This window comes from Pirellulales bacterium, from assembly GCA_035656635.1.
Classification (GTDB): domain Bacteria; phylum Planctomycetota; class Planctomycetia; order Pirellulales; family JADZDJ01; genus DATJYL01.
Genome location: DASRSD010000073.1, coordinates 57672 through 98373, shown reverse-complemented (window position 1 = coordinate 98373; position 40702 = coordinate 57672). Strand labels below are relative to the sequence as shown.

The following is a 40702-nucleotide window of genomic DNA, read 5'->3' as shown; positions in this document are numbered from 1 at the left end:
CCGCCGCGCTGAACCAGGATCTCGATAAATTCAACGCGCAAAATAATCCTGGCGGCGGCAGCGGTAAGCCCGATGAATCAGGCAACGAAAAATCCGATGGCAAAAACTCTGATCGTAAAGATTCCCAAAATGGCCAGGGCTCCAAAAGCAATAACAAAAGTAATGGTCAGCAAAAAGACGGACAGAGCGACCAACCAAAATCGGACGGCCAATCGAACGACAATCCGCTTGGCACACCCGCCGACAAAAACGACCGCAACTCAGACGATAAATCTGGCGATCGGTCCGATTCGAAATTGGGCGATAAGTCGCCGGATGGTAAATCCACCAGTAAAAAGTCTGCCGACGGCAAATCAACTGATGGCAAATCGAGGGAGGACCATGCGCAATCAGGTCAGGAGCAATCTGGGCAATCCTCCAGCGGTCAACATTCGGGAGGACACCAGTCAGGAGACCAAAAATCTGGCGAGCAAAAATCGACCGACCAGAAGTCGAAAGATCAAAAATCAAATAGCCAGAAGGAACAGAAATCGGACGGACAGAAGTCCGACGGCAAAAAATGGGAAAAATCTGACGATCAGAAGTCTGGAAATTTTGACCAACAGCGCGACGGAAAATCCGACCAAAAATCAAATGGCACGCAACAGCAAGGCAAATCGCAATCAGGCCAGCCACAAGGTCAGCAACACGGCCAGCAAAATCAATCGCCAGATGATAACGACAACGACGCAGATAAGCAAAGCCAATCGGGCAATCAGCAATCGGGCGACGATATGTCAGCCCGCAAGCGCGTGCAGCAGGCAGAAGAGCGGATGCGGGCCGCTAAGCGCCAATTGGAGGAAGCTCAGCGTCGCGGGGCAGCGGAAGATGAGCAGCGGGCCGTCGAAGAATTGAAGCAAGCTAAGGCCCAACTCGAGGAAGTTTTACGCCAATTGCGCGAGGAAGAAATTGAGCGGGTACTGGCCCAATTGGAAACGCGCTTCCGCAAAATGCTGGAAATGCAAATCGAAGTGTATGAGAGAACCATCGCACTGGATAAAACGGCCGACGAAGATCGTGATCGAGATACCGAAATGGAAGCCGGCCAGCTGGCTCGCAAGGAATCAGAAACTGCCGCCGAGGCCGATAAGGCGTTGGCGCTGTTGCACGAGGAGGGGTCGTCTGTGGCGTTTCCCGAAGCGGTTGAGCAAACTCACGAAGATATGGATCGCGTAAAAGCCCGACTTGACCAAGCGAACATCGGGCAAATTACGCAGGGGCTGGAGCAAGACATTGTCAAATCATTGGAAGAAATGGTGGCCGCCTTGGTGAAGGCGCAAAAAGACCAGCAACAGCGTCGCGGCGGCGGTAGCAACGGTGGCGGTAGTGGTAATCAAGATCAGCCGCTGGTAAATGCCATTGCCGAACTAAAAATGATTCGCGCGTTGCAAGTACAAGTGAATACCCGCACCCAGCGATATTCAAAGCTGTTACAAGACGGCGCCGAACAGGCCGAAGCCCCCGATTTGTTGGATGCGGTCAAGCGGCTCAGCGAGCGCGAGGAGCGCATTCACCAAACCACGCGCGACATTGTGGTGGGGAAAAACAAATGATGCACAATCGAACCGCAATAAAATTAGTTCCGCGCACGGGTGGGCCAGGTGTACTTATGGCCGCCGCGCTGGGAGCGTTGTTAATCGGCCAGGGGGCTTTGGCATCCAGCGCATCGGCACAGGTAGCGCTGGAAGATGAATTTGGGCGTGAACCCACGTGGAAAGCGCCCACAGAAACCGAAGTGCGTAATCAGGTTTTGGCTTGGTTAAAAGAAAGCCGGGCAAACGAATCGCTCCGTAAGCAGGCGGGCGCGCTTTGGCCGGCAGGGCCAGCCAGCGAAGCCACCAAAACCGGCGAGGCTGTCTCACCAGTCCCGCAAATACTCCAGCGGGTGGTGGCCACCCTGGCGCTGGTCGACCCGAACGCCAAACAATTGGCCGACATTTGCTCCCAGTCTTCCAGTAACGGTAAGCCGCCCCAATTCTCCTGGTTGGTTGACGAAAAAATGCCAACCTTTGTCCGCAATAATTTGCGGCTGTGGTTGGGGCAATGGCTCACGCAGGAACGCTTTTACGATGAAGGCTTTGAACAATTAAAGGGCTTGCAGCCCACTGATGTGGTCGACCCCGCTGCATTGCTGTTTTATCAAAGCGTGTGCAACCACTGGATGCTGCACAAAGACGAGGGATTAAAAACCATTGCTCAGTTACTGGAACAGCGGAAAACCATTCCCCGCCGCTATGCTGAAGTGGCCGAACTCATGCAGGCCGATTTATCAGGCCTGGAAAACGAATCGCTGGATCACATTTCGCGGCGGATGAACGATGTTACCCGCCGACTCGATTTCGGAAATGCCGGCAAAAAGGTGCGGGGCGAGGAAGATGGCATCATCGATTCGCTCGACAAGCTGATCAAAGAATTGGAAGACATGGCCAACAATATGAACAGCAGCAACAGCAATGGCCGAGAACAAGGGCAAGAACAAGACCAACCTGGCCAGCCCGGCGAACAGGGCAACCCGCAAGGCATTCGTTCGCGCAATCCGGCCTCCGATAGCCGTCTTGCCCGTGGTCAAGGGCCCGGGGAAGTGAAGAATAAAAACATTGGCAACCACAGTGGCTGGGGTGATTTGCCTCCAAAAGAGCGCGAAGAAGCCATGCAGCAAATTAGCAAAGATTTTCCTTCTCATTACCGCGACGTCATCGAACAATACTTCCGCAAGCTGGCCTCCGAGGACGAAGACCAGAATCAGAAGTAGAATAGAGATAGATTATTGCCGTTTGGATTTTGAAAGGATTCAGTATTAATGTTTGGTTCCGTTCTGTTAATGGCCGCGCTCGCTGCTGGATTGCCACAAGTGCAAGTCAGCACGGTGGACGGCACAGTCACCCAGGGCAGCCTGGAAGATCTTTCCAGCAAAGAGATCACGCTAAAAACCGCTGACAGTAAGGCAACATTCTCCGCCAGTCAAATGTTAGACCTATCGCCCCAACAAAAGCTTTTGGCCAGAAGTTCTGATGAGCAGCCATCGGCCTGGATCGAACTCATCGATGGCTCCAAGCTAACCGCCGTCGATTTTGCGACCGAAGGCGATTCGGTCACGTTGGGATACAACAGTACCGGAAAAATTCCTGCTTCGAGTATTCGCAGCGTTCGTTTTTTTCGTCCTGATGATCCCGCTTCGCCTGCCTGGCCCAAAGATGCCGGCGCCAACGCGACGGGCGATTTATTGGTCGTGCGAAAGAGAGATCAAATCGATTTTATGGAAGGCAGTATCGTTAGCATCAAAGATAATTACGCCGTCTTCAAAGCCGACGGAGTCGAATACCCTGTTAACCGTTCCAAAATCGACGGGATAATTTACTACCACAAAGTTACCGACAAGCTGTCGGAACCACTTTGTGTGGTCGAGACAACAACGGGTTGGCGTTTAAGAGCCAAAGACGTGTCGTATGTTTCCCCCAACAGCACATATCCGTACGGTCGACTAGAAGTTACCACTCTTTGCGGTGACGATTTTTACTTCTTGCCTTGGGAGCAAGTTGCCCGGCTCGATTTTTCTGCCGGAAAAATTACCTATCTCAGTGATTTGGAGCCGGAATCGACACAGTGGACGCCATATTTAGATTTCGGGAGCGCCGCTCCTGCAATGGCGCAATACTATGCCCCGCGGCGCGACGAAGGCCGGGAGCATCAGCCCCTCCGCTTGGAAGGAAAAACTTGCAGCAAGGGCCTGGCGCTCTATAGCCGTACCGCGCTGGAATACCGCGTTCCGGCGGGCATGAAACAATTCAAAGCCACGGCCGGTATTGACGACAGCGTGCGCGAAGCCGGCAACGTGCGGTTGCAAATCTCCGCCGACGGAAACCAATTGTTCGATCAGGTCCTCACCGGTAAAGACGCGCCAGTCGATTTGGAATTGAACGTCGCCGGGGCTAAACGGTTGTCAATTTTGGTTGACTACGGCGATCATTTTGACGCCGGTGATTTCCTCGATCTGGTAGACGCAAGGATGTTGAAATGAAATTCCTGCTTCCAAATTCGAAAGTTTCCAAGTTCCCTCATCGAATTTGGGTGGCCATTGTACTGTTGCTGGCCTTGAGCACGGTGCATTCGGTTGCCGCCGAGGAGGAGCCGCTCAAAATAGATCCGGCTGTGGCTCATGCGGAGCAATCTCGAATTGCCGCGGTGGCCAAAGCCATGCCGTCGGTACTCGCGATTTTTATCCCCGGAGGGCAGGGGGGCGGCTCTGGCGTGGTAATTTCGCCTGACGGTTACGCGCTGACCAACTTTCACGTGGCTCGGCCATGCGGCTCGTTTATGAAGTGCGGCATGCCTGATGGCAAGCTGTACGATGCCGTCATCGTAGGGCTCGATCCTGTGGGAGATGTCGGGCTCATCAAACTGTATGGCCGCGATGATTTTCCCGCTGCCGAGTTGACCGACAGCGACGAAGTACAAGCCGGCGATTGGTGCTTCACCATGGGCAATCCCTTTTTGCTGGCGACTGATTTTCATCCTAGCGTGGCGTACGGCGTTGTGTCAGGCGTGCATCGCTATCAGTATCCTTCCGGTACGTTGTTGGAATATTCTGATTGTTTGCAAGTCGACGCCGCGATCAATCCGGGCAATTCTGGCGGTCCGCTATTTGATGCCCAAGGGCGGTTGATCGGCATTAACGGGCGCGGCTCGTTTGAAAAGCGCGGCCGGGTGAATGTGGGTGTGGGTTACGCCATTTCGATCAATCAAATCAAAAACTTTTTAGGCGATTTGAAATCGGGCCGCATTGTCGATCATGCCACGCTAGGGGCACGGGTGTCCACTTCGGAGGATGGGCGTGTGCTGGTCAGCGATATTCTAGAACATAGCGATGCCTATCGCCACGGACTGCGCTATGACGATGAAATTGTGTCGTTTGCCGGACGTCCCATTCATAGCGTGAACGCGCTCAAAGATGTGCTGGGTATTTTTCCCAAGGGCTGGCGTGTGGCGCTCACTTATCGCCGTGAGGGTAAAAATACCGATACCTACGTGCGCCTAATGGGCATGCATACAGAAGCAGAATTGCTGGCGAAAATTGAAGCTGATCGCGAACTGGAACCACAGCCTAATCCCGGCCAACCGCGAGAGCGCCGCCCCGGCAATTCACCGCGCCCGGGCGAGCAGCCCAAGCCCGGCGAGCAACCCAAACCCGGAGAAGAACCAGGTGGTCAGCCCAAACCCGAAAATCCCAGTCCAGAATTGGAACAGGCTGTCCACACGCCCGTGCCGGACGAATTGAAAAGACAATTTGAAGACCGCACGGGCTATGCCAATTTCTACTTCAACCGCGAAAACACGCAACGGGTTTGGAAAGCGCTCATTGCCCATGGCGATTTCAGGCAAGCCACCGGAGTGTGGACGATTAATGGGCCGCAAATTTCTGCCGGACCCGTGTTTGGTCCGCCGGCTACAATAGAGCAGCCCATGCCCACGGGGGCTATTACTATTCGTTTAACAGATACGGAGTGCGATATTGATTTACCCACGCCGCCGCCGTCGAAAATAACGCTGGCCGATGGAATCGATGCCGGTGCCAATCCGGCCATTTTGAATCCGCCGGGCAGCGGCGGCTTGTTGGCCGCGCTACATTTATGGCGCAAGTTGCTGATCGGCGGGCCGGGTAAATATGGCCAGGTAATCTATGAAGGTTTATCGCCACTGCCAGGTCATAATGGCTTGTGTGATGTGCTTGTAGCCATTGGCGAAGGAGTCGATACTCGGTTCTATTGCGACCCGGCAGACGGCACGCTGTTGGGCATGGAGATGTATTCGGACGATGATGCCGATCCGTGCGAAGTGTATTTTGGCGAGTATCGTGAGGAGCAAGGAAGGCTGTTGCCACACCGAATGGAAGTGCGTTGCGGCGAAGTTATGTTTGGTGTATTTGTATTCAGCAAGTTCGATTTGGAAAAAGCAGCGGAGAAAACACGATAATGTGTCCAACGAACGGGACTCAAACCGCCCGCAGAAACAGTTACTCCGCGCGATTTCTGCAGGCGGGCAGTTCGTCGGTAAAGTTGCTGGCCGCACTGCTGGTCATTGCGCCGCTGGTCCCATCATCCGCTTATGCTTCAAAAACCACGGATATTGTCCGCGACGCACAACATAAAACTGTAAAAATTTACGGCGCCGGCGGGCTGCGGCAATTGGAATCATATCAATCTGGCTTTTTGATTTCTGCCGATGGGTACGTGCTGACTGTGTTCAGCCACGTGCTCGATTCCGACACGATTACCATAACGCTAGACGATGGCCGCAGATTAGAGGGAAAACTGATCGGGGCCGATCCACGTTTGGAAATTGCGGTGCTCAAAGTCGACACCGCCGATTTGCCCCATTTTGATTTGCAACAGGCCCTTCCGGGAGTAGAAGGCACTCGGGTGTTGGCCTTTAGCAATGTATTCGGAGTGGCCACCGGTGATGAACCGGTCAGCGTACTGCATGGCTCTATTGTTGCGGTGACGACATTGACAGCCCGGCGCGGGGCATACGAAACCGCGTATAAAGGGACCGTCTATGTGCTCGACGCTATGACGAACAATCCCGGCGCCGCTGGCGGCGCGCTGACCGATTCGCAAGGAAAGTTGCTGGGGCTGTTGGGCAAACAATTACGTAATTCGCGTAACAATATTTGGCTAAACTATGCTTTGCCGGCGAATGAACTGCTGCCGGCCATAGAGGCCATTGAGTCGGGACAGGCTCGAACGGTGGCTTCCCGTCCGGCAACGGCTCCCAACAAAGGTCTTACCCTAGCTGATTTGGGCTTGGTGCTTGTGCCAAACGTGCTGGAGCGGACGCCGCCATTTATTGATTCGGTGCGGGCCGATTCTCGGGCCACCCAGGCGGGCATTCGCACCGACGATTTGGTTGTTTTTGTCGACGACCAATTGATTCAATCATGTAATGCGCTGGTGACCGAACTGAGACGGCTTGATCCCGATGCCGATGTACATTTCACGCTGCTTCGCGCGGGCGAGTTGATTGAAGTGACGTTGAAGGCTAGTGACAAATAACCCATGGCGAACGGCAACCGCATGACGAAGTGCGTGGTCTCCTTACCAAAGCTCAATTGCTCGCAAAGGGCTCTGACTTCCTGGCTGCTGCAGGCAGTTAATAGGAAACTCCGCAAGTCGCAGCTCGCGCTGGCTGTTTTTCTGTTGTTGCTATTCATCTTTCATCTGCTGCCTGCGGTCGTTGTTGCCGACGATGATTTAGCTCTGCGCGAGGAGGCGGCTATGAAAGCCGTTGTGCAGCGAATTGCCCCCAGCGTGGTGCGCATCGAAACATTGGGCGGCTTGGAAACTATCGGCAATTTATTGGTAGGGACTGGGCCGACGACGGGACTGATTGTTTCCTCCGATGGTTACATTATTTCCAGCGCGTTCAATTTTGTACAACAGCCGGCCCAAATGCTGGTCGATTTAGCCGATGGCACTCGATTGCCGGCACAAGTGGTGGCCCATGACCATAGCCGTATGCTGGTGCTTTTGAAAGTTTCCACTGCCGGCTTGGATGCGAAAAAACAGCTTCCAGTACCCGTGGCGGCGCCTGGGGCAGAAATGTCCGTAGGCCAATGGGCGATTGCCGTCGGACGCACGTTCGATGCCAATCAACCGAACATGTCGGTGGGCATTATTAGTGCCGTGAACCGCGTGTGGGGGCGAGCAATTCAAACCGACGCCAAAATCTCCCCCGCTAATTATGGTGGACCGCTCATCGATTTGCAAGGCCACGTGCTTGGTGTATTGGTTCCCATGTCACCACCGGAAACCAGCGAAGTGGCTGGCGTTGAGTGGTACGACTCGGGCATTGGCTTTGCCGTGCCATTGGAGCAAATTAATCGGGTACTTGATCGGTTGAAGAAAGGCGAAGATTTGAACCCGGGCTTGCTAGGCGTGAGCCTGAAGCCGGGCGATCCGTATGCCGATCCGCCCATTATTGCTGCCAGTCATCCGAAATCGCCAGCTGCTGTCGCAGGACTGAAAGCAGGGGATCGCATTGCAGAAATCAACGGTGTAAAGGTGAATAGTGCCTCGGAGCTGCGTCACCAGTTGGGGCCGCTATACGCCGGAGAAAAAGTCATGGTAGTGGCTCTGCGAGGAGACGATCGGTTGGAACGCTCCGCAGAATTGATTGCCAAACTGCCGATTTACATTCATCCGTTTTTGGGAATTCTTCCGTGCCGTGAAATTAAATCCGACGGACCGAAAACGAGCGACACTATTGCTGACAAAGACAAGCCCGCTGCAGAAAAAAAGAACGACGACAAAAAAACAAACGATATTTCTGCCGGCAATCAAAATACTGCGTGGCAACCCGGCGTTGTTGTGCGGCAAGTATACGCCGATAGCCCGGCAGCCAGAGCGGGAATCGTGCCGGGCGATCGTCTCTTGTTGCTCAATGGCGAAGCCATTAGAGATCGCATGCAATTGCAGGAACTCATTGCCGGCTTGGAGCCGCTTCAGCCAGTAAAAGTGGAAATAAACCGCGACGGCCATCACCAAACCGTCGAAGCTAAACTGACCACGTTGCCCGAAGATGTACCCGAAAAATTAGCGCCATCGCATGAGCCCAACCCTCTACCAGACTCCAATCTGCCAGCAACGGGAAAAATCGAAATCAAAATTCCAGAAGCTCCTAGCAATGCCTTGGCCTATGTTCCCACCACCTATAACTCGCACGTAACGCATGGTTTGGTAGTGTGGTTGCATCCGGCTGGCGGGTTCAAAGCTGACGAATTAATCGCTAAATGGAAGCCCATTTGCGAAGCAAATGATTTAATTTGGTTAGCCCCCAAAAGCGCTGAGGCTGCCCGCTGGCAGCGCACCGAATTGGAATTCATTCGCAAGGCCATGGACGACCTGCTGCAGAAATACAACATCGATCGCACGCGAATTGTGGTGATCGGGGAAGAAGCAGGGGGTGGCATGGCGTATTTGCTGGCTAGCCTCAATCGGGATTTAATTCGGGGCGTTGCGGCTCTTAACGTCGCCATGCCGCCAGGCATGCGTCCGCCCGAAAACGATCCGGTGCAACGGCTGGCTGTGTTTACCACGACTGCAAAAAAAGCATCGCCCGCGGTAGCCGCCGGCATTAAGCGGCTGCGCGATGCCAAACTCCCAGTGACGGAACTCAACGAAGGAGAAACCACCCGGCCGCTTACTGCCGACCAATGGGCTGAATTGGTGCGCTGGATTGACACGTTAGATCGTTCGTGAGCCGGCAGCTGTGTAACCGTGCCGATTAATGGGCTGCCTAGGTGGCAGCCAAAAAACCCATGGACGTTTCCCAGGCTGTGGAAAAGCTGAAATCTAGCGAGGCCAGTGTTCGGACAGCCGCGGCCGAGCAGCTTGCGCATCTGGAAGAGGCCGCGCAGCCGGCGGCTGTGCCGCTGGTGCGGGCAACTACCGATTCAGAAGAATCGGTCCGGCAATGGGCTTCCGAGGCGCTGGAATCGCTTGGCCCGCCCGCCGCCGGCGATGCTTCAGCGTTGGGCAAGCTTTTGGCCGATCCGCACTTAGATGTGGCATATTGGGCCGCAATGCTATTGGGGAGATTGCAAACCGATGCCGCTGCGTGTGTTCCCCAAATTGTGACGGCCTTGCAATCGCATCCCGAAACCACTGTGCGCGAGCAGGCAGCGTGGGCCTTGGGCAAAATCGGTCCAGGGGCGACTGCTGCACTGGGCGCGCTGCAAAAATTAGCCACCGATCCGGATGCGCGCCTTGCACGGTTGGCTAAACAAGCCATTGAACAGATCTCGTCCAAGTAACGCAACGGCGCCAGTGGCTCTTGGCTGCAGCGGCTTGGCGCAGAGCACATTTTGCTACCATTCAGCAACGATCCACTATCGCCAGCCATAACTATTCGTGCTGGCCGTGCGAATTTTCCGCGTGCCTTACCGTGTATAAAGTATCCGATAACCTTTCCATTGCGGGTTGCAAAAGCGGGTCGAATTGCCGCAGGCCTTGCAAACAACCGGTGCAATTCCCGCACTGTCCGATGACACATTCATTGTGCATTTGCAGCGGATTCATAGCCCACTGTACAGTCAGGGTTAGTTGCTTACTCGTTGTGCCCAGGGGTTGCATCTGGTAGCTTGGCACAAATTCAGTACCATCATCTTCGGGGGAGTTGCCATGGAGAAGAATCGTAAAGCAGAGGTTGAGGGGGAACAGAAAAATCTGGATCTGAAAAACAAAAAATATCAGCTCGAACTAGATACTTCGGCCGGAAAAGTCTTGCTCGATTTATGGTCCGATGTTGCCCCAGGCCATGTCGCCAACATTCTGGGCCTAGCGAAAATTGGCTATTACGATGGCCTAATTTTCCATCGCATTATCAAGGGCTTCATGATTCAAGGCGGCTGTCCGGAAGGCACAGGCACCGGCGGACCTGGGTATACCATTAAGGCCGAGTTCAACAACAAAAAGCACGAACCCGGAGTGCTTTCTGCGGCCCGCACCAGCGATCCCCATTCGGCCGGCGCGCAGTTTTTTATTTGCTTGGGATCCCATCCGCACTTGGACGGCCAATACACCGCTTTTGGAAAAACCGCCGATGCCGCCAGTCTGCAAGCGGTAAAAAACATTGGCGACGTGTCGACCGATCGAAACGACCGCCCGCTAAAACCCGTCAGCATTAAAACGGCTCGGGTGCTGGAATCGGCCAAAAGTTAGCGGCGGTTGCCGGGTTGCAACTACAATAAACTAGGAAGTTCATTGAGGCCCGCCAAGCTGGGTACGGACTGTTTGAAATTGAAACTGGCACAGAATTTTGGAGCACGTGGCACGATTGATGGTGCGATTATTTTCTCTCGCCGTGCTTTCGCTCGTGCTGAATGCGCTCGTTTTACTGAACAATGGCGCTGCCGCCGGTGACCCCGCGCCTTTGCCGAAAGTTAAAAGCATTCAGCTGGGCTTTAATAACCATTTCAAACTTGGTTGCTGGACGCCAGTGGAAGTAACCTTCGACGGCGCAGATGTCGATTCGACGGCCGAGCAACTGGATGTTCAAGCCATCGATGGCGATGGCGTGCCCGCCTGGTTTACGGGTCCTCCTGTGCTGGGCAGCGCCGGACAAACTGCCATTTCGTATGTGCGCATTGGCCGCAGCGATCCCTTCCTAAAGATACGGCTAACCAAATTGGATGGCACCCGTGGCAAGCAAGCGGAAATACAGCCGGCGCTTCCCGCAGGAGCAACCGCGCAGTCCCTGCCGGCAACCAGCGAATTCATTGTCGAACTCGGTGCGTCCATTGGTTTGCAGGACACTGTCCAGCGGCTTAATCAAAACGATTTTGAACGAACTTCCGTCGTCACGTTGGAATCGCAGCAACAGTTGCCCGATCGGTGGTACGGCTATGAGGGTGTCGATCTCGTAGTTATCTCGGGAACGTCGGGACTGGAGAAATCGCTGCATGGCGCGGCCCTGGACGCTTTAGAAGTCTGGGTTCGACAAGGGGGCAAGTTGATGGTGTGCTGCGGCAATGAGGCGCAGCATTTATTTGGCCCAGCGGCTCCGCTGGCTCGATTTGCTCCTGGCGAGTTGGTGGGCGTTATCAATTTGCCGGCGGCCAGCTTTGGACCCATTGAAGAATATGTCGGGGTCGAGCAGCAGCGATTAGATGCCGCTTCCATCCGCGTGTCGGAATGGAAAAACTTGCGTCCGGCGGCGCAAATCGAATGGCCTCGTGGAGGACGTGCCAGCGATTTGCCGCTCATTATGCGTCGGCCGTTGGGCTTTGGCGAAGTGACTTTCGTCAGTCTGGATTTGCACCGGCCACCGTTTACCGATTGGGCCAGCCGCAGCAAATTTTTGGAGCGCTTGCTGGTCAAGCATGCGTCCCGGACTGAGCAGTCGTCGGCCTTGCATGCCGCCAACCAAGGCAAGCAATTGGGCTATGTCGATTTAAGCGGCCAACTGCGTAGCGCACTCGATCAATTTACTGATGTGCAGCTCATTCCGTTTTGGGTTATAGCTCTGGCAGTGATAATTTACATCAGTCTGCTGTTCCCCTTGAACTTTTGGATTGTAACTCAGCGTCTGCGGCGGCCGACATTTGCCTGGGCATTGTTTCCATCGACAATTATCGTGTTTGGTTTGAGTGCGTATGCGTTGGCTAATTATGCCAAAGGAAATGGGCGGCATGTGAATCAGCTTGATTTGGTCGATGTCGATTTAGCAACCGGCGGGGCGCGCGGCGCGACCTGGTTCAATGTATTCAGTCCCCAAAATGCACTGTGCGATTTTCGCATAGAGCCCACGGCAAACGTGGGCGCAGTCACAACGCCTCGTGGTGAAAATGATTCGTCCTGTTTGCTCAGTTGGTTTGGCCTGGCCGGAACGGGGTTAGGAGGCATGAACTCGGTGGCCGTTAACACGCCCCTGTTTGACAATCCCTACACCATCGACATGGCGCACGGCAGCATCGCCCAAGCGCCGCTTCCGGCCTGGTCAAGCAAAAGTTTTGTTGCGCGCTGGGAGGCAAGAGCAGGCGGAATTGAAGCCCACCTGACCACCAGCGCAGACCGCCGTTTGCGAGGCGTCGTGGTGAACCGACTGGCGACCCCGCTATATGATTGCGTGCTCCTATTCGATCGTTGGGCGTATACCTTGGAAATGCTTGTCCCGGGCAAGTCGGTTTCGCTCGATCGGTTGGAACCGCAAACCGGCGATACGTACCTCACCAACCGCCGCACCATCAACGCGCACGATGAAGTTCCTACCTATGACCGTGCTGGCGTAAGCGTCGCCCGCATCGTTGAAGTGATGATGTTTCATGAAGCGGCCGGCGGTCCCAACTACACCGGTTTGGTGCACCGTTATCAGCGGTTCGTCGATTTATCCGATCAATTGCAATTCGGCCGGGCCATATTAGTGGGCCGCGGTCCCGATGGCGCCATAGTGCAGCTCAATGGCCAGCCGCTGGCCAATACTCCCGCGAATCAGCACACCACCATTTACCGTTTTGTTTTGCCCGTGAAATCTCACGATTAAGCCGTACGCCGAGTAATAGGTTTTCTGTGATTGAAACCCGCGATTTAACGAAAAAGTACGGCGAGCTGTTTGCCGTAAAGTCGCTGTCGATCAAGCTCGACAAGGGCGATGTATTCGGCTTCATCGGTCCCAATGGCGCCGGCAAAACGACCACCATGCGCATGCTGGCCACGTTGTTGAATCCCACTTGGGGCGAAGCCTACGTGTGCGGCAACTCCATTTACAATAAGCCCAAGGAAATTCGGCGGCTGATCGGTTTCATGCCCGACTTTTTCGGCGTGTATGACGACATGCGCGTGATCGAATACCTCGAATTTTTCGCCGCCGCCTACCGCATTAACGGTCAGAAACGCCGCAAAGTATGCGACGATGCGCTGGAACTTGTCGGGCTGGGTTACAAGCGCGACGCACTGGCCACCAGTCTTTCCCGCGGAATGAACCAGCGGTTAGGCCTCGCCCGGGTGCTATTGCACGATCCGCAAGTGCTGCTGCTAGACGAGCCGGCCAGCGGACTGGATCCGCGGGTGCGAATCGAAATTCGCCGCGTCATAAAGCAGTTGGGCGAAATGGGGAAAACCGTAATGGTATCCAGCCACATTCTGCCCGAGCTGGCCGATATGTGTAATAAAATTGGCATTATTGAGCGCGGCGAATTATTGTGGAACGAAGATGTGAACGAGCTCATCAAAAAAGTCCGCTGCCAAATTGTGCTGCGGGTTCGTGTCGATGGCTCGCAAGAAGCAGCGGCAAAATTGATCGAACAACATTCGACCGTGGACCGCGTGGAACTTTCAGCCGGCGAGTATTCTACTCACCGCGACATGGTCGTCACGCTGAAAGAAGGAGTGCATAGCTACAGTGACCTGGCCGCCCAGCTTGTTTCGCACGGCCACAAATTAATGCTGTTTAAGGAGGACGAATTGAACTTGGAAGGAGCCTTCATGGCGCTCACCAAGGGCGTTACCGCGTGATGCCCAGTGGCACGAATCGTTCGCCGACCACATCAATAACCGGCGATGTTGCTCTTGTCGGCAGCGGATTTCAGTGCTTTCAAGAATTCTTCTGCCTTCGCGGTCATCATGCGCAGTTCGCTGGCCACGGCGAGAAACTGCATGCCTTGGGCAGCGCGTTTTTGAGCGATTTCGACACTCATGACGTGCATGCCCGTGGGCGTGCCCGTTTTTTTGCCGGCAGCAATGATTTTATCAAGCGTGGTTTCAAACTCCACGTCGCTGGCTTCCGTACCATCGGCCTGGCGTAAATTGGCGTGCAGATCGACAGGGCCCACAAATATTGCATCCACGCCCGGCAGACTATAGATGGCTTCGGCGTGGGCTACTCCCAGCGGGCTTTCGGTTTGTAAGACAACGAGAATTTCGTCGTTGGCTTGCCTGTAGTATTCCGCCGTGGTGCCATCGAAATTCAGTGCGTGTAATCCACCGCCCAAGCTGCGGTTACCGACCGGCGGATATTTTGTGGCGGCAATCACGTCTCGTGCCTGCTCCACGGTGTTAATCATCGGCGCCACAATTCCCCATGCCCCCGAATCGAGCGCCCGCTTGATCAAAAAGTGGTTACCTTCCGGCACGCGCGCCAGTGGAACACAGCCGGCATCCGCAATGGCGCCAAAAATGGCCGCGGCCTGCGACCAGTCGATTGGCTGGTGCTCCATGTCCAGTGTTAACCAATCCCAGCCTAGCCTGGCCATTACTCGTGCCGCATACAAATCGCCCAGGCTTAACCAAGTGCCGAAGGTTGGCTGGCCAGATTTCAATTTTTTTTTGATCGGATTAGTTTTCATTTTGGAAAGGCACGGATAGACCGTGCGCGAGAGGAATTCCAACTTACCAATGTTCGCGGTAGTACCCTGTCGGTGTGCAAAATGCCTCACGGCCAGAAATCAAAGACGAAGTCACGGACACCGAAAATTTGCCGGTGAACGAGCGGTTTAATCTCCCTACGCTAATCGTTTCGCGGAAAGTCCGCTAGCAATCGTGCTAATAATTCCGATTCTGCCGGATTCTCGTCTGCACCGGCAAGCCGAATTTACCGTAGAATAGTGCGCCCGAGGTGCTCTCGGCGGGAAGCAGCCTTTTGCACACCAACCAGTTTTTTCGATAAAGGATTTTTCGACCATGAAACGACTTTCTTTGCTGGCGCCGATGATGGGGACCGCAGCTACCGGAATGATGATTTTCGTCGCTGGGGCACTGGCCCAACAGTCGCGAATGGAGCAAATTCCCGCCAACAACGGAATGCAGCCGGGGCAAGGCGCGAAAGGCGCCGCCCAGACCCCAGGGGCCGCTGGCCTGAGCACTTCCAAGCAAAAAGCCAGTTACTGCGTGGGCATGATGGCTGGATACGATATTCTTAACCGGCAACTAACCGCTGACGATTTGGATACCCACGCACTGCTGCAAGGCTTGACCGATGCCCTGTCGGAGGCCAAGCCGGCCTTGAGCGAAGAGGAATTTCAGCAAGTAATGACCGATTTACACAGCCTGCTTGCCAATCGCGCGAAAGCCATGGAAGACAAAGTGAAAGCCATGGCCGAAAAGAATAAGACCGAAGGCGATGCGTTCCTGGCTCAAAACAAAACCAAGCAAGGTGTGAAAGCATTGCCTAGCGGTTTGCAATACAAAGTGCTGCAATCGGGCAATGGACCCACCCCCGGCCCCAACGATATGGTTAGCGCCCATTATAAGGGTACGTTGTTGGACGGCACCCTGTTTGATAGTTCGTACGATCGAGGTAAACCGGCTACGTTTCCTGTCAATGGTGTGATCAAAGGTTGGACAGAGGCACTGCAATTGATGAAAGTCGGAGACAAATGGCAGCTGTTCGTTCCCTCCGAATTGGCCTATGGTGAACGTGGACGCATGCCAAAGATTGCGCCCAACTCGGTATTGGTTTTCGACGTTGAACTGCTCGACGTGAAAAAAGGAGATGCCGCGCCCGGCGCAGTGCGGTAAATTGAGCTGAGCGATGTTCGAAGCCCTGGGATTGCAGACTCAGGGCTTTTTTCTCATGCGCATCCGATCATTTCCTTTATCATTATCATTTTCACGACCACGGTGCCTGCCATGTTGACCACATTTAGCTGCTCGCGGCAGTCCGCTGCGTCGATCTGGATTCTGCAATCCATATTATGCCTATCGCTGGTGACATGGGGGCTTTCTCCCTCGTACACCACGGCCCAGAGCAAAATGCCGCTAGAACAGGCCCGCCAGCGGATGGTGGAAGAGGACATTATTGGCGGAGGCGTGAAAAATCCGCGCGTCATTCAAACTATGCGAGATACGCCGCGGCATGAATTTGTTCCGTTGCAATCGCGTCAAAACGCCTATTACGACATGTCGCTCCCCATCGGCGAACAACAAACGATTAGTGGTCCGTTTGTCGTGGCCTACATGACCGAACAGTTGGACCCCCAACTCACCGACAGGGTATTGGAAATTGGCACCGGCAGCGGTTACCAAGCAGCCGTGCTTAGCCCGCTGGTGAAAGACGTGTACACAATCGAAATTCTCGAACCTCTGGGCAAACGGGCGGAGCAAACGCTCAAACGATTGAAGTACGAGAACGTGCACGTGAAAATCGGCGATGGTTATCAAGGCTGGCCGGAGCATGCGCCGTTCGACAAAATTATCGTCACGTGTTCGCCGGAAAAAGTGCCGCAGCCGCTGGTCGAACAGCTCAAAGAAGGGGGAAAAATGATTATTCCCGTCGGTGAACGGTTCGAGCAAATGCTGTATCGCTACACGAAGAAAAATGGCCAATTGGTCGCTGAGCCGTTGCGGCCCACGTTGTTTGTGCCCATGACCGGCACCGCCGAAGCCGGTCGCGAGGTGCAGCCCGATCCGCTGCGTCCACAAATTGTGCATGGCGGATTTGAAGAACCCGTAGGCGACGATGGCGAACCACGCGGTTGGTATTATTGCCGATTGATGAAAGTGGTTGAAGCCAACGACGCTCCGGAGGGCAAGCGTTACATTACATTTACGAACGACGTGCCGGGCCGCACGAGCCGCGCGCTGCAAGGATTTGCAGTCGACGGCAAGAAAATTGGCCAGCTGGAAGTTAGCGCCATGATTCGCGGGCGTGATATTAAGGCAGGCCCCACGGTCGATCAGTTACCGCAAATTTCACTCACGTATTACGACGACAATTGGGCCATTATTGGGCGCAATTTTTCCGGGCCGTATCGCGGCACGTTCGATTGGCAGCGCGTAACCGACAAGCTTCCTGTGCCTGCCAAAGCCAGCAAGTGCATTATGCACATCGGATTGCTCGGCGCCGTCGGCGAATTTTCGGTTGACGATGTTTCGGTGCGACCGATCGCGCGTTAGGTTGGCTGGCCGACTGTATAAATATCGCACAGTTCCTGGCCTGGAGTAAGTTTGCTATCTTTTCGGTTGCGCGTTTTTGCAACACTGCGAATTCGGATTTCTTTTTAAGCTGCGGTGGCCTGCGCGCGGCATATAGTCAAGCGATTTTTTTGGCTTCCCCGCTTGACGATCTTTTTGGGGGGAGAGTTAAATATAGCTACTCTTCTGCCATACACATTCTCTGTGTTCATGCGACAAGGGGAAATTCATGAACAAGCGTGCCTGCGTTGCTGTTGGCGTTGCACTGTGCGTTGTGTTTTCGCTGCAGACCGCCATCCATTTCGCTCTCGCCGCCTCGGTAACGCCAGCGGAGATTAATGGACTGTGGAAAGGAAAAATTAAAGATGAAAATGGTGCCGATATCGATTTGTTGTATGATTTGAACGTCGACGGCAACAAGCTTTTGGGCACAGTGGAAGGGCCGGCCGGAAAACTGAGTCTTGAGAATGGCATCGTCGAGGGCGATGCGATCAAGTTTCAAATCTCGTTCGGTGATTTTCACATTCTACACGATGCCAAGCTGGCCGACGGCAAAATCAAAATCGTCTCGCACATGCCGGATAAAGACCGCGAATACACCATTTCGCGAGTTGTCGATTTAACGGGCCCATGGGAAACCAAATTCACGACTCCTGACGGCAACGAAATTGTTTTGAAATACAGCTTCCAAATTGCAGGCGACAAACTTACCGGCACCGTCGAAAGCCCTCGCGGAAAACTCGAATTGAAGGAGGGAAAAGTTGATGGAATGGTCATTTCTTACAAGGTTGCCATCGCTAACAACGACGTATCGTACGAGGGCAAATACGCAGACGGAAAAATTAAAGTGAAATCGCATGGCGGACCGTTCGGCGATCGGCAATACACGCTGTCCCGCCCCCACGTGGATGTTTCTGGCGCTTGGGAGGCGACGTTCAAGGATGAAGCCGGCAACGATTTGCTGCTGAAATTCGATTTAAAGCTAGATGGCGAACAGCTCACCGGCACTGTCAAGAGCCCACAAGGCGATGGAACCATTACCCATGGCACTGTAAAGGGAAACGATGTTTCGTTCGATGTTGAATTCGGCAACGAAACGATCAAGCACAAGGGATTGCTCAGCGGCAACGAAATCAAGCTCATTGTCAATGGTTTCGGCACGCAATGGGATTTAACCCTGAAACGGCCGGCCGCAAAGTAATCCGTTACCGATCTCGGTTGCAAGGCCATAACACTACGTAGGCAAACTCTCCTACTGCTTCAACTTCTGTGCCACTGGACTCCCATTTTCAGCCGATGTAGGGCCGATTTTTTATGTTTTTTTTTGCGGTCGGCGCATTCTTTGCAGAAATAAATTTTCGGCTTTTTGGTATCGCGCCGGTACTAAATCCGAAAAATGTTGAGCTACAGTGCCATGGGGAACAATTACAAAAATCTCTGGCTGTGCATGGACGCCTTGGCGGCGGCGCTGGAGTGTGATCATGGCAGCGCGGAACAAACCCTGGATCAAATGGAGCAGGAAATCTTGCGTCTTTCCAGCCAGGAGCGCGATTCTGTTCGACGAAAAATGATTTGTATTGTCGCGCAGCTCTCACGCTTGGAAGTGCGCATGATGACTCAGCATGGACCGTTGAGTCCGGCAATCTAACATGTTAATTGCGACTCCTTGCGACAAGATCGCTGTCCCCGCTATCCGTTCATGCTTATTGTTCATCAGGGACCAGCCGGCTAATACGCCGACTACAAATATTAAGGTTTTCGTAACCGGCTGAGACAAAATGATTCGTGCGCCGCGGATCGTTGGTTGGTCATCAACCAAAGTGGCAGTTCGATATTCAGCGTGCCGCAAGCACAGCAATTAATTCCTCCAATTTATTGACATCAATGTTCTGCTTGATTTTTTGCGTATCCACCGCGTCGATAATAGCGTAGGCTTCATCACAAAACTTATCGAAAAATGCCCACGTCATTTGTTGTTTGCGGCCCCACGTCACACACACCGGGCCTTGTGTAGTATAGCCCGGCACAAACACGTAATGCCCACCCCAAGAGTTGACGGCACCACGCGGACCGCGGACCACATCCCATGGTTTGCCGGTTTGAAATTGAACCTGGGCCGAAAGGGGCAAACTCAAACCCAGACCGACTCCCAAATCGAGCACAATCGCCTGCTTCACCTGGTCGTGGTTGGCCAACTCCAGTTCAGAATAGCCTCGAATTTTGTAGTTGGCAGCGCCCACCAACCAGCCCGCGGATTGCCATTTTTGTAACGAGTCGAGTACCACCAGTCCGGTATCGGCGCCGCCGGTTTCCTCAAAATATTCGCGAATCACATCTTGATCGGAAATGGAAATAATTTTCTTTTGTTCCACCAGTTCAAACCGCAGCGTTTGATGCGCGCGGCCGGCCATCACGCAATCGCCGTATCGGTCGTTGGCGAACATGGGGGTAGGAATCCCACGATGTTGGGCGTCGAAATCATACTCTTTGGGAATCGTTATCCGCGCTTTCACTAATGAGGCAAATTTCATTGTCCGCGGATCACGCCGGACTGGGGCTTTGCCGAGCTTAAAAAAAGGATGCTGATGAATGCCTTTGCTGCGAGCCATTATGCTGCTCCCTATGATGAAAGTTCCGCTTGCAGACCTGCAAAAACTCCAACCCGCATTTAGTGTACATATATACACTTATGGCGAAGATGTAGCTAGCAGCAATTTGGGCCAGTCCCGCGGTTGTCGAAGTAGCGCGGACGATCGAAGAAGTGCGATCGAAAAGGGGCGGTTTCTTTCCATTTGTCGGCCCAATGCTATATTGGGCGGCAAACAACCCGCAGAAAAACGTTGCACCACATTGGCAAATTCAATTTCCTACATCAGCGCATCTCGTCGCCTTGCCACGCTGGCCACCAATCCCAGCGCCCACAGATGGGCGATTAAATCGGAGCCGCCATAGCTGAACAGAGGCAGCGCCAGCCCAGTAACCGGCAGCAGGCCGACCATCATGCCGGCGTTGATGCACACTTCCGAAGCAAACAGTGCGGCCACGCCCACGGTCAACAATCGGCCAAAACGCTCGTCGGTTTGACCGGCAACGTGCAAACATTTGGCAGCCAGGCTAGCAAACAGCAGCAATACAAATCCACTGCCGGCTATTCCAAACCGTTCGGTCAGCACGCAAAAGATCGAATCAGTTTGTGCCTCCGGCAGCCGAGCTGCGATGGCATCGTCGTCCAAAACCGGCGAAAAAATACTTCCCCAAACTTCTCCTAGCGACAGCATTCGCTTCGCCTGATCGAGATGGAATCCGTCGGACGTAGCCGGTTCGCGAGGAGGATTTTGTTCCCATAGCGCTATGACGCGCGAACGCTGGTCGTGGCTTATCTGGGCCCACAGCAGCGGCAGCAACAACACCGCCGCCACTGCCAAGCGGAACATATCGCGCCGTCGAGCGCCCGCCACAAACAAGATGGCAAAAAGCACCGGCAAGAAAACCAGCGAGGTGCCCAAATCGGGTTCTTTCAATACCAAAAGCATCGGCAGTGCGGTCATGCCCAGCGGACGCAACATGGTGTGCACAAATCCGGCGGGCAGATCCTGGTGCATCAATAATCGAGCCAGCGAAATAACCAAAATCACTTTGGCAAATTCTGAGGGCTGCAATCCCAATCCGCCGGCGCGAATCCAGCGATGGGCGCCATTAATCGTCGGAAAAAAATAAACCGCCACCAGGCAGCCGACGGTAACCCAGTACATTTTCGAGCTGTAACGCGCGAAATGCCGGTAATCGAGCAGGCTCGTCAGGACCAGCAACCCCAAGCCCAGGATCGACCACACTACTTGTTGCGGAACCAATCGATTGGCACCGTCATTGATTTGCTCGCACCGAGCCAGCACCTTCCAGCCCAGGAACAAAAGCACGATGGCGACTGTGAGAATCAACCAGGGGTAGCGGCGTGCGACTAACCAAGTTTGCATAGACCACCGGCATAGGGCGCTAACTAGCCGCCAAACGGTAATTCGTCTCTTGTACGTGTGACCAACCCCCGGGGAAGCGAATAGTGTTAAAAACTGCCGTTTGGGTCAACGGTAACGGTTATTCCAGTGCAGCCGTGATCATTGATCGTGGGGAATAGGTAATTTGAACCAACGAATGACTTAAGTGCTTAATGAAAAAGATCTTGCGACAATCAGACGCCAGGGCGGCATGGGAACCGAGGCCAGCCAAAAACATTGTGTTTGGAGTAGGTGCCAACGAAGCCAACCACAGTTCTTAACCGGAAAAAATTACCCATTCTACTTGATTTGCATGCTAGGGTTTGTATGTTTTGGGGTGAGGTGGCGGAGCCCCAGTTGCAACTTTTTACGCATTTCTTGGAGAAAAACAGTTATGTTGCGCAGGAATTTAACCAAGTGGATGTTTGCCGCGGCCTTCGCAGTGGCCGGCCTGGTTGTCGATGCACGAAGCTCGTTGGCGCATTTCCACGGCGGCTGGGGTTCGAGCTCATCGAGTTCTTCTGGCGGTTGGGGTTGCTGTTCGTCGTCGGGCGGCTACTGGGGCTCAAGTTGCTCCAGCAGCGGCTGCTGGGGATGCAGTAGCAGCTCTTCCAGCGGTGGCTGGGGTGGACATCATGCTTACTACTCTTCTTGGGGTTGTAGTTGCTCCAGTGGCGGCTACTGGGGATGCTCCAGCTCATCTTCTTCTTCCAGTGGTTGGGATGCAGCAGTTCCTCGTCTTCGTCAAGCGGCACCGTAATTTATGACGGCGAACCGAGCATGGAAATGCAACAGAAGCCGTCTGCTCCTGCCGGCGGCACCACTCCGCCGACTCCGCCGAACACTCCTGCTCCGATGTCCAGCAGCATGTATCGCGCGATCGACGGCAGCCAAACCGCGCTGTTGAACGTCAGCGTGCCGCCTGAAGCGAAAATCTTTGTGAACGGGACCGAAACCACCAGCACCGGAACCGAACGGCAATATGTCAGCCGTGGTCTCACTGCGGGCAATCGGTACGAATACGAAGTCCGCGCGGAAATGGTCCGCGACGGCAATCCGATTACCGAAACTAAGACCATCACTTTAGGTCCTGGAGAACAAGTAAATCTCCTGTTCAATTTCGATGGAAATAAGGAAGCCCCGGTCGCCGCTGGCAGCAAAGCCAAGACAAAGCTGACCCTCCACGTGCCCGCCGATGCAAAGGTGTATTTGGCCGGCAGCGGTACCAGTGCGACGGGCGAAGTGCGTGAATTTACCACGTCGAAGTTGGTCCTTGGCGCCGAGTGGAAAAACTACACGGTACGCGTGGTTTCCAACATCGACGGACGTGATGTTAGCAAGGATGAAACGATCACGCTCACCGGCGGGGAAGTTCGCGACCTGACGTTCGATTTCAATTCGAACCCGGTTGCTACCACCGCTGCGGTCACTCGCTAAAGTGGCTCGCGGAGCGCCATCATCCTCGAAGTTTGCAACTAGAGCCCACGCCCTCGCACGGCCTTCCGTGCGGGGGCGTTTTTGTTTAGTTCCGAGAGCCGCGACACGGGAGCGCCGATGCAGACTGGATCATCGGCACAATTGTTAAATCCATCGAGCCATTGGCTGCCGCAGGCCAGTGCGGCCGATAATTTTCAGTAATGGCAAGCTCTCTCCAAAACGCCTCGATTCCGCAATCGGAAAAACAGCCATCTGTCCCACGAACGTTGGCGCTGCGGTGGAAAGTGTTGATTAGTGTTGCTTTGCTGGCACATCTGACCGCCGTTATCGCGGCGCCCATGGCGGTGCCTTTCGGAGATGCGGCGCCTAGCCAATTGCAGCGGGGCATCGCTTCGGCATTCAGTCCGTATCTAGACATGGCGTATCTCGATCACGGATACCGCTTCTTCGCGCCGGCTCCCTCGCCCGGCCATCTAGTACGCTACCAGTTGGTCCTGCCCGATGGCACCACCAACACTGGAATTTTTCCGGATCTGAAAACCGAGTGGCCGCGGCTGTATTATCATCGCTTTTTCATGCTCAGCGAAAAATTGAATCGGTTTTGGGACGCCGACGAGCCGGCCCCCACCGATCTGCCGGAAGAACACCGCATTTGGCAATTGAATCGCAACACGTTTTTGGACGTGGCGCATTCCTATGCACAAGAGTTATTTCGGCAGACTGGCGCCAAGCAGGTCACGCTGGAGCTGGTACGGCATGAGCTGCCCAGTCCGGACGATTTATTGCACGACCGCCCACTGACCACGCCGAGCTTGTATCACACACTGTGGAGCCAAACATACAAGGCAGAACCGCTATGAATTTGCTGAGCGGATACTGTCGTGATTTAGAGCGAGGCACGCTGGCTGGATGGAACCGATTTTGGTTTTCGCCCACCGATCCGGCCACATTGGGCATGATTCGCCTGTTCGCCGGCGCCATGCTGTTCTATACGCATTTGGTTTGGTCGCATGATTTGAACGGATTTTTCGGCGATCAGGCCTGGCTCACACCAGCCACCATAAATAAGCTGCCGGGCGCTTCACCGTTTCAGTGGAGTTATTTCTATTGGATCCATTCGCCGGCACTGCTGTGGACCGCGCACATTGCGGCGCTAATAGTCTTCGCGCTTTTGACGGTTGGACTGTGGAGCCGCACAATGTCGGTGTTGGCTTTTTTGGCCACGGTGTCGTATGCCCATCGAGCCTCACTGACACAATTCGGGCTAGACGATACCAATTGCATGTTAGCCATGTATTTAATGGTCGGCCCATGCGGCGCGGCTTACTCGGTCGATCGTTGGTTACAGCACCGCAGGACAGGGGGGGCTTTCGCCGTTGCGCCTAGCATTGGCGCGAACATCGCCATTCGTCTTCTGCAAGTGCATCTGTGCGTCGAATATTTCTTCTCAGGCATTGGCAAAGCGCAAGGGCCGCTGTGGTGGAATGGTGATGCCATACTAATGGCCACAGCAAATTTGGAGTATCAATCACTCGGGGCGACATGGCTGATTCATTACCGTGCGTTAGCCTCAATGCTAACCCACATAACCGTGTTTTGGGAATTAACCTATTGCACCCTGGTATGGCCGCGGCTGACGCGACCCATCGTCATTGCCATTGGCATCGGAATGCATTTAGGTATTGGCTTATTTCTCGGCATGTGGACCTTCGGCCTGGCGATGATTATTGCCAACCTGTCGTTCGTTTCGCCGTGGATTGTGCGGCGCTTGCTCGATCGGCAGTCGGAGCCGCAAGACGGCGCCGATTCTCAGAAATCGTCTGATCGACAAACCTCGTCTGGACAAAAACGGCCTGAACGCGCCGGTAGCAGCAAGCCTTCTTCGCGGTCAGGGCAGGGCGCCGGAAACGCTTCGCTGACCGCTGCTCGACTGTAGGCCCGTCAAAATCGCTGGGTTGATACTCTTCCTCCTTCCAGCGGTTTATATTGTTTGCAATTCTTTTCTTTGTTCGTGGCGTGGAATTTCCGCGCCTTTTATCATTCATTCACTCAAGCTTGAGGTGTTGCGATGAATGCACGTCGCTTGGTTGCTGTGATAACGCTGACACTATTTAGCAGTTTGGCGATTGCGGTGTGGCAGGGCAGGGGGGCGAAGCAGTCGGATCGCTCTGACAGTAAGCCTTGGCGGCAAGAAACGGATGCCAATCGCTTTGAAGGGAAAGCGCTCATCATCCAGATCGACAGGGCGATCGACGAACGGGACGCTTGACTTGCAGAAACTTCGCGTGCAAACCGTCGGCGGCAAAACATTTTTGGTAGGAAAAGGAATTGCCCTCAGTCCGAAGTGGAAAGGGTACGAAGGCCAAACCATTTGGGTCTCGCTGCACCACATCGAACAAATGTTCGAGTTCGACAGCACCGACTGCCATCAACACAATGTACGAACATCAGACGACGAATGCATGGGGAACCTCCGGATGCAAGCCATTGCCCGGAAAGCGAACCCGAAAGTATACTGGAGGGTCATCATTAGGGGTTGAGATTGGGGTTGGGAGGATAGATTAGAACAGGGCGAGACGGTTTTATTGCAGCAAAAGGAGCCGATTGTGTTTGAGTCGCTTGCCATTGTCGGAGCCACGGGAGCAGTCGGGCGGATCATTTTGCAACTGCTGGATGAGCGCGATTTTCCAGCGCAGCGAATCAAGTTTTTGGCTTCGGGCCGTTCGGCCGGCAGCAAAATTAAATTCCGCGGACAGGAACACATGGTTGAAAAGCTGCAGCCCGATTCGTTTAATGACATCGACTTGGCCATCGGTAGCACGCCTGACGAAGCGGCCAAGGAATTTGTTCCTTGGGCCGTGGAGCGCGGCTGTGTCGTGGTCGACGAAAGCGGCTATTGGCGGATGAACCCCACAGTCCCGCTGGTCATTCCGGAAGTGAATCCCGATGCGGCGCTCAATCACAAAGGAATTATTTCCAGCCCGAACTGCTCCACCACTCAATTGGTCGTGGCCATCAAACCGCTGCACGATGCGGCCCGGGTGAAGCGAGTGGTGATCAGCACGTATCAAGCGGCCAGCGGCGCGGGTTTGGCGGGTTGTCGGGATTTGGAAAACGGCACCAAAGCGAAGTTGGCCGGCGGCCAGCACAACAACGAAACCTTCGCTCACGACATTGCCTTCAATCTCATCCCGCACATCGGCGGGCCCAAGCATAATGGTTACACTTCTGAAGAAATGAAAATGGTGCTGGAGACGCGAAAAATTATCGGCGACGAATCGATTCAAGTGTGCCCTACCTGTGTACGCGTGCCGGTCAGCAATTGCCACAGCGAGAGCATTTTAGTGGAGACCGAACGGAAGCTGAGCGTGGAAGATGCCAAGCGGTTGTTTTCCGCCTTCCCAGGCATTACGGTTGTCGATGATTTGGAACGGAAGCAATACCCGATGCCCAAAGATTGCGATGGCAGCGACGATGTATTCATCGGCCGCATTCGGGAAGATATTTCCAGTCCCAACGGCCTGGCCTTCTGGTGCGTGAGCGATAATTTGCGCAAAGGCGCCGCCACCAACGCCGTGCAGATTGCCGAACTGTTGGTGCGAAGCAAGGCGCTGCAAAACGCTTGATGATTTTGTTGTGCTACGTAACATCAAACTCACGCTGGCTTACGACGGCACTGATTTCGCCGGGTGGCAGTTTCAAACCGGCCAGCGCACAGTGCAAAATACGCTGGAGCAGACGATCGCCAAAGTCACCGGACAGTTTTCTCGTGTGGCTGCCAGCGGCCGGACCGATGCCGGCGTGCATGCGCTCGCACAGATTGTCAGCTTCGAAACAGCCAACGTCTTACCGGCCGAAGTGCTGTGGCGGGCACTGAATGCCGAACTGCCGCACGACATGGCGGCACTTGCCGTGGAAGACGTACCAGGCAATTTTCACGCCCAGCGTGATGCCATGCGAAAGCGCTATCGCTACATCATGTACGACACCCGGGTACGTGATGTATTCCGCCGGCGGTACGCTTGGCAGTTGTACAATCGGCTCGATGTGCCTGTCGTGCAGCATGCCGCTGCGGCGCTGGTGGGCAGGCATAATTTCATCAGTTTTCAATCCAGCGGATCGGAGCGCGAAACCACGGAACGAACTATTTACGATTTATCGCTCCGCCGATGGGACCCGCCCCAGAATCATGTTGTGCAATTAGAAATCGAAGCCAATGGTTATTTATATAACATGGTCCGCAATATCGTAGGCACGCTGGTGGAGATCGGGCAGGGAAGGCAAAGCGAAACTTGGGTGGCCGAAGTTCTGGCGGCCTGCGATCGACGCCGCGCCGGTACCACGGCGCCGCCACAAGGATTGTTTCTTGTCAGTGTGGGCTATTGAGATGCCACCGCTGCCGAGGGTGCCTGTTGGCATGGCCACATCGCGATTGTTTGATTGGCAAAGGGCAGTTAAACTAAATGGTTTGGGCAAGGAATATTTGATTCACACCCACGAGCAATACATCTGTGGAATTGTCTCCGCATACTCGGGTTGGTAGATATCGGCTGTTGTCCATGGTGGGAACCGGTCGCAGTTGCCAGGTTTGGGATGCCATTGATGACGATCAAGGCCAACATCGGGCATTGAAAATTTTGGTCGGCGAGTATTCCGGCAACCGTGAGCAAGTGGGATTGTTGAAGCGCGAGTTTTCCGTGGGGCGGGGCCTGGAGCATCCGCATGTGATCCATGTGTACGATTATCAAGATTTTCGTGGTACCGTGTTTTTGGTGATGGAATTATTTCCGGCCCAAAATATCAAGCAGTTTTTTTTGCAGGTAGGAGTCGAAGGGCTGGCTTATTACTTGCCGCAAATTGCCGAGCAATCTGCCGCTTCGTTGGGATATTTGCACTCGCATGGGTGGATTCACCGCGACGTGAAACCGGATAATTTTTTGATGAACAAGGAGGGAACCCTAAAATTAATCGACTTCGCCTTGGCCGAACGCCGAAAAGGGTTGCTCGGCAAGTTGTTGCCCAGCAAAATGAAAATACAAGGCACGCGCAGCTACATGTCTCCGGAGCAAATTCGCGGAAAGAGGGTCGACGAGCGGTCCGATATTTACGGCCTCGGCTGCATGCTGTTCGAGTTGATCGCCGGCAAACCGCCCTTTACTGGCCCCACCACCCAGGATTTGCTCACCAAACATTTGCGCAATCCGCCGCCGCCGTTACAATCGGCCGGGCGCGACGTAACGAACGATTTTGCCGAATTGATTAAAAAAATGCTATCCAAAGATCCTGCCAGTCGTCCAAAAACCATGCACGATGTATCGCAAACATTGCGGGGCATGAAAGTGTTTAACCGGCCTCCTTCGCTGCCGGTGATAGAAAAAAGCAAGTGAGGAAGATATGCACGTTCGTTTCGCGCTTCGGATTTCGAGTTTGAGCAAACATGCCCACCACATTAAACCGATTGGCTTTTGAAAAGCCGATTTACGAGTTAGAGGAAAAAGTTGCCGCGCTGGAGGCAATCGCCGATAAAAATGCGCAGCACCAGGACGAGTTGCGCCAATTGCGGCGGGAAGTGAGCGACCTTAAAAAGAAAATCTTCGCTAACTTAGATTCATGGCAAACCGTGGAAGTGGCGCGACATCCCGATCGGCCCATGACCACCGATTATTTGGCGCTAGTATTCGACGAGTTCGTGGAGTTGCACGGCGACCGCACCTTTGGCGACGATCAGGCAATACGCACTGGATTCGCAAAAATCGGTCAGTACAAAGTGCTGATCGTCGGGCAACAAAAAGGAAAAACGCTGAAGGAGCGCAACGTTTGCAATTTCGGCATGCCGCACCCGGAAGGCTTTCGCAAAGCGATGTCCAAAATGCGTCTGGCTGCCAAGTACGGCCTGCCGGTCATTTGCCTGGTCGATACGCCGGGCGCATATCCAGGCATCGGTGCCGAAGAACGGGGAATATCCTTGGCCATCGCCGAAAGCATGTTTTTGATGTCGCAATTGCCCACACCCATTATTTGTGTGGTAATTGGCGAAGGCAGCTCCGGCGGGGCGCTGGGCATTGGTTTGGGAGATAAAGTGGCCGTGCTGGAGCATGCTTACTATTCGGTCATCGGGCCTGAAGGCTGTGCCGGCATTTTATGGAAAAGCGGCGAATTCAAAAAAGATGCGGCCAAAGCCCTGCGGTTAACCGCTCGCGATTTGCTGAAGTTGGGTGTAATCGACGACGTTATTGAAGAACCTATTGGGGGTGCCCATCGCGACCACCATCAAATGGCTCTGCGACTAAAAATCTATCTGTTGCGCGGCCTGCGCGATTTAGTTGGCAAGCCCAGTACTCAGTTGCTAAATGCCCGATATGAAAAGTTTCGCCGCATGGGCGTGTTCCTGGAATCGGGATTGTCGTCGACCACGGACGCTGCCAAAGCATTCCATGGCGGTCTCGGAGACGGCGGCAAAAAAACCGGATAAGAAAAGTCAGTCGGAAAATAAACTGGCATCCGACCAACACGAATCCAATGGCCGGCAGGGCTCAAAAAACATCCGCTCTACAACGTCCGATAATGTCTCTTATGTTCGGTTACGGACACGGTTTTTCCTGGTAAAACGCGGTTTATGCTTTCCGCGGCGTTGTTTGGTTGTCTTGGCCTAATGTTTGTCTCAGTTGCTTGCCTTCAGGCTCTCGGTGGCTTTCTCTTCGAGCTGACCGATGGCGGGCAAATTGTTCGGCTGGAACGGTTCCCTGGGGTTTAGCCGCTGCTCTAGTTTGTTTACATACGGATCGAGTACTTGGTGAATTTCCGGTGGCATGATCGCCTCGGCCTTGTTCAAAAACACCGCCATATAATGACCGCTGCGGGTGGCCAAAATGTGATCTCGCAGGGTATCGGAAAGCCCTAGGGCAAAAAACGTGATGGCCAAGCACAACAGCACGCCTTTGACGAACCCGAACATGGCCCCTACGTGGTGATCAAAATCGCGGAGTTTAATGCGATCCAAAAACCGAGCCACCATGCGGAACATCAGCCACACGACCAGCGAGGTAGCCAGATAAATCACCAGCATGGCCACAAAACGATTCCATGGGCTGGTCGAGCCGAAAATCGGCGCCAATGGCGCGCTAAACCGTAGCGCCAGGAAATAGCTCAATACCAAGGAACCCAGTGACGCCAGCTGCCACGCCATGCCTTTCCAAGCGCCCATCAGCGTGGCCAGGCCCAGCACGCACAGCATGGCAATATCGTACCAGTCCATGGGCGATTGGTTGCTCAAAATTCAATTGAGGACGGGACCGCATGTGGCCGTAAGTAAAAAGGATTGTAATCCGACGCCTGCTTTCACCGAATGGCAATTGCCCGCGATGAACGAAAAAGTGGGCAGATTCGCCAGGCAGTCAGGCACTCGATCGGCTGACCAGGCGAGGGGAGATGGTCTTGGGTCAGGCGGTCACTTCGGTTACAGTTCGCCTCGCGGCCGATTCACAATTACTGACCAGACTCCCTCTATAATTATGGCCGGGTTCAAAACGCACATTACCACCAGCACCGTTTTGGGTATTGGCGGGGGCGTCACGGCCTTCAGCCTGTATCACATTCCTGCGCCCACCAGCATTTTGGCAGCGGGCTTGTGCGGGGTTTCGGGCATGCTCCCCGATTTGGATAGCGGTCCAGGCCGCCCGTTGCGCGAAAGCATGGCCTTCGCCGCCGCCGTCGTGCCCATGATGATGGTCGATCGATTTCGCGCGATGGGCATGGGATTGGAATCGATCATTCTGGTGGGCGGCGCCATGTACTTGGTCATTCGTTTCGGCATGGCGGCGCTGTTGCGGCATTTCACCGTGCACCGCGGAATGTTTCACAGCTTTCCTGCTTGTGCCATTGCCGGTGAGACCGCGTTTTTGTTGTTCGGCTGCGAACGAACCGATTTGCGGTACTTCGTGGCCGGCGCGGTCATGGTCGGGTTCATGTCGCATTTAATTCTGGACGAAATTTGGAGCATCGACTTTCGCCGAGGAGTGCCCCATTTGAAAAGCAGCTTTGGCACCGCCATGAAATTTTGGGGACCCGCCATGGGACCCAATGTGCTTACGTATTTGCTTTTTGCCGGCATCACGTTTTTTGCCGTGAACGATCCGGTATGGATGAGCCGCTTGGGATCATGGGCCGACGGGCAGCACGATCTGGCAGCCCGTGTGCTAAATAAACTGGGTCTGGAGAAATTGCAACTGCCCGACAGCGATTCGAACAGCGGCGCGCCCCCGATGATAAACATAAGCAACCCGCCGCCGGCAAACATGAACGGCATGGCACCGATCGGCGGCAGCCGGCGATAATTTGTAATTCTATGGCCACAATTTGCTGGCCGCTGGCAGCATAGTGCTTCTTACCTCTTAAGCGGCGCGCATTAAAATATTTTCCGGCTATCCAATAGCAACGTGACCGGTCCGTCGTTGATCAGCAAGACATTCATGTGCTGCCGGAAGCAGCCAGTCTCTACGCGAATGCCTTGCTGCTGCGCCGCCATGACAAACCGCAGGTACAACCGTTCCGCTTCGTCCGGAGGCGCGGCCTCAATGAAGCTGGGCCTACGTCCCTTGCGGCAATCGCCTAGCAGCGTGAATTGGCTCACGACTAGCATGCCGCCGCCGCTTTCGGCCAACGAGCGGTTCATTTTTCCTTCGTCGTCGGGAAAGATGCGCAGTTCGACAATTTTTTGCGCCAGGTGTGTAGCATCCTCATCGATATCGCCCTGGGCAACCCCTAGCAGCACCAGCAGACCGTGTTCGATGTGCCCGGCAATCTCGCCGGCCACCGCCACTTGCGCCTGACTTACTCGTTGAACACATGCGCGCATTAATTTATTCCGCCGCCCGCCATACATTCCCAGACAATTGATGGTATCCGACCCTTATGCCGCCGAAAAGCTGGCCAGATTTTGGGTAGTCGGTCAATAGGACAGGCTAGAAAAGTCTGACCTTCATGCAAATTGGCCCGCTGCCGGATTTTGCCGTGTCGTATCGCCCCTCACCCTCTCACCGGGCTTGCCACTGTGCCTCCTTTAGGACATAGTGATTCCTTCTTGCAACTGCGTTGCGACATCGCTTTTTGAGCCGACTTATAAGTTTTCCATGGTAGCGCTGTTCCTTTCGGTACTCACGTTTTTTTCCACGGCCATGGGGGGGTTGTTTGCGCTCCGCCACCGCAATCGGCTGTACCTAGTGATGGGATTGTCGGCCGGAATTTTGGTCTCCGCCGCCCTATTGGATTTGCTTCCCGAAGCGCTGGAAATTGCCCAGCCGCAGGGAGCGGCCGCCGTTGAACGAGTATTTATTTTCTGCGCGCTGGGATTTCTGCTGTATTACAGCCTCGATTTTTTTGTTCATTTGGGAGCCGCCGGTCATGAGGAGCGCCACGGCAGCGAGCGGCATCCGGCAGAGCCGGCCGCACGTTCACCCGAAACCCCGGCCGCACATTCTCACCAGCCCGATGTGGGAGCGCAGTACGTAGCCGCGCGTTATGGGCATTCGCATGGGCACCATCACCCTACAACGTTTGGATCAATTGCCGCGCTTGGCCTCACTGTGCACAGTTTTTTGGATGGCTTTGCCATTGGCGGCGGTTTTCAAACCAGCGCAACCATGGGCTGGCTGGTGGCCCTGGCCGTGCTTGCGCACGATTTTGGCGATGGCGTAACCACGGTGGGAGTGGTATTAGGTTCCAAAGGCGGCTGGCGGGCGTCGCTGGGTTGGCTGCTGGCCGATGCCGTGGCTCCTGTGCTGGGATGCACTCTGGCGCTGACAATTCCCATTTCGGAGAGTTTGATTGCCGTGCTGCTTAGTTTTTTTTCCGGCTCCTTTCTGTTCATCGGCGCCGCCCATTTACTGCCCGAGGCCGAACATGAAGGCAAAGCTATTTGGCTGTATGGCGCGGTGGTGATCGGCTTTGTGTTTGTCGGGCTCATTCGGCATTTTTTCCAAATGTAGCCATTCGCGGCCGGACACCAGATGTTTTTTGCCGGCTCGTTGTGTATAGCAAAATGCAGGCCGCTGGCTACAAGGCCGATTATTGATCTTGCTGAGGACGGATGCCCCCTGCCCTTATACTTCCAGTCCGCGTTCGACACGGATGCGGCGAACCTCGGTTAGGATGTCGTTGATGACGATGTGGTGCGAGGCAATGTTCTGCGCTTGCAGATAAAACGAGACAGCAATGAAAGCCAATCCCGTCAGGGCCCCCACGAGGTGAATACTCACCCACGCTTCGGTGCCCAAGCGGCCAGAGGCTGGATCAGCCGCCGCGCCTAGCGCGCTTACAGCCACCACGGCTAGCATGCTGCACAGGGCCCAGGGAAACGTGCGGCGCTTAAGTAAAACGCTGCGTCGCAGCAAGTTTGCATCCAGGTGATACGTTTCCACCACTTCTTTACACCATCGGCTAGTCCCGATGAAGTAGGTGACCACAATGCTATCGACCAGCACCACCACCAAGGCAGCAGCGGCTCCCAGCAACCGATGTACGGTGGCCAAGTGGAGGACCATAGGATCGCGCTGGCCATGGATATCGCCCAGGTATAACCCCAAACAGAGTGCGGCCACCATCATTAGCAGTGCAAACCATGCCAGCGTGGTAAAAATGCGAATCATCGAAGTGCTAAGTGCGGAAGTGGCACTGGAAGTTTTAAGCACGGTTCACCCAGCGCCGAAGGCAGGCCGCAAGGTTACGATGCGAGTACTCGTGTGCTTTGTTTATACGCGCGGATCGGAATCACTTACAGGGCCATTACAGCGGGCCAAGCGGCTGCGTATGATGAAACAAGATGCATTTCGAGCTTCTTGTTTTGCAGGTTTCGTTCTCACTAGCACGCCCTTTCATGCCCAAACCCCTGTTGGCCATTACCCAAGGTGATCCTACCGGCGTGGGACCGGAAATCATTGTCGGCGCTTGGGCTCAGCCGGCCCTGCACGAACGCAGTCGCGCTGTGGTCGTGGGACATCCTGGAATTATACAACGAGCTGTCGATTTGTTGGGAACGGGAGCCCATATAGTGAGTGATTCGTGGGAGGTACTGAGTAAGGTAATCAAATCGTCTCCTAAGGTCATTCCTTGTTTGTCCTGCGGCAGCGACGAGGTCTTGCATGCGCGGCCTGCAACCATTGATCCGCGCGGCGGGCAAGCCGCTTATGACGCCCTCGTCACTGCCGCAAAATTAGCTCTCGCCGGCGAATTGCAGGGTATCGTTACCGCTCCGTTACACAAAGCGGCGCTGTGGCGGGCCGGACATCATTATCCAGGGCACACCGAATTGTTGGCGGAGCTATGCGGCGCAAGCGACTTCGCAATGATGTTGTACTTGCCTTGGCCCCCCGCACATGGCCTGGGAGTGGTTCACGTCACTTTGCATATGGCCTTGGCAGACGTATTTCGGAATCTTTCGACCGAAGCCATTTTAACCAAAGCCCTGCTGTTGGATCGTACGATGACGGCGCTTATAGGCCGGCAGCCTCGAATTGGCGTGTGTGCCTTGAATCCGCACGCCGGAGAGGAAGGTCTGTTTGGCGACGAAGAGTTGCGATTGATTGCTCCGGCGGTAGAACAGGCTAAACGCGCCCGGCTGACCATTGATGGACCGTTTCCCGCCGACACGTTGATGACCAGAGCCCGCGATGGCCAGTTCGATGGCGTGGTGGCCATGTATCACGATCAGGGGCACATTGCCATTAAGCTGCTGGGCATGCACCGCGCCGTGAACATTACACTGGGTTTACCCATTGTGCGAACCAGCGTAGCCCATGGCACGGCGTTCGATTTAGCCTGGCAAGGCAGGGCTGAAACCCACGGCTTGGTCGAAGCTGTGCGCGTAGCGGCAAGTCTAGCTCAAGGGCGAGGAGCGGACACCGGTTTTCACAGCGAGCACCAGACGGGTTTACACGATCTGAATCGATCTCGTTGAAGCTGGTTCACTTTTTTTCTTGTAGGCCTTTGATGAAGTTGTCCGTCGTGTCTACCACTCCGGCGGTGCCGGGTTGATAGTCGAATTCGCGCGCATTAATCGGCCCGTTCAAGCGCACTTCGTAAAACTCCACCGTAATCATCGAGAACGTGTCATCGCGAACCGTTCCCCCTGCCCTGCTTTGTGTTCCTGTCCGGCGGCGGTATTCAATGCGATAAGGAAAAAAATCGTCCTGCCCGACAAACAAACACACTTGCTCGGGCAATTGCGGCGGCAGCAATTTTGCATTCAGTGGTTGATCGAGCGCAGCTTGCATAGCCAGATCTTTGGAAATTGTGGCCAGAGCTTCCGGACGCCAGGTGCCGGTGGCGATCCATACCGGCAAAATATCCAGCCGCCCGGCTTCCACACGCGAAAAGCGGAATGAACTTTGCAAGTTATTGAGCAACTTCGGTAAGCCGCCCAACGCGAATTGCTTCGCTAAGTCGACGTGCAAGCTTGGGTCCGCATCAGCCAGCATTTGCCGCACCTTGCGCAAATCAACACGGCTAATCGTGGTTTGATCAGGCGTGCTGTTTTTCGTTTTGTTAGGAATGTCTTGAAGCTGCCACAGATATTTCCCATCGCACACTTGTTGCATGGTCATCAACTGTTGGCCGATGGGCGTTTTCAACTCCAACCGGAATTTTCGTGCCTCGCCGGAGTCTTGCTGCAGGTACAATCCGGTGCCAATAGTTTGCTGTCCAAACAGATACGCGCGATAGCGAATGCGCGTCTCGACAGACGACAATTGCTCCCCTGCCCCGATCACGCGCTGCATGAATAAATCGATGCCATTGCTCGCCACCGCATCGGTCGTAGCCGCTGAACCGGTCACGGCAGGATTCGTGGCAGCTGGTGAAATGTTTGCCGCTTGGGCCGCACCGTAAGCGGTTGCCGGACCGCCAATGCTAGCACTGCTGGGCAAATTCGACGCTACTTCAGACAAACCCAAGGGTGCCGTCGCCGCAGACCCCACATTCGGTAAAGTGGCCGGAACCTCGGGCGGTTTAATCGACAGCGGAACGCTAACGGGCTGCTGTGGTCGACTTTGGGCGAAGACCAAGCCTGCCGATATCGCGAACCAAGCAAGGCTGGGCAAAATGATCTTCATGTATGGGATTTGCGGAATTTGCCAAAGAAACTTGTTATGCCAGTCCGACGATTACCACACGGGGATCGCTGGCCGCTCATCGCGCCATGCTCTCCGGCTGGAATTTTAAGCCTGGCGAAAGCGCCGACCCAAGAGCAATTCCAGCGAATTCGCCTTTTCAATCTCGCAGTCGAGGCGAATTCGATTTTCGCGTTGTCGAATTTTGTTGGTACGAGGGGGGAAAAATGAAAATTCGGACATGGTTTGGGCCCCTGTTGTGGGCGGCCCTGATGAGCGCCGGTTGCGCTTTGCCTCAGAACTCGCCGTTCGACCATATCGCAAAATTTCAACCAGTGTTTGAGCCGCGCACCAACGTGCTGCCGCCGGCGCAAATGCTTATGCACCCAGGTCCGGGCGTCGATGGCCCCGGCCCCGGCGTCATGCTGGCCGGTTACACTCACGCGCCCTTCGGTCCCGGCATGGGCCCGGGCGGATATGCTCCCTGCGGTGCGTATCCCATGATGATGGCCCCGCCGACTTCGCAAGTTGGCTTCACGGGTCCCGACGGCATGCGGGTGCGCTGGGATGTGGCTGGCCACGGCATGTTCGATTCCGAGCCGCTAGTTTTGCCCGGCCGGTTCAATTTCCCGCAAGGCGCGATTTACCGGCTCAAGCTCACCGATATTCCCGGCTATCCCGGCGTGGAGTTGTATCCCACACTGGAGGTTGCCCCAACCGTGCCGCGCACCGAAGCGTTCATCGCTCACAATTTCATTCCGTTCCAGTTGACCGACGACGATTTCAAGCAAGTCCTGTCGGGCAACTTTGTAACCAAAGTCATTTACCTGCCCGATCCGCAATATCAGGAATTGGCATTGGCCGGCGTCGAAACGCTGGTCAGCACCCGGCTTGATCCGGGCGTAGATCCCATTGTGGAAGCTGATCGCCGCGGTTCGATTCTGGCGATCATACGCTTGGGCAACAAAGATTTGCAATCCGGCGGAGGCGGACCCGAAGGCGATGTGGTCCAGGCCGGTTACTGGGGACCTACGCCATGCCATCATCCGCGTGATTCGATCGCTGCGGAAGTTGGCCAGCCGACAGCGCCGCCGCCGCAATTCATCGCCGGAATGGATGTGCCCGAATACGGCATGCCCTATTGCGGCACGCCCATCGGCTTGCCTGGCCCGCCGTATATTCCCGGTGGTGTGCCGGCCGGTTTGAAAAGGCACGTCATGGTCAACGAAACGCCGATGCACATTCCGCCGCCGACGGCGCAAATGAACATTCGCGTGGCGCAATTCCCCGGCATGAGTTATCCCAAGCCGGTCGACCATGTGAAAATCGTCGAAAGCAGCATGGTGCCGCCGGTGGAATTCAATCAACCGCACGACGTGGCCCACCAGGTGGTGCCCGGCGCGGGAGGTTGCCAACCGTAAGTATGAATAAATTTTCAACGTGAATTTACATCGCTCGACGCTACCCGTCGGGGAAACCACATATCTGCCCGGTGCAAACGATGGTCGCGTAAAGGGGCAGTCCAAGCCCTGGGGTTCACGCCCCCAGGGCTTGTTTTGAATGAAAACGCTTGAAGTGAAGAAGCGCGCATTGCCAACTAATGTGCTTCGCGAACATGGACCGACGGCGCCAGTCGTAATGCACTCCGCATGAATTTCCATCCGGCAATCCGATTCGTTCTTCTCGCCTGCGGCGCAAGTGCGTTCTGCTGCCTTACCGCCTGGGCCGATCCGCCCAAGGAGCATTACATGCACGCCGGCGCGCTGGTTCCCGGCGCCATCGGGCAGGCCCAACTGCAGCGCGGCGGACCGTTGCCCGGTTATTTTCAACCGATCGAAATTCGCGCACCCAAAGGAACCGATATTTCGGTGGCCATTGAAAACCAATTCGCTCAGGCAGATCCAGCCCCGGTGAAAGTGGCCATGCTCATCGGTTCGGTGTACCGCTTGCGTGTGACCGGCATTCCGCATCGCGAAGGGGACGAAGTGTTCCCCACCATCGAGGTGATTAACCGCTTGTATCCTCCCTGCGGCGAAGAGTTGAAGTTTCCCATTCCCATTGAATTTACCCAGGAAGATTTGGAAGCCGCCATCGGCGGCAAATTTGTTACGCGAATTATTTATTTGGAAAATCCCCGAGCAGCCTACGCCCGGCCGGAAGATTCTCATTCGCAATTCACATTGGAAGCTAGCCCGAAAGAAGACCCGCTGGTCCTGGCCGATCGGCTCGGGCGCCCGATGGCAATTGTTCGCATCGGAGGCCGCATTCCGGCCGACGGCGAAAACCCGGATGAGGAGTTCCTGTACCACTCCCCTCCCCTGCTCCGCTTGACTCGGCCTGCGCGTGTGCCGTTGATCGGTTCCACCAGCGGCATGCCGTATGGCAAGTCGAGCAAAGCTTATTCGGAGCTGCAGCACAGCATGAGCTTTGAACCATCCAAGGATTTGCCGCCCGAAGCGACCGGCCACATGCTGTTTGAGCCCGCGCGCCAACCGTCGACGCCGGCGAACGAAATACCGCCTGAACCGATGGATGGCCCCAGCTTGACACGCTAACACTCGAGAAACACATGGCCGCGGCCACCGATCGCGCTGGCAGCAAAAACAATGCACACACTGCCCAACATCTTTTTTCGATTTTCGACGGCGACGGCATTCGCTTGCCTGGCGTGCTGTTCCTGCCAATGGACACAACCATTGGGTCGCACGCCGATTGAGCCGGCCGCAGATGTCGCTACTTCGAATATCACCTTGTCGAAGTTCATCGATGCCGGCGACCCGCGCTACTTGCCCACTGGTAGTGGCCTGACGATGAGCAAACTGGCCGGCCTTGCTCAGCCGGCCCGGCCGGAAAATCATACTCCCGCTTCGGTTCGACAAGCCGGTTACACAACCACCAGTGATTCTTCCGCAGGCGATGGAAACATCAACGATTTGCACGGCCCAGCCTCGGTGTACGTGGGCGATACCGGCGCACCTTCCGTCGGCGGAGTTCCGCTGCCCGATACCGTGCACTACTCCGTCGATCAGCGCGATGCCGGCCCGGCCAACCGTTGGTCCATTTACGGCGTCGATCCGCGCTATCCTCCGCCGCTGGTTGAAGGTCCGGAGGAAGATGCCGGCCCGCCCCACTCTCCGTTCGCCAGTCTACCGCCGGAAGCCTACACCGGTTATCCTGGCGATGGTTACACCGTGCCCGGCTATGTGCCACAGTTCATGCGCGAACCGGAAGGGTCCAGCGAAGTGGTGATCGACGACGACGGCGGCATGAGCGATCCTTCGGTATTGGTCGACGGTTCCCGCGTTGGCGGCGATTGCAATACTGATTGGGGCCAGTCGCCGCTGCCCCTTGGTTCCTGCGGACCATGGAAGCCGCCGGGCATTAGCGGTCCGTGGCCGGAAGACGAATATTTGTTCGATGGCGGCGATAGCGACGGCGGCGTAAAAGTGCGCGCCGATGGGCAATTGGAAGGGCTCGATTCGGAAGATACCATCGCCCATTATCAAACCTTGAATGGCCGCATTTGCGTGAAGCCGACGAATCGTGTGTGCCTGTACGCTCCGCGGTTTGCCGCCATCCGGCAAGTCACGCTGGCCTACGGCGACAACCAATTGGAGCGGGCCGGCGGCGTCGACATGCCCATCGGTCCGGTGCCGGAGCAAAAGGTGCAACCGGTCAGCACTGCCTTGCAGCCGGTGCAGCCGATTGGCGAAATCGGCCACCGCGCCCCCATCACGTTTTTGGAACACACTCCGCCGCTGGGCCTCGTGGCGCAAACCGTGGTTCGGGCGACCGTCGATCGCTTGAAGCCGTACGAGAATTTCGATTTCGTCCGCAGCGGCCTGCTGATGGAGGGAGAAAAACCGTTCATCGCCCGGTCGATCGATGCGGCCGTCGCTTGGACCACCAACGTCGGCGTGCAAGTGGAAATTGGCGGCGTAAAGGCCATTGCCATTCAGAGCGACAAGCGGGCTCAAGCCACCTACGGCATCGATACTCCCGATCATCCTTGCCTGCGCGTGTGCAAGTTGGCCTCGACGCACAGTGCTCTGCCGGGCGAAACGGTCGAGTTCACTATTCGCTTCGATAACGTGGGCGATCAACCCGTCGGCAACGTGACCATTGCCGACAACCTGACCACGCGCTTGGAACTGGTTCCCGGCAGCGGCCAATGCAGCAAAGATGCAAAATTCTTCAGCGAGCCGAACAAGCAAGGCTCGCTCATTCTGCACTGGGAAATTTCCCAGCCGCTTAAGCCCGGCGAAGGGGGCATCGCCCGCTTTAAGTGCATCGTGCGGTAGGAATTTTTTTCTGAGACAAAACGGGATGATTTTGTCGCCGCGAATTTCTCTCCGCTCGCAAATTCTCGAGCGGCCGCATTGCCAGGCATGTCAAAAGTGGCGAGGTTTACGTTCATCGGTGAGAGTTTTCGGTGAATGGTTGCTCGGCATCATGTGTCGATTGGCTCGAGTGATTGGCGGTCGGGCAGCTCGCACATAGCCCGACTGTGTCAGTCGGGCGGCCGCTGCCCATAAAATTCAAACGCTGCCATTGTCCGCGCATGCTGTGCGAACAAGCTCTTGGACATCACATGCGCACGGCGGCTGCCCTGCGCGAGGCGCATCATAACAAACGAGTGGCCCAATTTTCGCAAGAATTTTTTGCAGCGCGCAGAATCCGCAAGCGGCGCAGCACAATCGCCCACCGCTTGCGGTTTAGTTTAAGCGCCCGA

38 protein-coding genes are annotated in these 40702 nt (G+C 55.1%); 31 read left to right on the top strand and 7 right to left on the bottom strand.

The window, feature by feature from the left end:
- The 10 genes from VFE46_06920 to VFE46_06875 form a co-directional block, all read left to right on the top strand.
- Window positions 1-1592 (top strand): hypothetical protein (locus tag VFE46_06920; GenBank protein HZZ27725.1); only part of this gene is annotated, 1592 nt, incomplete at its 5' end.
- A gap of 56 nt (window positions 1593-1648) precedes the next feature.
- Entirely contained in the window at window positions 1649-2791 is a 1143-nt protein-coding gene (locus VFE46_06915) for a hypothetical protein (GenBank protein HZZ27724.1), read from the top strand.
- A 48-nt stretch (window positions 2792-2839) separates the two neighbouring features.
- Window positions 2840-4057, top strand: coding sequence for an NPCBM/NEW2 domain-containing protein (locus VFE46_06910; protein ID HZZ27723.1), 1218 nt, complete (start codon window positions 2840-2842; stop codon window positions 4055-4057).
- Complete coding sequence (locus VFE46_06905; GenBank protein HZZ27722.1) at window positions 4054-6009, top strand: trypsin-like peptidase domain-containing protein; 1956 nt, start codon at window positions 4054-4056, stop codon at window positions 6007-6009. Before VFE46_06910 ends, VFE46_06905 begins: the two co-directional genes overlap by 4 nt.
- Window positions 6009-7088 (top strand): S1C family serine protease, encoded by a 1080-nt coding sequence (locus VFE46_06900; GenBank protein ID HZZ27721.1) that lies wholly within the window; start codon window positions 6009-6011, stop codon window positions 7086-7088. The genes VFE46_06905 and VFE46_06900 overlap by 1 nt, the downstream gene beginning before the upstream one ends.
- A gap of 222 nt (window positions 7089-7310) precedes the next feature.
- Window positions 7311-9293 (top strand): PDZ domain-containing protein, encoded by a 1983-nt coding sequence (locus tag VFE46_06895; protein HZZ27720.1) that lies wholly within the window; start codon window positions 7311-7313, stop codon window positions 9291-9293.
- A gap of 59 nt (window positions 9294-9352) precedes the next feature.
- Window positions 9353-9847, top strand: a complete 495-nt coding sequence (locus tag VFE46_06890; GenBank protein ID HZZ27719.1) for a HEAT repeat domain-containing protein — start codon at window positions 9353-9355, stop codon at window positions 9845-9847.
- 367 nt (window positions 9848-10214) lie between these two features.
- Window positions 10215-10754, top strand: coding sequence for a peptidylprolyl isomerase (locus VFE46_06885; protein ID HZZ27718.1), 540 nt, complete (start codon window positions 10215-10217; stop codon window positions 10752-10754).
- Window positions 10755-10860: 106 nt separating this feature from the next.
- Window positions 10861-13074 (top strand): hypothetical protein, encoded by a 2214-nt coding sequence (locus VFE46_06880; GenBank protein HZZ27717.1) that lies wholly within the window; start codon window positions 10861-10863, stop codon window positions 13072-13074.
- Between the two features lie 26 nt (window positions 13075-13100).
- Complete coding sequence (locus tag VFE46_06875) at window positions 13101-14045, top strand: ABC transporter ATP-binding protein (GenBank protein ID HZZ27716.1); 945 nt, start codon at window positions 13101-13103, stop codon at window positions 14043-14045.
- Between the two features lie 32 nt (window positions 14046-14077).
- Here the strand turns inward: VFE46_06875 and VFE46_06870 are convergent, their stop codons facing one another.
- Window positions 14078-14875: an aldolase/citrate lyase family protein gene (locus VFE46_06870; GenBank protein HZZ27715.1), complete on the bottom strand. Its 798-nt coding sequence runs from the start codon at window positions 14873-14875 to the stop codon at window positions 14078-14080.
- Window positions 14876-15209: 334 nt separating this feature from the next.
- Between VFE46_06870 and VFE46_06865 the strand changes: the two genes are divergently transcribed.
- From VFE46_06865 to VFE46_06850, 4 genes are all read left to right on the top strand, one after another.
- Window positions 15210-16046 carry an FKBP-type peptidyl-prolyl cis-trans isomerase gene (locus VFE46_06865; protein ID HZZ27714.1) on the top strand — a complete coding sequence of 279 codons (837 nt, stop codon included), beginning with the start codon at window positions 15210-15212 and terminating at the stop codon, window positions 16044-16046.
- A gap of 111 nt (window positions 16047-16157) precedes the next feature.
- Window positions 16158-17423 carry a protein-L-isoaspartate(D-aspartate) O-methyltransferase gene (locus VFE46_06860; GenBank protein HZZ27713.1) on the top strand — a complete coding sequence of 422 codons (1266 nt, stop codon included), beginning with the start codon at window positions 16158-16160 and terminating at the stop codon, window positions 17421-17423.
- 247 nt (window positions 17424-17670) lie between these two features.
- Window positions 17671-18642 (top strand): hypothetical protein, encoded by a 972-nt coding sequence (locus VFE46_06855; protein ID HZZ27712.1) that lies wholly within the window; start codon window positions 17671-17673, stop codon window positions 18640-18642.
- A 195-nt stretch (window positions 18643-18837) separates the two neighbouring features.
- Window positions 18838-19089 (top strand): hypothetical protein, encoded by a 252-nt coding sequence (locus tag VFE46_06850; GenBank protein HZZ27711.1) that lies wholly within the window; start codon window positions 18838-18840, stop codon window positions 19087-19089.
- Window positions 19090-19276: 187 nt separating this feature from the next.
- Here the strand turns inward: VFE46_06850 and VFE46_06845 are convergent, their stop codons facing one another.
- Both VFE46_06845 and VFE46_06840 read right to left on the bottom strand, forming a co-directional pair.
- A complete protein-coding gene (locus VFE46_06845) occupies window positions 19277-20050 on the bottom strand; it encodes a hypothetical protein (protein ID HZZ27710.1) in 774 nt (257 codons plus the stop codon).
- A gap of 258 nt (window positions 20051-20308) precedes the next feature.
- Entirely contained in the window at window positions 20309-21415 is a 1107-nt protein-coding gene (locus VFE46_06840; protein ID HZZ27709.1) for an FtsW/RodA/SpoVE family cell cycle protein, read from the bottom strand.
- A 375-nt stretch (window positions 21416-21790) separates the two neighbouring features.
- On the opposite strand from VFE46_06840, the gene VFE46_06835 reads away from it, so the two are divergent.
- The 10 genes from VFE46_06835 to VFE46_06790 all read left to right on the top strand — a co-directional run bounded on the left by VFE46_06835 (window position 21791) and on the right by VFE46_06790 (window position 29342).
- On the top strand, window positions 21791-22036 hold the full coding sequence (locus VFE46_06835; GenBank protein ID HZZ27708.1) for a hypothetical protein: 246 nt from the start codon (window positions 21791-21793) through the stop codon (window positions 22034-22036).
- An 84-nt stretch (window positions 22037-22120) separates the two neighbouring features.
- The gene (locus VFE46_06830) at window positions 22121-22870 is read left to right on the top strand and encodes a TIGR03000 domain-containing protein (GenBank protein ID HZZ27707.1); all 750 of its coding nucleotides are present in this window, start codon (window positions 22121-22123) and stop codon (window positions 22868-22870) included.
- A gap of 200 nt (window positions 22871-23070) precedes the next feature.
- Window positions 23071-23730 (top strand): hypothetical protein, encoded by a 660-nt coding sequence (locus VFE46_06825; GenBank protein HZZ27706.1) that lies wholly within the window; start codon window positions 23071-23073, stop codon window positions 23728-23730.
- Entirely contained in the window at window positions 23727-24806 is a 1080-nt protein-coding gene (locus tag VFE46_06820) for an HTTM domain-containing protein (GenBank protein ID HZZ27705.1), read from the top strand. The genes VFE46_06825 and VFE46_06820 overlap by 4 nt, the downstream gene beginning before the upstream one ends.
- Window positions 24807-24938: 132 nt before the next feature.
- On the top strand, window positions 24939-25139 hold the full coding sequence (locus tag VFE46_06815) for a hypothetical protein (GenBank protein ID HZZ27704.1): 201 nt from the start codon (window positions 24939-24941) through the stop codon (window positions 25137-25139).
- A 1-nt stretch (window position 25140) separates the two neighbouring features.
- Window positions 25141-25410, top strand: a complete 270-nt coding sequence (locus tag VFE46_06810) for a hypothetical protein (GenBank protein HZZ27703.1) — start codon at window positions 25141-25143, stop codon at window positions 25408-25410.
- A gap of 66 nt (window positions 25411-25476) precedes the next feature.
- Window positions 25477-26496, top strand: coding sequence for an aspartate-semialdehyde dehydrogenase (locus tag VFE46_06805; protein HZZ27702.1), 1020 nt, complete (start codon window positions 25477-25479; stop codon window positions 26494-26496).
- Between the two features lie 10 nt (window positions 26497-26506).
- The gene (gene truA / locus VFE46_06800) at window positions 26507-27256 is read left to right on the top strand and encodes a tRNA pseudouridine(38-40) synthase TruA (protein ID HZZ27701.1); all 750 of its coding nucleotides are present in this window, start codon (window positions 26507-26509) and stop codon (window positions 27254-27256) included.
- A gap of 125 nt (window positions 27257-27381) precedes the next feature.
- Window positions 27382-28257, top strand: a complete 876-nt coding sequence (locus tag VFE46_06795) for a serine/threonine-protein kinase (GenBank protein HZZ27700.1) — start codon at window positions 27382-27384, stop codon at window positions 28255-28257.
- Between the two features lie 50 nt (window positions 28258-28307).
- Entirely contained in the window at window positions 28308-29342 is a 1035-nt protein-coding gene (locus VFE46_06790) for an acetyl-CoA carboxylase carboxyltransferase subunit alpha (protein HZZ27699.1), read from the top strand.
- Between the two features lie 189 nt (window positions 29343-29531).
- Here VFE46_06790 and VFE46_06785 read toward each other — a convergent pair whose 3' ends face one another.
- Window positions 29532-30125, bottom strand: coding sequence for a CvpA family protein (locus VFE46_06785; GenBank protein ID HZZ27698.1), 594 nt, complete (start codon window positions 30123-30125; stop codon window positions 29532-29534).
- Between the two features lie 256 nt (window positions 30126-30381).
- Between VFE46_06785 and VFE46_06780 the strand changes: the two genes are divergently transcribed.
- The gene (locus tag VFE46_06780; protein ID HZZ27697.1) at window positions 30382-31203 is read left to right on the top strand and encodes a metal-dependent hydrolase; all 822 of its coding nucleotides are present in this window, start codon (window positions 30382-30384) and stop codon (window positions 31201-31203) included.
- A 71-nt stretch (window positions 31204-31274) separates the two neighbouring features.
- On the opposite strand, the gene dtd is transcribed toward VFE46_06780, so the two are convergent.
- Window positions 31275-31724, bottom strand: coding sequence for a D-aminoacyl-tRNA deacylase (gene dtd / locus VFE46_06775; protein ID HZZ27696.1), 450 nt, complete (start codon window positions 31722-31724; stop codon window positions 31275-31277).
- Window positions 31725-31998: 274 nt separating this feature from the next.
- On the opposite strand from dtd, the gene VFE46_06770 reads away from it, so the two are divergent.
- The gene (locus VFE46_06770; GenBank protein HZZ27695.1) at window positions 31999-32853 is read left to right on the top strand and encodes a ZIP family metal transporter; all 855 of its coding nucleotides are present in this window, start codon (window positions 31999-32001) and stop codon (window positions 32851-32853) included.
- A 114-nt stretch (window positions 32854-32967) separates the two neighbouring features.
- Here VFE46_06770 and VFE46_06765 read toward each other — a convergent pair whose 3' ends face one another.
- Window positions 32968-33555: a hypothetical protein gene (locus VFE46_06765; protein HZZ27694.1), complete on the bottom strand. Its 588-nt coding sequence runs from the start codon at window positions 33553-33555 to the stop codon at window positions 32968-32970.
- Window positions 33556-33740: 185 nt separating this feature from the next.
- Between VFE46_06765 and pdxA the strand changes: the two genes are divergently transcribed.
- A complete protein-coding gene (gene pdxA, locus VFE46_06760; GenBank protein ID HZZ27693.1) occupies window positions 33741-34820 on the top strand; it encodes a 4-hydroxythreonine-4-phosphate dehydrogenase PdxA in 1080 nt (359 codons plus the stop codon).
- 7 nt (window positions 34821-34827) lie between these two features.
- Here pdxA and VFE46_06755 read toward each other — a convergent pair whose 3' ends face one another.
- The gene (locus VFE46_06755) at window positions 34828-35973 is read right to left on the bottom strand and encodes a hypothetical protein (protein HZZ27692.1); all 1146 of its coding nucleotides are present in this window, start codon (window positions 35971-35973) and stop codon (window positions 34828-34830) included.
- Between the two features lie 2 nt (window positions 35974-35975).
- On the opposite strand from VFE46_06755, the gene VFE46_06750 reads away from it, so the two are divergent.
- The 4 genes from VFE46_06750 (at window position 35976) to VFE46_06735 (ending at window position 40271) form a co-directional block, all read left to right on the top strand.
- Entirely contained in the window at window positions 35976-37391 is a 1416-nt protein-coding gene (locus VFE46_06750; GenBank protein HZZ27691.1) for a hypothetical protein, read from the top strand.
- A 228-nt stretch (window positions 37392-37619) separates the two neighbouring features.
- Window positions 37620-38525 carry a hypothetical protein gene (locus VFE46_06745; protein ID HZZ27690.1) on the top strand — a complete coding sequence of 302 codons (906 nt, stop codon included), beginning with the start codon at window positions 37620-37622 and terminating at the stop codon, window positions 38523-38525.
- Window positions 38526-38539: 14 nt separating this feature from the next.
- The gene (locus tag VFE46_06740) at window positions 38540-38686 is read left to right on the top strand and encodes a hypothetical protein (GenBank protein HZZ27689.1); all 147 of its coding nucleotides are present in this window, start codon (window positions 38540-38542) and stop codon (window positions 38684-38686) included.
- Window positions 38667-40271 (top strand): hypothetical protein, encoded by a 1605-nt coding sequence (locus VFE46_06735; GenBank protein HZZ27688.1) that lies wholly within the window; start codon window positions 38667-38669, stop codon window positions 40269-40271. Before VFE46_06740 ends, VFE46_06735 begins: the two co-directional genes overlap by 20 nt.
- Window positions 40272-40702 lie beyond the last annotated feature (431 nt).

What these genes read in the sequence shown, in the direction of transcription:
- VFE46_06915 (HZZ27724.1), top strand. Translation starts at nt 1,649, where the DNA reads ATGGCCGCCGCGCTGGGAGCGTTGTTAATCGGCCAGGGGGCTTTGGCA.
- VFE46_06910 (HZZ27723.1), top strand. Translation starts at nt 2,840, where the DNA reads ATGTTTGGTTCCGTTCTGTTAATGGCCGCGCTCGCTGCTGGATTGCCA.
- VFE46_06905 (HZZ27722.1), top strand. Translation starts at nt 4,054, where the DNA reads ATGAAATTCCTGCTTCCAAATTCGAAAGTTTCCAAGTTCCCTCATCGA.
- VFE46_06900 (HZZ27721.1), top strand. Translation starts at nt 6,009, where the DNA reads ATGTGTCCAACGAACGGGACTCAAACCGCCCGCAGAAACAGTTACTCC.
- VFE46_06895 (HZZ27720.1), top strand. Translation starts at nt 7,311, where the DNA reads ATGAAAGCCGTTGTGCAGCGAATTGCCCCCAGCGTGGTGCGCATCGAA.
- VFE46_06890 (HZZ27719.1), top strand. Translation starts at nt 9,353, where the DNA reads ATGGACGTTTCCCAGGCTGTGGAAAAGCTGAAATCTAGCGAGGCCAGT.
- VFE46_06885 (HZZ27718.1), top strand. Translation starts at nt 10,215, where the DNA reads ATGGAGAAGAATCGTAAAGCAGAGGTTGAGGGGGAACAGAAAAATCTG.
- VFE46_06870 (HZZ27715.1), bottom strand. Translation starts at nt 14,875, where the DNA reads ATGAAAACTAATCCGATCAAAAAAAAATTGAAATCTGGCCAGCCAACC.
- VFE46_06865 (HZZ27714.1), top strand. Translation starts at nt 15,210, where the DNA reads ATGAAACGACTTTCTTTGCTGGCGCCGATGATGGGGACCGCAGCTACC.
- VFE46_06860 (HZZ27713.1), top strand. Translation starts at nt 16,158, where the DNA reads ATGTTGACCACATTTAGCTGCTCGCGGCAGTCCGCTGCGTCGATCTGG.
- VFE46_06855 (HZZ27712.1), top strand. Translation starts at nt 17,671, where the DNA reads ATGAACAAGCGTGCCTGCGTTGCTGTTGGCGTTGCACTGTGCGTTGTG.
- VFE46_06850 (HZZ27711.1), top strand. Translation starts at nt 18,838, where the DNA reads ATGTTGAGCTACAGTGCCATGGGGAACAATTACAAAAATCTCTGGCTG.
- VFE46_06845 (HZZ27710.1), bottom strand. Translation starts at nt 20,050, where the DNA reads ATGGCTCGCAGCAAAGGCATTCATCAGCATCCTTTTTTTAAGCTCGGC.
- VFE46_06840 (HZZ27709.1), bottom strand. Translation starts at nt 21,415, where the DNA reads ATGCAAACTTGGTTAGTCGCACGCCGCTACCCCTGGTTGATTCTCACA.
- VFE46_06830 (HZZ27707.1), top strand. Translation starts at nt 22,121, where the DNA reads ATGCTCCAGCTCATCTTCTTCTTCCAGTGGTTGGGATGCAGCAGTTCC.
- VFE46_06825 (HZZ27706.1), top strand. Translation starts at nt 23,071, where the DNA reads ATGGCAAGCTCTCTCCAAAACGCCTCGATTCCGCAATCGGAAAAACAG.
- VFE46_06820 (HZZ27705.1), top strand. Translation starts at nt 23,727, where the DNA reads ATGAATTTGCTGAGCGGATACTGTCGTGATTTAGAGCGAGGCACGCTG.
- VFE46_06815 (HZZ27704.1), top strand. Translation starts at nt 24,939, where the DNA reads ATGAATGCACGTCGCTTGGTTGCTGTGATAACGCTGACACTATTTAGC.
- VFE46_06790 (HZZ27699.1), top strand. Translation starts at nt 28,308, where the DNA reads ATGCCCACCACATTAAACCGATTGGCTTTTGAAAAGCCGATTTACGAG.
- VFE46_06785 (HZZ27698.1), bottom strand. Translation starts at nt 30,125, where the DNA reads ATGGACTGGTACGATATTGCCATGCTGTGCGTGCTGGGCCTGGCCACG.
- VFE46_06780 (HZZ27697.1), top strand. Translation starts at nt 30,382, where the DNA reads ATGGCCGGGTTCAAAACGCACATTACCACCAGCACCGTTTTGGGTATT.
- dtd (HZZ27696.1), bottom strand. Translation starts at nt 31,724, where the DNA reads ATGCGCGCATGTGTTCAACGAGTAAGTCAGGCGCAAGTGGCGGTGGCC.
- VFE46_06770 (HZZ27695.1), top strand. Translation starts at nt 31,999, where the DNA reads ATGGTAGCGCTGTTCCTTTCGGTACTCACGTTTTTTTCCACGGCCATG.
- pdxA (HZZ27693.1), top strand. Translation starts at nt 33,741, where the DNA reads ATGCCCAAACCCCTGTTGGCCATTACCCAAGGTGATCCTACCGGCGTG.
- VFE46_06755 (HZZ27692.1), bottom strand. Translation starts at nt 35,973, where the DNA reads ATGAAGATCATTTTGCCCAGCCTTGCTTGGTTCGCGATATCGGCAGGC.
- VFE46_06750 (HZZ27691.1), top strand. Translation starts at nt 35,976, where the DNA reads ATGGGATTTGCGGAATTTGCCAAAGAAACTTGTTATGCCAGTCCGACG.
- VFE46_06745 (HZZ27690.1), top strand. Translation starts at nt 37,620, where the DNA reads ATGAATTTCCATCCGGCAATCCGATTCGTTCTTCTCGCCTGCGGCGCA.
- VFE46_06740 (HZZ27689.1), top strand. Translation starts at nt 38,540, where the DNA reads ATGGCCGCGGCCACCGATCGCGCTGGCAGCAAAAACAATGCACACACT.